General features: G+C 71.5%; 55 protein-coding genes (1 of these 55 cut by a window edge). 28 read left to right on the forward strand and 27 right to left on the reverse strand.

The window, feature by feature from the left end:
• Together A6A29_RS04900 and A6A29_RS04905 are read right to left on the reverse strand one after the other, a co-directional pair.
• The coding region (locus A6A29_RS04900; RefSeq protein ID WP_241838319.1) for an MFS transporter at positions 1-999 on the reverse strand (999 nt) is incomplete at its 3' end.
• Positions 1,000-1,089: 90 nt separating this feature from the next.
• Positions 1,090-1,530, reverse strand: coding sequence for a MarR family winged helix-turn-helix transcriptional regulator (locus A6A29_RS04905; protein WP_073718624.1), 441 nt, complete (start codon positions 1,528-1,530; stop codon positions 1,090-1,092).
• A 134-nt stretch (positions 1,531-1,664) separates the two neighbouring features.
• On the opposite strand from A6A29_RS04905, the gene A6A29_RS04910 reads away from it, so the two are divergent.
• Entirely contained in the window at positions 1,665-1,877 is a 213-nt protein-coding gene (locus A6A29_RS04910; protein ID WP_073718625.1) for a ribbon-helix-helix protein, CopG family, read from the forward strand.
• 28 nt (positions 1,878-1,905) lie between these two features.
• Here the strand turns inward: A6A29_RS04910 and A6A29_RS04915 are convergent, their stop codons facing one another.
• Positions 1,906-3,360 carry an NCS2 family permease gene (locus tag A6A29_RS04915; protein WP_073718626.1) on the reverse strand — a complete coding sequence of 485 codons (1,455 nt, stop codon included), beginning with the start codon at positions 3,358-3,360 and terminating at the stop codon, positions 1,906-1,908.
• 236 nt (positions 3,361-3,596) lie between these two features.
• Between A6A29_RS04915 and A6A29_RS04920 the strand changes: the two genes are divergently transcribed.
• Both A6A29_RS04920 and A6A29_RS04925 read left to right on the forward strand, forming a co-directional pair.
• Positions 3,597-3,950: a DUF2530 domain-containing protein gene (locus A6A29_RS04920; protein WP_073718627.1), complete on the forward strand. Its 354-nt coding sequence runs from the start codon at positions 3,597-3,599 to the stop codon at positions 3,948-3,950.
• A 118-nt stretch (positions 3,951-4,068) separates the two neighbouring features.
• Complete coding sequence (locus A6A29_RS04925) at positions 4,069-6,612, forward strand: HAD-IC family P-type ATPase (RefSeq protein WP_073718628.1); 2,544 nt, start codon at positions 4,069-4,071, stop codon at positions 6,610-6,612.
• Positions 6,613-6,723: 111 nt separating this feature from the next.
• Here A6A29_RS04925 and A6A29_RS04930 read toward each other — a convergent pair whose 3' ends face one another.
• The 3 genes from A6A29_RS04930 to A6A29_RS04940 form a co-directional block, all read right to left on the reverse strand.
• On the reverse strand, positions 6,724-7,590 hold the full coding sequence (locus A6A29_RS04930; protein WP_073718629.1) for a DUF5707 domain-containing protein: 867 nt from the start codon (positions 7,588-7,590) through the stop codon (positions 6,724-6,726).
• A gap of 203 nt (positions 7,591-7,793) precedes the next feature.
• Positions 7,794-11,003, reverse strand: a complete 3,210-nt coding sequence (locus A6A29_RS04935; protein ID WP_073718630.1) for a sacsin N-terminal ATP-binding-like domain-containing protein — start codon at positions 11,001-11,003, stop codon at positions 7,794-7,796.
• Between the two features lie 216 nt (positions 11,004-11,219).
• Positions 11,220-12,146 (reverse strand): DUF3027 domain-containing protein, encoded by a 927-nt coding sequence (locus tag A6A29_RS04940; RefSeq protein WP_079182571.1) that lies wholly within the window; start codon positions 12,144-12,146, stop codon positions 11,220-11,222.
• Between the two features lie 384 nt (positions 12,147-12,530).
• Between A6A29_RS04940 and A6A29_RS04950 the strand changes: the two genes are divergently transcribed.
• The 4 genes from A6A29_RS04950 to A6A29_RS04965 are packed head-to-tail and all read left to right on the forward strand — an operon-like array spanning position 12,531 to position 16,071.
• Positions 12,531-13,967, forward strand: coding sequence for an MFS transporter (locus A6A29_RS04950; RefSeq protein ID WP_073718631.1), 1,437 nt, complete (start codon positions 12,531-12,533; stop codon positions 13,965-13,967).
• A 27-nt stretch (positions 13,968-13,994) separates the two neighbouring features.
• On the forward strand, positions 13,995-14,474 hold the full coding sequence (locus A6A29_RS04955) for a DUF2771 domain-containing protein (RefSeq protein WP_073718632.1): 480 nt from the start codon (positions 13,995-13,997) through the stop codon (positions 14,472-14,474).
• Positions 14,475-14,513: 39 nt separating this feature from the next.
• Entirely contained in the window at positions 14,514-15,230 is a 717-nt protein-coding gene (locus A6A29_RS04960) for a futalosine hydrolase (RefSeq protein WP_073718633.1), read from the forward strand.
• Complete coding sequence (locus A6A29_RS04965; RefSeq protein WP_073718634.1) at positions 15,205-16,071, forward strand: 1,4-dihydroxy-6-naphthoate synthase; 867 nt, start codon at positions 15,205-15,207, stop codon at positions 16,069-16,071. Before A6A29_RS04960 ends, A6A29_RS04965 begins: the two co-directional genes overlap by 26 nt.
• A gap of 75 nt (positions 16,072-16,146) precedes the next feature.
• On the opposite strand, the gene A6A29_RS47460 is transcribed toward A6A29_RS04965, so the two are convergent.
• Positions 16,147-16,530, reverse strand: coding sequence for a cold-shock protein (locus tag A6A29_RS47460; protein ID WP_073718635.1), 384 nt, complete (start codon positions 16,528-16,530; stop codon positions 16,147-16,149).
• Positions 16,531-16,699: 169 nt separating this feature from the next.
• On the opposite strand from A6A29_RS47460, the gene A6A29_RS04975 reads away from it, so the two are divergent.
• The gene (locus A6A29_RS04975; protein ID WP_073718636.1) at positions 16,700-16,939 is read left to right on the forward strand and encodes a hypothetical protein; all 240 of its coding nucleotides are present in this window, start codon (positions 16,700-16,702) and stop codon (positions 16,937-16,939) included.
• Positions 16,940-17,080: 141 nt separating this feature from the next.
• Here A6A29_RS04975 and A6A29_RS04980 read toward each other — a convergent pair whose 3' ends face one another.
• Positions 17,081-17,725 (reverse strand): HAD family hydrolase, encoded by a 645-nt coding sequence (locus A6A29_RS04980; RefSeq protein WP_073718637.1) that lies wholly within the window; start codon positions 17,723-17,725, stop codon positions 17,081-17,083.
• Positions 17,726-17,887: 162 nt separating this feature from the next.
• Between A6A29_RS04980 and A6A29_RS04985 the strand changes: the two genes are divergently transcribed.
• The 4 genes from A6A29_RS04985 to A6A29_RS05000 are packed head-to-tail and all read left to right on the forward strand — an operon-like array spanning position 17,888 to position 21,862.
• Positions 17,888-18,898: a FecCD family ABC transporter permease gene (locus tag A6A29_RS04985; RefSeq protein ID WP_073718638.1), complete on the forward strand. Its 1,011-nt coding sequence runs from the start codon at positions 17,888-17,890 to the stop codon at positions 18,896-18,898.
• 32 nt (positions 18,899-18,930) lie between these two features.
• Positions 18,931-20,013 (forward strand): FecCD family ABC transporter permease, encoded by a 1,083-nt coding sequence (locus A6A29_RS04990; protein ID WP_073719005.1) that lies wholly within the window; start codon positions 18,931-18,933, stop codon positions 20,011-20,013.
• Positions 20,010-20,885 (forward strand): ABC transporter ATP-binding protein, encoded by an 876-nt coding sequence (locus A6A29_RS04995; protein ID WP_073718639.1) that lies wholly within the window; start codon positions 20,010-20,012, stop codon positions 20,883-20,885. Before A6A29_RS04990 ends, A6A29_RS04995 begins: the two co-directional genes overlap by 4 nt.
• Entirely contained in the window at positions 20,882-21,862 is a 981-nt protein-coding gene (locus A6A29_RS05000; RefSeq protein WP_073718640.1) for an ABC transporter substrate-binding protein, read from the forward strand. Before A6A29_RS04995 ends, A6A29_RS05000 begins: the two co-directional genes overlap by 4 nt.
• Before the next feature lie 63 nt (positions 21,863-21,925).
• On the opposite strand, the gene A6A29_RS05005 is transcribed toward A6A29_RS05000, so the two are convergent.
• Positions 21,926-23,209, reverse strand: a complete 1,284-nt coding sequence (locus A6A29_RS05005) for a hypothetical protein (RefSeq protein ID WP_073718641.1) — start codon at positions 23,207-23,209, stop codon at positions 21,926-21,928.
• A gap of 63 nt (positions 23,210-23,272) precedes the next feature.
• On the opposite strand from A6A29_RS05005, the gene A6A29_RS05010 reads away from it, so the two are divergent.
• Together A6A29_RS05010 and A6A29_RS05015 are read left to right on the forward strand one after the other, a co-directional pair.
• Complete coding sequence (locus A6A29_RS05010) at positions 23,273-25,786, forward strand: helicase C-terminal domain-containing protein (protein WP_073718642.1); 2,514 nt, start codon at positions 23,273-23,275, stop codon at positions 25,784-25,786.
• Positions 25,787-26,148: 362 nt separating this feature from the next.
• Positions 26,149-27,792, forward strand: a complete 1,644-nt coding sequence (locus A6A29_RS05015) for a DNA repair helicase XPB (RefSeq protein WP_073718643.1) — start codon at positions 26,149-26,151, stop codon at positions 27,790-27,792.
• Positions 27,793-28,001: 209 nt separating this feature from the next.
• On the opposite strand, the gene A6A29_RS05020 is transcribed toward A6A29_RS05015, so the two are convergent.
• Positions 28,002-28,190: a hypothetical protein gene (locus A6A29_RS05020; RefSeq protein WP_073718644.1), complete on the reverse strand. Its 189-nt coding sequence runs from the start codon at positions 28,188-28,190 to the stop codon at positions 28,002-28,004.
• Positions 28,191-28,606: 416 nt separating this feature from the next.
• On the opposite strand from A6A29_RS05020, the gene A6A29_RS05025 reads away from it, so the two are divergent.
• Positions 28,607-30,679 carry a HelD family protein gene (locus A6A29_RS05025; RefSeq protein ID WP_073718645.1) on the forward strand — a complete coding sequence of 691 codons (2,073 nt, stop codon included), beginning with the start codon at positions 28,607-28,609 and terminating at the stop codon, positions 30,677-30,679.
• Positions 30,680-30,910: 231 nt separating this feature from the next.
• Here the strand turns inward: A6A29_RS05025 and A6A29_RS05030 are convergent, their stop codons facing one another.
• On the reverse strand, positions 30,911-31,600 hold the full coding sequence (locus tag A6A29_RS05030; RefSeq protein WP_073718646.1) for a copper homeostasis protein CutC: 690 nt from the start codon (positions 31,598-31,600) through the stop codon (positions 30,911-30,913).
• Positions 31,601-31,851: 251 nt separating this feature from the next.
• On the opposite strand from A6A29_RS05030, the gene A6A29_RS05035 reads away from it, so the two are divergent.
• A complete protein-coding gene (locus tag A6A29_RS05035; protein ID WP_073718647.1) occupies positions 31,852-34,143 on the forward strand; it encodes a heavy metal translocating P-type ATPase in 2,292 nt (763 codons plus the stop codon).
• Positions 34,144-34,245: 102 nt separating this feature from the next.
• On the opposite strand, the gene A6A29_RS05040 is transcribed toward A6A29_RS05035, so the two are convergent.
• From A6A29_RS05040 to A6A29_RS05050, 3 genes are read right to left on the reverse strand one after another with little or no spacing between them, the layout of a single operon-like run.
• Positions 34,246-35,109, reverse strand: coding sequence for a biotin-dependent carboxyltransferase family protein (locus A6A29_RS05040; RefSeq protein ID WP_073718648.1), 864 nt, complete (start codon positions 35,107-35,109; stop codon positions 34,246-34,248).
• Positions 35,106-35,864, reverse strand: coding sequence for a 5-oxoprolinase subunit B family protein (locus A6A29_RS05045; RefSeq protein ID WP_241838320.1), 759 nt, complete (start codon positions 35,862-35,864; stop codon positions 35,106-35,108). The genes A6A29_RS05040 and A6A29_RS05045 overlap by 4 nt, the downstream gene beginning before the upstream one ends.
• A 23-nt stretch (positions 35,865-35,887) precedes the next feature.
• Positions 35,888-36,637 carry a LamB/YcsF family protein gene (locus tag A6A29_RS05050; protein ID WP_073719006.1) on the reverse strand — a complete coding sequence of 250 codons (750 nt, stop codon included), beginning with the start codon at positions 36,635-36,637 and terminating at the stop codon, positions 35,888-35,890.
• Between the two features lie 146 nt (positions 36,638-36,783).
• Between A6A29_RS05050 and A6A29_RS05055 the strand changes: the two genes are divergently transcribed.
• The 6 genes from A6A29_RS05055 to A6A29_RS05080 all read left to right on the forward strand — a co-directional run bounded on the left by A6A29_RS05055 (position 36,784) and on the right by A6A29_RS05080 (position 42,892).
• The gene (locus A6A29_RS05055; RefSeq protein ID WP_073719007.1) at positions 36,784-37,536 is read left to right on the forward strand and encodes a GntR family transcriptional regulator; all 753 of its coding nucleotides are present in this window, start codon (positions 36,784-36,786) and stop codon (positions 37,534-37,536) included.
• Between the two features lie 297 nt (positions 37,537-37,833).
• On the forward strand, positions 37,834-38,565 hold the full coding sequence (locus A6A29_RS05060; RefSeq protein ID WP_073718649.1) for a DUF969 domain-containing protein: 732 nt from the start codon (positions 37,834-37,836) through the stop codon (positions 38,563-38,565).
• Complete coding sequence (locus A6A29_RS05065) at positions 38,562-39,530, forward strand: DUF979 domain-containing protein (RefSeq protein ID WP_073718650.1); 969 nt, start codon at positions 38,562-38,564, stop codon at positions 39,528-39,530. Before A6A29_RS05060 ends, A6A29_RS05065 begins: the two co-directional genes overlap by 4 nt.
• Before the next feature lie 157 nt (positions 39,531-39,687).
• Positions 39,688-40,740 (forward strand): DUF2891 domain-containing protein, encoded by a 1,053-nt coding sequence (locus A6A29_RS05070; RefSeq protein ID WP_073718651.1) that lies wholly within the window; start codon positions 39,688-39,690, stop codon positions 40,738-40,740.
• Positions 40,741-40,808: 68 nt separating this feature from the next.
• Positions 40,809-41,507 carry an HD domain-containing protein gene (locus A6A29_RS05075; RefSeq protein ID WP_073718652.1) on the forward strand — a complete coding sequence of 233 codons (699 nt, stop codon included), beginning with the start codon at positions 40,809-40,811 and terminating at the stop codon, positions 41,505-41,507.
• A 149-nt stretch (positions 41,508-41,656) separates the two neighbouring features.
• Positions 41,657-42,892 (forward strand): Cmx/CmrA family chloramphenicol efflux MFS transporter, encoded by a 1,236-nt coding sequence (locus A6A29_RS05080; protein ID WP_198953007.1) that lies wholly within the window; start codon positions 41,657-41,659, stop codon positions 42,890-42,892.
• Here A6A29_RS05080 and A6A29_RS05085 read toward each other — a convergent pair.
• The 8 genes from A6A29_RS05085 to A6A29_RS05120 form a co-directional block, all read right to left on the reverse strand.
• The gene (locus A6A29_RS05085; RefSeq protein ID WP_073718654.1) at positions 42,843-43,115 is read right to left on the reverse strand and encodes a DUF4031 domain-containing protein; all 273 of its coding nucleotides are present in this window, start codon (positions 43,113-43,115) and stop codon (positions 42,843-42,845) included. The two genes, A6A29_RS05080 and A6A29_RS05085, sit on opposite strands and share 50 nt — an antisense overlap.
• Positions 43,112-43,483: a hypothetical protein gene (locus A6A29_RS05090; protein WP_073718655.1), complete on the reverse strand. Its 372-nt coding sequence runs from the start codon at positions 43,481-43,483 to the stop codon at positions 43,112-43,114. Before A6A29_RS05090 ends, A6A29_RS05085 begins: the two co-directional genes overlap by 4 nt.
• A 102-nt stretch (positions 43,484-43,585) precedes the next feature.
• Positions 43,586-44,278 carry a contact-dependent growth inhibition system immunity protein gene (locus A6A29_RS05095; RefSeq protein WP_073718656.1) on the reverse strand — a complete coding sequence of 231 codons (693 nt, stop codon included), beginning with the start codon at positions 44,276-44,278 and terminating at the stop codon, positions 43,586-43,588.
• 11 nt (positions 44,279-44,289) lie between these two features.
• Complete coding sequence (locus A6A29_RS05100) at positions 44,290-44,589, reverse strand: RNase A-like domain-containing protein (RefSeq protein WP_073718657.1); 300 nt, start codon at positions 44,587-44,589, stop codon at positions 44,290-44,292.
• A gap of 24 nt (positions 44,590-44,613) precedes the next feature.
• The gene (locus A6A29_RS05105) at positions 44,614-45,192 is read right to left on the reverse strand and encodes a hypothetical protein (RefSeq protein ID WP_241838321.1); all 579 of its coding nucleotides are present in this window, start codon (positions 45,190-45,192) and stop codon (positions 44,614-44,616) included.
• Between the two features lie 8 nt (positions 45,193-45,200).
• A complete protein-coding gene (locus A6A29_RS05110; RefSeq protein WP_073718658.1) occupies positions 45,201-46,784 on the reverse strand; it encodes an RNase A-like domain-containing protein in 1,584 nt (527 codons plus the stop codon).
• A gap of 119 nt (positions 46,785-46,903) precedes the next feature.
• The gene (locus A6A29_RS05115; RefSeq protein WP_073718659.1) at positions 46,904-47,209 is read right to left on the reverse strand and encodes a WXG100 family type VII secretion target; all 306 of its coding nucleotides are present in this window, start codon (positions 47,207-47,209) and stop codon (positions 46,904-46,906) included.
• Between the two features lie 13 nt (positions 47,210-47,222).
• Complete coding sequence (locus A6A29_RS05120) at positions 47,223-47,627, reverse strand: WXG100 family type VII secretion target (RefSeq protein ID WP_073718660.1); 405 nt, start codon at positions 47,625-47,627, stop codon at positions 47,223-47,225.
• Between the two features lie 320 nt (positions 47,628-47,947).
• On the opposite strand from A6A29_RS05120, the gene A6A29_RS05125 reads away from it, so the two are divergent.
• The 3 genes from A6A29_RS05125 to A6A29_RS05135 are packed head-to-tail and all read left to right on the forward strand — an operon-like array spanning position 47,948 to position 51,475.
• A complete protein-coding gene (locus A6A29_RS05125; protein ID WP_073718661.1) occupies positions 47,948-48,865 on the forward strand; it encodes a MurR/RpiR family transcriptional regulator in 918 nt (305 codons plus the stop codon).
• 34 nt (positions 48,866-48,899) lie between these two features.
• Positions 48,900-49,865, forward strand: a complete 966-nt coding sequence (murQ, locus tag A6A29_RS05130; protein WP_073718662.1) for an N-acetylmuramic acid 6-phosphate etherase — start codon at positions 48,900-48,902, stop codon at positions 49,863-49,865.
• 47 nt (positions 49,866-49,912) lie between these two features.
• Positions 49,913-51,475 (forward strand): PTS transporter subunit EIIC, encoded by a 1,563-nt coding sequence (locus A6A29_RS05135; RefSeq protein ID WP_073718663.1) that lies wholly within the window; start codon positions 49,913-49,915, stop codon positions 51,473-51,475.
• Positions 51,476-51,564: 89 nt separating this feature from the next.
• Here the strand turns inward: A6A29_RS05135 and A6A29_RS05140 are convergent, their stop codons facing one another.
• A complete protein-coding gene (locus A6A29_RS05140; protein WP_073718664.1) occupies positions 51,565-52,182 on the reverse strand; it encodes a Uma2 family endonuclease in 618 nt (205 codons plus the stop codon).
• 245 nt (positions 52,183-52,427) lie between these two features.
• Here A6A29_RS05140 and A6A29_RS05145 point away from each other — a divergent pair, with 245 nt between their 5' ends.
• On the forward strand, positions 52,428-52,598 hold the full coding sequence (locus A6A29_RS05145; protein WP_073718665.1) for a hydrophobic protein: 171 nt from the start codon (positions 52,428-52,430) through the stop codon (positions 52,596-52,598).
• Positions 52,599-52,831: 233 nt separating this feature from the next.
• Positions 52,832-53,185: a PRC-barrel domain-containing protein gene (locus tag A6A29_RS05150; protein ID WP_073718666.1), complete on the forward strand. Its 354-nt coding sequence runs from the start codon at positions 52,832-52,834 to the stop codon at positions 53,183-53,185.
• A 170-nt stretch (positions 53,186-53,355) separates the two neighbouring features.
• On the opposite strand, the gene A6A29_RS05155 is transcribed toward A6A29_RS05150, so the two are convergent.
• From A6A29_RS05155 to A6A29_RS05165, 3 genes are read right to left on the reverse strand one after another with little or no spacing between them, the layout of a single operon-like run.
• The gene (locus A6A29_RS05155; protein ID WP_073719009.1) at positions 53,356-53,964 is read right to left on the reverse strand and encodes a hypothetical protein; all 609 of its coding nucleotides are present in this window, start codon (positions 53,962-53,964) and stop codon (positions 53,356-53,358) included.
• Between the two features lie 44 nt (positions 53,965-54,008).
• Entirely contained in the window at positions 54,009-54,245 is a 237-nt protein-coding gene (locus tag A6A29_RS05160) for a hypothetical protein (protein WP_073718667.1), read from the reverse strand.
• Positions 54,235-54,477: a hypothetical protein gene (locus A6A29_RS05165; RefSeq protein ID WP_073718668.1), complete on the reverse strand. Its 243-nt coding sequence runs from the start codon at positions 54,475-54,477 to the stop codon at positions 54,235-54,237. The genes A6A29_RS05160 and A6A29_RS05165 overlap by 11 nt, the downstream gene beginning before the upstream one ends.
• Positions 54,478-54,711: 234 nt before the next feature.
• Here A6A29_RS05165 and A6A29_RS05170 point away from each other — a divergent pair, with 234 nt between their 5' ends.
• Entirely contained in the window at positions 54,712-55,014 is a 303-nt protein-coding gene (locus tag A6A29_RS05170; RefSeq protein WP_073718669.1) for a DUF397 domain-containing protein, read from the forward strand.
• 18 nt (positions 55,015-55,032) lie between these two features.
• On the opposite strand, the gene A6A29_RS05175 is transcribed toward A6A29_RS05170, so the two are convergent.
• Positions 55,033-55,382: the 3' portion of an FtsX-like permease family protein gene (locus tag A6A29_RS05175; RefSeq protein WP_241838351.1), read on the reverse strand. The gene runs 28 nt beyond the window's last position; the window shows 350 of its 378 coding nt (coding positions 29-378); the start codon falls outside the window, past its right edge — the gene reads right to left on this strand; it ends in the stop codon at positions 55,033-55,035.

The raw sequence follows: 55,382 nt of genomic DNA on the forward strand, positions 1-55,382 counted from the left end.
CAGCAGGATCGCGAAGAGCCAGACCGAGGGCGACAGGGCCGCGGCGATCTCCAGCAGTCCGAAGGCCGTGCCCGCGGCCACCAGCATCCGCAGCCTGGTGGAGCGGCGGCGGGCGGCGAGCAGGGCGCCGGCCAGGGAGCCGGCCGCCATCAGGATGTTGAAGAACGAGTACATCCCGGCCCCGCCGTGGAAGATCTCGTCCGCGAAGGCGGTGAGCCAGATCGGGAAGTTGAAGCCGAACGTGCCGACGAAGCCGACCAGGACGATCGGCCAGATCAGGTCCGGGCGCCCGGAGACGTAACGCAGTCCTTCGCGCAGCTGGCCCTTGGCGCGGGGGACGGTCACCGAGGCGTGCATCTCGTCCGTGCGCATCATCAGCAGGCCGATGAGCGGCGCGAGGAACGACAGGCCGTTGAACATGAAGGCCCAGCCGCTGCCGACCGTGGTGATCAGGACACCCGCGACGGCGGGGCCGATGAGCCGGGCGGACTGGAAGTTCGCCGAGTTGAGGCTGACGGCGTTGCGCAGCTGCGCGGGGCCGACCATCTCGGAGACGAACGACTGGCGGGCCGGGTTGTCCACGACCGTCACCATGCCGAGCAGGAACGCGATCAGATAGACGTGCCAGACCTCGATGGCGCCGGAGAGGGTCAGGACGGCGAGTGCGATGCCGCAGAGACCGAGCATGGCCTGGCTGACGAGCAGGATCTGTTTCTTCGGGAGGCGGTCGGCTATCACTCCGCCGTACAGACCGAAGAGAAGCATGGGGAGGAACTGCAACGCCGTCGTGATACCGACGGCGGTGGCGGAACCGGTGAGGCTCAGGACGAGCCAGTCCTGCGTGATGCGGGACATCCAGGTACCGGTGTTGGAGATCACGGCGCCCGTGGCGAACAGGCGGTAGTTGCGGATCTTCAGCGACGAGAAGGTCCCGCCGGTCTTGCTCTCGTGGGTGGACGTCGGTGCGGGGGCGGAGTCTGCTCCGGATCCCGTACTCAAAAGGGTTCGCCTCCTCGGGCGTATACGGCGTGCTGTCCGACGGGGACGTGACAGCGGGCGCTCCGGCTGTGGTCCGGGGCGCCCGTGGGGTCACAGGTGGGCAAGCTTCTCCAGCACGGGCGCCGCGGCCCGCAGCGTGTCCCACTCGTCCTCGTCCAGGCCCTCGGCGAGGGTGGTCAGCCAGGCGTTCCGCTTGGTGCGGCTCTCCAGGAGCATGGCCTCGGCCTGCTCGGTCTGGCTGACCATCTTCTGCCGACGGTCATCGGGGTGCGGTTCGAGCCGGACCAGTCCCTTGGCTTCGAGCAGGGCGACGATGCGGGTCATCGACGGCGGCTGCACGTGCTCCTTGCGGGCCAGCTCACCGGGGGTGGCGGAACCGCAACGGGCAAGGGTGCCGAGCACGGACATCTCTGTCGGGCTCAGCGACTCGTCGACACGCTGGTGCTTCAGACGTCGGCTCAGCAGCATCACGGCGGAGCGAAGGGAGCTCACGGCGGCGGCACTGTCGCCGTCGTGGATCAGGTCAGGCATGTTTGTTAGCGTAACTCATTACCTACCCTAAATACCACTCGGTGGTACACGCGCGAGAATCTGCTCACCCGAACGAGTGATTCGGAAGCGGAAAGTGACACCGAGCGTGCGCCAGGGCGGCGACCCTGCTTGTCATGGGATCGACAGTGCTCAGCCTGCGGATAGACGGTGAGCTGCTCGACCGGCTCCGGCAGCACGCCGCAAAACGCGGAATGAGCGTCCAGGACTATGTGGTCCGGACGCTCATGCGCGACGACTTCGACGAGCGCTTCCACGCGGCCGTCGACGAAACGGAGAAGTTCTACGGGGCCGAGACCCGGGTGGACCCGGCGAACCGGTTCACCTGAGCCGCCCCGGGCAGGGTGCCGCCACCGATCACGTGAGGCCGAGAGCCGGCATCGCGTAGTAGAAGACGAACACCGCCGACACCACGTACATCGCCACCGGGACCTCACGGCCCCGGCCGGCCGCCAGCCGCAGCACACTGAAGGCGATGAAGCCGATGCCGATGCCGTTGGTGATCGAGTACGTGAACGGCATCATCACCATGGCGAGGAAGGCCGGGATCGCGAGCGTGTAGTCGCTCCAGTCGATGTCCCGCACCGATCCCGCGATGATCAGGAAGCCGACCGCCAGCAGGGCGGGGGTGGCCGCCTGCGACGGGACCATGGTCGCCAGCGGCGTCAGGAACAGCGCCACCGTGAAGAGCAGACCGGTCACCACACTCGCGAACCCGGTGCGGGCACCTTCACCGACACCGGCCGTGGACTCCACGAAGCAGGTCGAGGCGGAGGAGGAGCTCGCACCGCCCGCGGCCACCGCGATGCCGTCGACGAACAGCACCTTGTTGATGCCGGGGAAGTTGCCGTCCTTGTCCGTCAGCTTCGCCTCGTCGCCGACACCGAGGATGGTGCCCATCGCGTCGAAGAAGCAGGACAGCAGCACGGTGAAGACGAACAGGACGCCCGTCAGGACGCCGACCTTCTCGAAGCCGCCGAACAGACTGACCTCACCGATCAGCCCGAAGTCGGGCGAGGCGACCGGGTTGCCCGGCCACGCGGGAACGGTCAGCCCCCACGCCTGGCCCGGCAGATCGGCGATCGCGTCGATGATCAGCGCGACGACCGTCATGGAGACGATGGAGATCAGGATCGCGCCCGGCACCTTGCGGACGATCAGCGCGAGGGTGAGCAGCGCGCCGAGGACGAAGACCAGGACCGGCCAGCCGTTGAGGTGACCGTCGCCGCCGAGCTGGAGCGGCACGGTGGTGTGCGCGGCGTCCGGGATACGGGAGACGAAGCCCGAGTCGACCAGGCCGATCAGCAGGATGAAGAGACCGATGCCGATCGCGATTCCCTTGCGGAGCGACTTCGGTACGGCGTTCATCACGCGTTCGCGCAGCCCGGTCGCGACGAGGAGCATCACGACGAGGCCCGCGAGGACGACCATGCCCATCGCGTCCGGCCAGCTCATCCGGGGAGCGAGCTGGAGGGCGACGACGGTGTTGACGCCGAGACCGGCGGCCAGCGCGATCGGCACATTGCCGATGACGCCCATCAGCAGCGTGGAGAAGGCCGCCGTCAGCACCGTGGCGGTCACCAGCTGGCCGCTGTCGAGCTGATGCCCGTACATGTCCTTCGCGCTGCCGAGAATGATCGGGTTGAGCACGATGATGTAGGCCATCGCGAAGAACGTGGCGAATCCGCCCCGGATCTCACGGGCGACCGACGACCCCCGCTCGGAGATCTTGAAAAACCGGTCCAGGCTGCCGTGCGGCTGCGGGGCCGGAGGCTGCTCGGGGTCGACCTGGGCGGTAGCCGCGGGGGACATGGTGACCTCAGTCGTACGTAGGGGGGTTCAAGGAACGAAAAGCGATCAACTTTGGACTTTCAGACGAATAATTCGAGCCAGCCAAAGCAGATTCAGTATGAATACATAAGGCGAAGATCGCTATCTCCGCGCGTAGACCCTTGGGCCGACCGGCCCGGCGGCACTTGTGTACGCGGCCTCAGGGGCGTCCGGCGGGCGTCCTCCGGCTGTTCCCGATCGGCCCATACACTGAGCTCATGGAGAAGTGGACACCGAAGCACGAGGCGCCCGAGCCCCTGGAGGGTCCCGTCGTCGCCACCATCACGGGCGGCACGATCCTCTGGTTCGTCCTCTTCCTCGCGCAGCTCCCCTTCTACGGCTGGTTCGCCGACCACGGACACACCTGGTGGGTGTGGACCCCGCTGGCCGGTGCCGGGCTCGGGCTGATCGGCATCTGGTACGTGCGGGGCCGGGACGCGGCGCTCAAGCGGCACGCGGCCGAGGCCGCCGCCTCCGCCCACGGCGGGACCCACGGCGGGACCCCGGGCGGGACCCCGGGCGGGACCCCGGGCGGGGCCCCGGGTGCCTCTCCCGCCTCTCCCACCACCTGAGCGCCCCCCGCCTCCTGAGCGCGTTCCGTACAACCACAGGACCGACTTGATCCTCCGCTGGTCTGATCTTCCGACCCCCGGCGGGTAATCCGGCGCACCCACCCGTACCGTCGGAACCATGACACAGCGGGCACTCGACTCCTCCGGGGAGCAGACCCCCGGACCTCCCCGGCCGGCCATGATCGACGCCGGAGCCGAACTCGACCCCGTACACCCGATGCGGCCACCACCCTCGGCCCGGCACACCGGCGGGCTCACGACCGCCGAGGTCGCCGAACGGGTCGCCCGCGGCGAGGTCAACGACGTACCCGTACGCTCCTCGCGCTCCCTCACCGAGATCGTCCGTGCGAACGTCTTCACCCGGTTCAACCTGATCATCGGCGTGCTCTGGGTGATCATGCTGTTCGTCGCGCCGATCCAGGACAGCCTCTTCGGCTTCGTGATCGTCGCCAACACCGGTATCGGCATCGTCCAGGAGTGGCGTGCCAAGAAGACCCTGGACAGCCTCGCGGTCATCGGTGAGGCGAAGCCGACCGTGTGGCGCGACGGGGTCGCCGCCGAGATCTCCACCTCCGAGATCGTCCTGGGCGATCTGATCGAACTGGGCCCCGGCGACAAGGTCGTCGTGGACGGCACGGTCGCCGAGGCGGACAGCCTGGAGATCGACGAGTCGCTGCTCACCGGCGAGGCGGACCCGGTGATCAAGCGGTACGGCGACCCGGTGATGTCCGGCAGCTTCGTCGTCGCGGGCGGCGGCGCGTTCACCGCCACCAAGGTCGGCCGCGAGGCGTACGCCGCGCAGCTCGCCGAGGAGGCGTCCCGCTTCACGCTCGTCCACTCCGAGCTGCGCAGCGGCATCAGCACCATCCTGAAGTACGTGACGTGGATGATGGTGCCGACCGCGATCGGCCTGATCATCAGCCAGCTCGTCGTCAAGGACAACAACTTCAAGGAGTCCGTCGCGCGGACCGTCGGCGGCATCGTCCCGATGATCCCCGAGGGCCTGGTCCTGCTCACCTCGGTCGCCTTCGCCATCGGTGTCGTGCGGCTCGGCCGCAAGCAGTGCCTGGTGCAGGAGCTGCCCGCCATCGAGGGGCTGGCCCGGGTCGACGTCGTCTGCCTGGACAAGACCGGCACCCTCACCGAGGGCGGCATGGACGTCACCGAGGTGCGCCCGCTGAACGGTTCGGACGACGCGTACGTCTCCCGGGTCCTGGGCGCCCTCGGCGCCTCCGACCCCCGGCCCAACGCCAGCCTCAAGGCCATCGCCGACGCCTACCCGGACGGCGCGGGGTGGGCCGTCACGGACACGCTGCCGTTCTCCTCGGCGCGCAAGTACAGCGGGGCGGCGTTCCACGAGGGCGACGGCAGCGACGCCGGTGGCGCGGACGGCGTGGACGGCGGGAGCGACGGGAGCGGCGCGGACGGCGGGAACGGTGGGAGCGGCAGCCGGCGGTCGGCCTGGCTGCTCGGCGCCCCCGATGTGCTGCTGCCCGACGAGGACCCGACGCTCACCGAGATCGAGCAGCTGAACGAGCAGGGTCTGCGGGTGCTGCTGCTGGCCCGCGCCTCCGGCGCTCTCGACGGGCCCGGCATCGGCGACGGGGCCGTACCCACCGCTCTGGTCGTCCTGGAGCAGCGGCTGCGGCCGGACGCCGCGGAAACCCTGGCCTACTTCGCCGACCAGCGGGTCGCCACGAAGGTGATCTCCGGTGACAACGCGGTCTCGGTCGGCGCGGTCGCCGGGAAGCTCGGTCTCGCGGGCGCCGAGAACACGATGGACGCGCGCCGGATGCCCACCGACCCCGACGCGATGGCCACGGCCATGGAGGAGAACGCGGTCTTCGGCCGGGTCACCCCGCAGCAGAAGCGGGACATGGTCGCGGCCCTCCAGTCGCGCGGCCACACGGTCGCGATGACCGGTGACGGGGTCAACGACGTCCTCGCGCTGAAGGACGCCGACATCGGGGTCTCGATGGGTTCGGGCTCCGAGGCGACGCGTGCCGTGGCGCAGATCGTGCTGCTGAACAACAGCTTCGCGACGCTGCCGTCCGTCGTCGCCGAGGGCCGCCGGGTCATCGGCAACATCACCCGGGTCGCCACGCTGTTCCTGACGAAGACCGTGTACTCGGTGCTGCTGGCGGTCCTGGTGGTCTGCTTCCAGGTGGAGTACCCGTTCCTGCCGCGGCATCTGACGCTGCTGTCCACGCTGACGATCGGCGTACCGGCGTTCTTCCTCGCCCTCGCGCCGAACAAGGAGCGGGCCCAGCCGCACTTCGTCCGCCGCGTCATGCGGTACGCGATCCCGTCCGGGACGATCGCGGCGGCGGCCACCTTCGTGACGTATCTGCTGGCCCGGCACCACTACGCGGGCGCGGGCGCGCTGGACGCCGAGACGAGCGCGGCGACGCTCACGCTGTTCCTGGTCTCGATGTGGGTGCTGGCGATCATCGCCCGCCCGTACACCTGGTGGCGCGTCTGCCTGGTCGCGGCGATGGGGCTGGGGTTCCTGATCGTGCTGGTCGTGCCGTGGCTCCAGAACTTCTTCGCCCTGAAGCTGGTGGGGACGACCATGCCGTGGGCGGCCGTGGGAATCGCGGCAGCGGCAGCGGTGGCCCTGGAGTTCGTCTGGCGCTGGGTCGGCCGCCGCTTCGGAGCGTAGGAAAGCCGCGAGGCACCCCGCACCTGGACGGTGCGGGGCGCCTCGGAAGGTGACTCGGGTGGTGCCCGGACGGACACCTCGGGCGACTCCTGGGAGACGCCCGGTGCGTGACTACTTCACGTCGAGGTAGTCGGCGCCGGCCGAGACGGCCGGGGTGGTGGAGGTGCCGCCGAAGCTGTAGCGCCAGTAGCCGTCGACCGAGGCCTTGACCGTGGTCTTCAGCGCGCCCGTGGAGCTCGACTTGATGGTCTTGATCGTCGTGTAGGTCTTGCCGCTCTTCTTGCGGAACTGGAGCTTCACGGACTGCTTGCTGTAGCCCTTGTACGTGCTGGTGTCCCAGTTCGCACGGGTCAGCTTGCCGGTGACCGTGATGGTCTTGCCCTTCTTCACGGGCTCCGGCGAGGCGTTGACCGTCAGCTTGGAGAGCCGCTGCATCTTGACCCAGGCGAGCGAGTCGTGGTCGTACTCCTCGCCGTTGTCGTCCACGCCGGAGACGCCGACGTGCCAGTTGCGCGCGTCGGAGTTCATCAGCCAGCCCGGGTCGACCGTGAGGGCCGTCGTGCACGTGGTGGTGGTGGCGTTGACCGCCTTGCACGTGACGCCGCCATCCTCGGGTCCGAACCCGAAGCTGTCCTCGTCGTCGATGTTCTTGCCGACCCAGATGAACGCGGCGACGCCGCCGACACCGGCGGTGTCGGTGGCGGTCACCGAGACGGAGATCTTCTTCTTCGCCGTGGTGCCGACCACGATGGGCTTGCCACCGTTGGTGACGATCTTGGTCACCTTGAAGGTGTCGGCCGCGGCGGCGCGGGCCCCGAGGGGCGCCTTCGCCGAGTCGGAGCCCTTCGGCGCCGGGAACTTGTAGTCGTGGGACCACGAACGACCGTCGTCGGCCTGCGCGGCCTGCGCGGCCGGAAGGGTGAGAGCGGACAGGGCCAGGGCGCCGGTAGCTACGGCAACAGTGGCACGAATGCGCATGCGTTCCCCAAGTGTGGAGCAGGGGGCCCACGGTTTCGCGTTCACCCGGTGGGACCCGTCTGGTCTGCGAGTCTGCTGACTCGACAGACCAGACCTCTCAGGCGTGTGAACGGTTGTACGAACCCATGACTTTTCTGTGAAAGTCACACCGGACCTGTCATGCCGGACCCGTCGCTCCCGGCCCGCCCCCGCCCCCGCCCGGCTCAGTCGAACCAGCGGTCCCGCGCCAGCTCCTCCGTACGCGAGGGATCCTCCAGCAGCGCCGCCACCTCGAAGCGGCGCGGCCACTGCCCGGCCGCCCAGGCCAGGCCCGCGGCGACACCCTCCAGCGTGGCGGCGTGCACGGCGCCGTCCGGGGTGCGGCGCCAGTCCAGCTCGACGCCGCCCGCCCGCAGCTCGGCGTGCTCGATGTACACGTCCGGGGTCCCGGCACCGAGCAGGACCCGGACCGATTCCGGTACGCGGTGCTCCTCGCCCTCGCTCGTCACCTCGGCATCGATCGTCTCGCCGAGCCGCCGCACCTGGAAGAGGTCGGCCAGTTCGGCGGCGCGCGCCGGGGCGACCGGCAGCAGGGCCACGCCCTCGGTCAGCGGCAGGACATCGGGGGCGTCGGCGATCACGGCATCCGCCGCGTCCACCACCGTTACCTCGCCGTCCACGACCGCGCGCAGCTCGTCGGGCAACGTGACCTGCTGCGGGTCCAGTTCGGCCAGGGCCGTGTAGAGCGCGTGCAGCTGTACGGGGCCGACCGGGCGGTCCTCCTCCGCGAGCCGCCCCAGCAGTTCCGCGGCGCCGCCCGGCTCGTCCAGGAGCGCGGCCACCGAGGTCCGTACGCCCAGCGCGCGCAGCACCTGGGCATCGTCGAACCCGGACGCGTCGACGGCGTCGTAGAGCCCGTTGAGGCGCGGGTCGCCGCCCGCCGCGCGCAGGCCCGCCGGACGGCGGCCGTCCAGCACCGGGTGGTCGCGCAGCCACCAGGCGGTGTACGGGCGCACGGACTGCGTCGTGCCGTCCGGGAGCAGCACCCGGACCGGATGGGTCAGGGCGTCGCGCAACGGCGGCCGGGCGAGCATCGCGAGCGCCTGCGGCCAGGCGTCGTCGTCGACGAGGTCCAGGTCGCGGACGGCGACGAGTTCGGTGGCGACGGGCGGCACGGGGGTGTCGGGCAGCTGGTCGAGGATGTCCTCGCACCACACGTCGACGGCGTCGAGCAGCCCGGCGTCGTCCGGTTCGGCGAAGTCCCCGTCGCGGGGCTCCAGTTCATCGGGGTCGAGCACCACATCGGTGGCCCGCACCAGCGCGAAGGTGGCCAGCACCCCGCACGCGGTGAGCGGCTGCTCGCCCCAGCGGGCGGCCAGCTCCTCGTCGCACAGGGCCAGTTCCCCCTCGCGCATGACCTGGGCGAACGGGCTTCCCGGCAGGACGAGTTCACCGGCGGGCGCGGGCTCGCCGTCCTCGTCCGGCAGGGCCAGCGCGCCGAGCCAGGGCTCGTCGCCGGGGGCGAGGTCCGCGTCCCGTACGAGGGTGAGGACGGTCTCCGCGAGCTCGTCGCCGTCCAGCGCGTCCTCGTCCCAGATCTCCCCCGCGTCCAGCGAACCGGCGACGGCGGCCCGCACCTGCGGGGTCCTCAGCACGGCGCGCGGGGTGGCGGGCAGGGCGCCCAGCTTCTCCAGGAGCGGATGGGCGGCGTCCGGGTGGGCGACCTTCAGGCCCAGCCGGGCCAGCCGGGCGAGTACGGGGCCGGTGAGGGCGTCCGGGAGCGGCATCAGGACCTGGCGGGGGCCGATGGTGGTGCGGGGCGCCTGGTCCGCGGGGGCGTCGGGGGCCCCGGCGAGCGGGACCGGGAGGCCGGAGAGCCGGTCCGGGTCGATGCCCGTCAGGCTGTCGTAGAGCCGACGCCACCAGGACGGGTCGCGCTCCAGTCCGGCGAGGCGGTCGACGGCCTCGGTGAGCGGGACGCGGGCGACGCCGAGGGTGCGCAGCTCGGTGCGGCGTTCCAGCCCGGCGGGCAGGAGGCACGGCAGCACCTCGGCGAGCACCTGCACGGTCGCGGCGCCGACGCCCTCGACGATCTCGGCCTCGACAGGCCGCAGGGCGGTGGTGGCCCCGCGCGGTGCGGACGGGGCGTCGTCCTTGTCCCAGTCGTCCCACCGGTCGGGCTCGGTCGCCGGGTCCCGGGGCGCGGCGGCCTCCAGGAACGCGATCCGGGGCAGCCGGGAGAGGATCGCGCCGCGCAGGGCGCCGTCCAGCTCGCCCTTGCCCAGCGGCCCGGGGACCAGGTCGACGGTGCCCGTGGACACCGGCTGCCACTCGGCGAGCAGTCCGGCGTACGCGTCGGCCGCGCGCTCCACCAGGAAGTCGGTGAGGGGGCCGGGCGCGGGGTGGCGGCGGCTGGTGTCCAGCGGCAGCGAGGCGATGAGGAGCGCGGGGATGCCGAGGGGTTCGTCGGTGGGGGTGGGCGCGTGGACGACGGGGGCGGTACGGGGGTGCTGCGGGGCGCCCTGTTCGTCCACGGGCACGGCCCAGGTGACCGACCAGTGCGGACGCAGCCGCTCCTCCACGGGCCGGTCGGCGAGCAGGGCGGGCTCGACCGGGCCGTGGGCAAGGACGGTGCGCCAGCGGTGCGTCCCGTGCGCGGAGTCGTCGATGTGGATGTACGGGCCCTGCTGGGTGCGCCGCAACGTCCGTACACCGTCCGGGGTTTCGATGACGATCTCGTCGAGTCCGGAGAGGGTGAGCAGGAGTGCGTCGTCCACCGCGGCGAGCAGCCGGCCGACGAGGTCCTCGGCCGTGCCGTCGCGCAGCGGCAGCACCACGACGGTGTCGTACCCGTCCGGTGCGGTGCCCTCGGCGGGCAGCGGGAGCCGCAGCAGCGGTACGTGGCCGTCGCGGCGGCGCAGCTCGTCGCCGAGACCGGGGCTGCCGATGGCCGCCTGCCGGGCCAGGTCGCGGGCCTCGGCCAGGGACCAGCGGACGCCGCCGTGCCGGCCGACGACCGCGGGCTCGTCGCTGACGGCGAGGACGGCGGCGAACCCGACGCCGAACCGGCCGACGGCGGACTCGTGCCCCTCCCGCTTGGCGGAGGCGCGCAGGGTGCTCAGGGACTCGACGCCGGTCGCGTCCAGCGGGGCGCCGGTGTTCGCGGCGGCGAGGACGGCGCGGGCGTCCGGATCGCCGGGGGCCGCCGGGTGCAGGGTGAGCCGCAGCCGTCCCGGGACACGGGCGCGGGCGGCGGCGTCGGCGGCGTTCTGGGCCAGCTCGACGACGAGGCGGTCACGGTAGCCGCCGAGCGCGAGGTCCTCCTCGGCGTTGGCGTCCTCCCGGAAGCGGGCCGGGCCGGCCCCCCAGGCGTCGAGCACGCCGCGCCGCAGCCGTGCCGTCCCGAACGGATCGGCCCCCTCGGTCGCATTCATGCTCACGCTCTCGACTCCGCTCTGTTCCGGTGACCCGTGACCTGTGCGCGGCGGGCACGACGCGTGACGCGTGCGGTGTACTGCCGTGTGGCGCGTGTGCCCATGCCGCCCAGTGTGCGCCCGAAGGTACCGCGACGGCGGGCAGGCACAGAACCAAGCCCGCCCGGCGATGTCCTCCATCGCCGGGCGGGCCGGGTTCTTCGCGTGTCGAGCCCGTCAGGAGTGGCCGAGATCCTCCGTGGGCACGTCCGCCTCGTCCGGTACGGACCCGCTGTCACGCGCCGGGCGCAGCGCGTACTCGTCCACCTGGAGGGTGTCCAGGGCGTGCGGCGCGGGCTTCGCCGGCTTCGGCATCACCGCCGCCTCGGAGTGACCTCCGCAGCCGTACGCCAGCGACACCACATGCCCGTCGGCCGGGCCGAACTCGTTCGCGCACACGCCGAACGCCTGCTTGAGCGAGCCCGTCATGGGCACCAGGAACGCACAGGTCACACAGGTGGCCGGGGCCGCCTGCGCCATGGGGGTCTTCGCCCCGAACTCCTCGTCCCAGCGGTCCGCGGCCGCGTACAGCCCGTACCGGGACAGCACCCGCGCCCGCCGCGTGCCGAGCTCGTCCGCGACCGCGGCGATCGAACCGCGGCGCGTCGCGCCCGGCCGGGCCGTCAGCTCCGCGTCCTCCGACTCGACGAGGTCCGCGAGGTCCGCGGAGACCGCGGAGTTCGGCGGGGGCTCGTCCTCGCCCGTGTAGCCGGGCTCCAGGCGAAGGTCCTCCGCCTCGGTGGGCAGCAGGTCGCCGGGGCCCATGTCGCCGGGGCGCAGGCGCTCGCTCCACGGCACCCACTCGGGGGCCAGGAGCGCGTCCGAGCCCGGCAGGAGCACCGTCTCGTCCAGGGTGACGTTCTTGGCGCGGGAGGCCCTGGCGACCGTCACCGCCCAGCGCCAGCCCCGGTAGCCGGGGTCCTTGCACTCGAAGTAGTGGGTGACGACCCGGTCTCCCTCGGAGACGACCCCCACATGCTCACCGACCACTCCTGGCGCGGCGGCTTCCTCGGCCGCCGCGCGGGCGAGGTCTACGGCCTCGGCGCACAGGCGGTCGGGAACGGGGGTACGGGCCGTACGGCTTCGCGTCGTCGCAGCACTCACAGGTCTCGCTTCTCTCCATACGCCAGTCTCACGAGCGCGCCAGCTGCTGTGCGATTGCTGTTTTCGGCCATGACAGCTGTGGGCGGAGCGGACCTGGGGGCCGCGTCGACGTCCACACCCGTTGTGCCTGCCTCGGGCGCACCTTCTGCCATCCATTCTGCGGGATCGCGGAGAGGCGCGCGGCCAAGAACAACCGCCGGTGGCGCGTTACGCACGCTACCCTCTCCGCCGCTCCGCGCCCACCTGCCGTCCCAAACGTGCCGTATCCATTCTGCCGATCACCGGTCCGATCGCCGGTCCGGTCACTGGTCCGACGGGGCGCCTCGCGCCGCGTCGGTGCCCGATCACGGTTCACCGGGGCGAGGGTTGGGGCACTATGACGAGGTGGCTGCCGCCAGGTCGCACGACGGTTCCGGCCCGCTCCGCAGGGCAGGCCGGTCGATGGGTCATGCCCTGCGCTCCCCGTTCACGGGCACCGCGAAAGGCATCCGAAAGGCGACACACGCCCATGGGGCCGGGGAATCCGGCCTCGGCAAACTGATCGAACTGCACGCGGTGAACGGCGCGGGCGACGTGATGATCACGGTCGCGCTCGCCTCCACGGTGTTCTTCTCCGTCCCGACGGACGAGGCGCGCGGCCGGGTCGCGCTCTACCTGGCCATCACGATGGCCCCCTTCACCCTGCTCGCCCCGGTGATCGGCCCGCTGCTGGACCGGCTGCCGCACGGCCGCCGCGCCGCGATGGCGGGTGCGATGTTCGCGCGGGCGGTGCTGGCGATCACCATGTCGGGCGCGGTCGCCACCGGCGGGCTGGAGCTGTACCCGGCGGCGCTGGGCGTCCTGGTCGCCTCCAAGGCGTACGGGGTCGTCCGCAGCGCTGTCGTGCCGCGTCTGCTGCCACCCCGCTTCTCCCTGGTGAAGGCCAATTCGCGGGTCACCCTGGCCGGACTCCTCGCGACGGGTGTGGCCGCCCCGATCGGGGCGGGGCTCCAGACCATCGGATCGGGCTGGCCGCTCTACGGTGCGTGCGCGATCTTCCTCGGGGGGACGTTCCTGGCCTTCACGCTGCCGCACAAGGTCGACTCCGCGAAGGGCGAGCGCAAGGCGCGCCTGATCCTCCCGCACGGCGCGGACGGCGAGCCCCCCGCCACGAAGGCCCGCACGGGGCGCGGTGGCCGGCGCATCGGCAGGAAGAACGGTGACAAACCGGTCCGGGACAAGCCCCCCGGGCTGCGCTCCGTCGGCGGTTCCGTCCTGCACGGGCTCCAGGCGAACGCCTCGCACCGGGCCCTCTCCGGCTTCCTGATCTTCTTCCTGGCCTTCCTGCTGCGCGAGCACCCGCTCGCGGGCCAGAGCGCCGCCATCTCGCTCGGCATCGTCGGTGTCGCGGCCGGGGCCGGCAACGCCTGCGGTACGGCGGTGGGCGCCTGGCTCCGGGCCCGCGGCCCCGAGGTGATCATCGCGACCGTCCTCGGGCTCGCCCTGGGCGTCGCCATGCTCGCCACGCTGTTCTTCTCCACGGTGATGGTCGCCGCGCTCGCCGCGGTGGCGGGTTTCACCCAGGCCCTGTCGAAGCTGTCGCTGGACGCCATGATCCAGCGGGATGTCCCGGAAGAGGTCCGTACGTCCGCTTTCGCCCGGTCCGAGACATTGCTCCAGATGGCCTGGGTGGTCGGCGGCGGCATCGGTATCGCCCTGCCCCTCAACGGAGTACTCGGCATGTCGGTCGCCTCGGCGATCCTCGCCCTGGGTGCCGCCACCTCCGTACGGGGGCTGCTGGGCGCCGCACGGCGCGGCACGCCGCACCCCCGCGTGGCATGAGCGGGGGCGACCGATAGCCTTCGGCCCATGACCGTTGCGTTCTTCTCCGGTAAGGGCCGTCGAATCGGCGTCGCTCTTGGTGCCGTGTCCGCGGGACTCCTTGTCCTGTCCGCCTGCGACAAGCCGACGCCGCTCGCCACCGTGACGGTCGGCGACAACTCGGTGAACACCGAGGCGACCTGCTACAACGACGGCGAGGCCCTCAAGGAGTCCGACATCCAGGGCTGCCTCAACAAGAAGGCCGAGAAGTCCGTCAAGGTCGCGATGGACGACAAGGTCCGCTTCGGCGTCGACCCCGAGATCGCCGACAACGGCTGGACCCTCTTCATCAACGGCCAGCAGGCCGAGCAGGAGCCGTACAAGAAGACCTACCGGTCGATCCCCGGCAGCGCCTTCTTCGCCAGCCAGACCGGCGAGACCTCGAACAAGACCCAGATCTCCCTCGTGGAGACCAAGGGCAAGAAGCTCACGGGCATCTGGCACTTCGAGCTCAAGAAGACGTCCTGACCCCCTCCTGATCCCGCCCGATCCCGGAGGCTCCCTTCCGTGCGTGTGCTTGTCGTGACCGCTGTCCCGGTGGAACGGGACGCGGTCACGCGTGCGTTCGGGGCCACCGCGGAGGTGGCTGACGTACCGGGCGGCGAACTGCACCGCACCGGTGCCTTCGACGTCCTGGCGGGCGGTGTGGGACCGGCCGCCGCGGCGGCATCGGCCGCCTTCGCGCTGGCCTCGGCGCCGCCCGGAGAACCGTACGGTCTGGTCGTCTCGGCCGGGATCGGCGGCGGTTTCGCCCCCGCCGCCCCCATCGGCTCGCTCGTCGTGGCGACCGAGCTCGTCGCCGCCGACCTGGGCGCCGAGACCCCGGACGGTTTCGTGCCCGTCACCGGACTCGGCTTCGGCCGGGACCGCTTCCTGCCGCCGCCCGCGCTGGTACGGGAGGTGGCGGCCGCCACCGGAGCGGCGGCCGGACCGGTGCTCACCGTCTCCACCGTGACCGGCGGCGCCGCCCGCGCCGCGGGCCTGCTCGCCGCGCACCCGGGTGCGCTCGCCGAGGCGATGGAGGGCTTCGGGGTGGCCGAGGCCGCCGATCGGGCCCGCGTCCCGGTACTGGAACTGCGGGCCGTCTCGAACGCCGTCGGCCCCCGCGACCGGGACGCCTGGCGCATCGGCGACGCGCTGGCCGCACTCACCGGGGCGTTCGGGAAGACAGCAGCCGTACTGGAAGGTTGGACCCGGCATGACCGAAACGACTCACTCAGCTGACGCGGCGTTGCGCATCGCGTTCTCGCGCTGCCCCAACGACACCTTCGTCTTCGACGCCTGGGCGCACGGACGGGTCCCCGGCGCGCCCGCCCTCGACGTCACCTTCGCCGACATCGACATCACCAACGGCATGGCCGAGCGCGGTGAACTCGACGTACTGAAGGTCTCGTACGCCGTGCTGCCCTGGGTCCTGGAGGAGTACGCGCTGCTGCCGTGCGGCGGCGCGCTGGGGCGGGGCTGCGGGCCGCTCGTGCTGACGAAGGAGCCGGGTACGGATCTGACCGGCCGGACCGTCGCCGTACCGAGCGAGCGCTCGACCGCCTATCTGCTCTTCCGGCTCTGGGCGGCGGAGGTCGTACCGGGCGGGGTCGGCGAGGTCGTCGTCATGCCGTTCGACGAGATCATGCCCGCGGTGCGGGACGGCAAGGTGGACGCCGGACTGGTCATCCACGAGGCGCGCTTCACGTATCAGAACTACGGCCTGCACAACCTGGCGGACATGGGACGGCACTGGGAGGAGACGACCGGTCTGCCGATCCCGCTCGGCGCGATCATCGCCAAGCGCTCGCTGGGCGCCGAAACGCTGGGACGGCTGGCCGAATCGGTGCGCACATCCGTACGGATGGCCTGGGACGCGCCGGAGGTCTCACGGCCCTACGTCCTGGAGCACGCCCAGGAGATGGACCCGGCCGTGGCCGACCAGCACATCGGGCTCTACGTCAACGAGTTCACGGCCGGCCTCGGCGAGGACGGCTACGCGGCGATCCGCGGCCTGCTGACCCGCGCCGCGGCCGAGGGGCTCGTTCCGCCCCTCGGCCCGGACGCTCTGGCATTTCCCTGACGGCGCTCCGGCACTTCCCTGACGGCGCTCCGTCGTTCCCCCGACGCGGCCCGCGGTGCCGGGCCGTGCGCCGGACTACACGTCGAGCTGGTCGGCGACCGCCCGCAGCAGACCGGCGATCTTCCCGCCCGCGACCTTGTCGGGGTAGCGGCCCCGCTCCAGCGTCGGCGTGATGTTCTCCAGGAGCGTGGTCAGGTCCTGGACGATCGACGCCAGCTCGTCCGGCTTGCGGCGCTGCGCGGCCGCGACGGACGGGGTGGGGTCGAGGATTGCCACGGACAGCGCCTGGTCACCGCGTTGACCTGCGACAACGCCGAATTCCACCCGCTGGCCCGGCTTGAGCACATCGACGTCGGCAGGGAGTACCGACGAGTGGACGAAGACGTCGCCGCCATCGTCGCGGGAGAGAAAGCCGAAGCCCTTCTCGCTGTTGAACCACTTGACCTTGCCGGTGGGCACGTCTGTCCTCGTCCTCGTACTCGTCGGTGCGCGGGAGAGCCGGGAAAAACGGCTCCGGATAGCAGTACAGCGGGTCCCCGTGACCCGCCGGGTCCCAGGCTAATGGCCCTGGGGCCGGTGACAAGACGTCGCCGGACGGTTCCTCCGGGCTGGGAACTACCCTGGCGGGGTGAGTACTACTCCTTCTGGCGCAGGTGACCGGCTGGTTCAGGTCGGCGCGATCGTTTTCTTCGTCGGCGCACTGGCCACACTGGTCACAGTGGCCCCACTTTTCCTGGGTACGGATCCGTTCCCGTCGCTCGCCTACGCGGTCTGTATGCTGATGGGTGTGGGGTTCCTGATCGCGGCGGCGGGGGTCGTGCGGTCGGCATGGACCAGCTCCCCGAAGCGGGCCGCGAGCCGCTCGTAACGCGGTACGGGGGGCGCCCCGCAGCGCCCCTGACGCGCCGTCCCGTCGGCCGCGCACCGGGACCGGCCCGTCCCGGTCGCGGTGCGGCCCGGTCGCGGTGCGGCCCGGTCCCGGTGCAGCCCGGTCGCGGTGCGGCCCGCGTCAGCCGCGGCTCTCCGCGAACGTACGCAGCCAGGCCGGGAACTCCGTGAGGTCCGAGAGGATCACGTCCGCGCCCGCCTCCCGCAGTTCGGCCGCGTCGCACGGGCCCGTCGTGACGCCGACCGACAGCGCACCGGCCGCGCGGGCTCCCCGCACGTCCCCGGTGTGGTCGCCGACGTACACCTGCGCGCCGTGTTCGAGCAGCGCCCGCGCCTTGGCCTCCGCCCAGAGCCGTCCGATCAGCGCGTCCGGCTCGATCCCGAGGTGGGAGAGGTGCAGTCGCGCGCTCGGCTCGTACTTGGCGGTGACGACGAGCGTCCGGCCGCCCAGCGCCCGCACCGCCCCGATGGCCTCCCGCGCGCCGGGCAGGGCCGGGGTCGGGGTGATCGCGTGTGTGGGATAGATCTCCCGGTAGCGGTCGGCGGTCGCGGCCACCGCGTGGGCCGGGTACCAGTTCGCCAGCTCGTCCTCCACCGGCGGGCCGAGCCTGCTGACGACCAGGTCGGCATCGATCGGCACGCCCGTCTCGGCGGACAGCGCCCGGTAGTTGGCCCTGATGCCGGGCCGGGAGTCGATGAGCGTCATGTCGAGGTCGAAGCCGACCGTCAGGGGATGCGAAGACGTGTGCGAAGCCATGGTGGCCATTGTGCCGACCGGCCCCCGGGGCCCACGAAATCGCGCCGCTTAGACTGATGACTTAGCTAAGCCTTACTTGTCCCGCACCCGTGCCCGCGGCCGACGTGCCACACCACCACACGTCATGTGCCCCGTCCCGCGCGCGCCCGTGTCCGTTGTCGATTGGGTCAGATGTCAGCCGCCGCACCACGCCTCTCCAGACGCGCTTTCGCGACGGCGTCGGCCGTCGTGGCGCTGTTGCTGGCCGTTCTGCTCAGCCTCGCCGTGGGGGCGCGCTCCATCGCCCCGGCCGAGGTGTTCGACGTACTGCTGCACGGCGGGCACTCCGACGCCGCCGAAGTCATCCGGAACATGCGGGTGCCGCGCACCCTCATCGGGCTGATGGTCGGTGCGTCGCTGGCCCTCGCGGGCACGGTGCTCCAGGGCATCACCCGTAACCCGATCGCCGACCCCGGCATCCTCGGCATCAGCCAGGGGGCGTCCGTCGGCGTGGTGCTGGCCATCGCGTACGCCGGGGTCCACACGCTCACCGGCTACGTCTGGTTCGCGTTCGCGGGCGCCGCGGTCGCCTCCGTGGCGGTGTACGCCATCGCGTCCAGCGGACGCGGCGGCGCGACGCCGGTGAAACTCGCGCTGGGCGGCGCCGCGATCAACGCGCTGCTGGTGTCGGTGACCATGGCGGTGCTCACGACGAAGGCGTCCGCGCTGGACGAGTTCCGCTTCTGGCAGGTCGGTTCCATCGCCGGACGCGAGGCGGAGGTGGCCCAGCAGATCTGGCCGTTCCTCCTCCTCGGTACCGTCCTCGTGCTCTCCGTGGCGCGCGGGCTCGACGCGCTCGCGCTGGGCGAGGACATGGCGAAGGGCCTGGGGCAGAAGGTGGCGACGGTACGGATCGTCGGCGGCATCGGGGCGACCGTGCTGACCGGCGCCGGGGTCGCCGCCGCCGGGCCGATCGCCTTCATCGGCCTCGCCGTCCCGCACATCGCCCGCGCGATCGTCGGCAACGACCACCGCTGGGTGCTGCCGATGGCGGCCCTGATCGGCCCCGTGATGCTGCTCGTCTCCGACGTCATCGGCCGCGTTCTCTTCCCGCCCAGCGAGGTACCGGCGGGTGTGATGACGGCCCTGATCGGGGTGCCGTTCCTGGTGGCGCTGGTGCGCCGGAAGGCGGTGCCCGCATGACCGGGACCACGAACGGGACCACGAAAAGGACCATGAACGGGACCACGGCTCCGGTACGTCCCCCGGTGCGGCCCGCCGGTTACTCGGTCGTCCGGATCGGGGCGCGCGGGCGGTTCCTGCTGCACCGCCGCGCCGCCGTCGTCGCGGCCTCCCTCGCCGTCCTCCTCGCCCTGATCTGTGTCGCGTACCTCTGTGTCGGCGAGAGCTTCGTCGCCCCCGCCGAGGCGGTCAGGGTGGTCCTCGGGCAGCCGTCGCCGGACGAACTGGTCGTGGGCACGCTGCGGCTGCCGCGCATGGTCGTCGGGCTCCTCGTCGGCGCCGCCTTCGGGATCGCCGGGGCGCTGATCCAGACCGTGGCCCGCAATCCGCTCGCCAGCCCGGACATCATCGGCATCAGCCAGGGCGCGAGCGCGCTGACGGTCGGCGCGATGACGTTCGGCCTGACCTCGTACACCGTCCTGCCGTATCTGTCGGTGATCGGCGGTGTCGCCGCGGCGGCCCTCGTGTACGCCTTCGCCTGGCGCGGCGGGCTGCACGCCACCCGCTTCGTCCTCATCGGCATCGGCTTCGCCATCGCGCTGCGGTCGGTCACCACCCTGTTCCTGACGAAGGGCGACTACCTGGTCGCCCAGCAGGCCCAGATCTGGATGACCGGCTCGCTCAACGGCCGCGGCTGGGAGGAGGCGGCGCCGATCGGCTGGACGCTGCTGATCCTGCTGCCCGCCGTGCTGTGGGCCTCCCGCGCGCAGCGCACCGTCACGATGGACGACGACACCGCGACCGCGCTCGGGGTCCGCCTGGGGCGGGTACGGCTGGGGCTCGTCGCACTCGGCGTGATCCTGGCGTCCGTGGCGACGGGGACGGCCGGACCGGTGGACTTCGTGGCACTGCTGGCCCCGCAGATCGCCCGCCGGATGACGCGCACGGCGCAGATCCCGCTGTTCTGCTCGGCCCTGCTCGGCGCGGTGATCGTCGTCTTCGCCGATCTGCTCGCCCGCAGGCTCTTCTCCCCCACCGAGCTTCCGGTGGGTGTTCTGACGGCGGCGGTCGGCGCCCCGTATCTGATCTGGCTGATCATCCGCGGCCACGGTGGCCGCAGTGGAGGCAAGGCATGAGCACGACGACCCGTCCGACCGAGGTCGCGGAGGCGACGAGCAGGCTCGCGGCCCGCGGACTGACCCTCGCCTACGAGGACCGCACCGTCGTCCACGAGCTGGACCTCGCCGTGCCCGACGGCCGGGTCACCGTCATCGTCGGCCCGAACGCCTGCGGCAAGTCGACCACCCTGCGGGCGCTCGGCCGGCTCCTCAAGCCGCGCGGCGGGGCCGTCCTCCTGGACGGCACCGAACTCGCGAAGATCCCCACGAAGAGGATCGCCCAGTCGATCGGGCTGCTCCCGCAGACCCCGGTCGCCCCCGAGGCGATCACCGTCTCCGACCTGGTCGCCCGCGGTCGCCAGCCGCACCAGCACTGGTGGCAGCAGTGGTCGCAGGAGGACGAGCGGGCGGTCACGGACGCCATGGAGCGCACCGACGTCTCGGCGCTCGCCGACCGTTCGGTGGACGAGCTCTCCGGCGGCCAGCGCCAGCGGGTGTGGATCGCGATGGCGCTCGCCCAGGACACCGATCTGCTGCTGCTCGACGAACCGACGACGTATCTCGACATCGCGCACCAGGTGGAGGTCCTCGACCTGGTGCGCCAGCTCTCCGCCCCGGCGGCGGACGGCACCCGGGGCCGGACCGTGGTGACCGTGCTCCACGACCTCAACCAGGCCGCCCGGTACGCCGACCACCTGGTCGCCATGAAGGCGGGCCGGATCGTCGCCGAGGGCCACCCCGGCGATGTCGTGACCGCCGAACTCGTACGCGAGGTCTTCGGCCTGGACGCGGTGATCGTCCCGGACCCGGTGACGGGTTCGCCGCTCGTCGTGCCCGGCGCCCCCTGGACGCCGTCCCCCTCCCCTCTCCGAAAGGCTCCCCAGACATGACCGCCTCACTCCGCAACCGCCGCGGCCTGGTCGCCGGCTCGCTCGCCGTGACCGCCGCGCTCGCCCTCTCCGCGTGCGGCTCCTCGGACGGGGACAGGGATTCCGGTTCCAAGGCGGCCGGGAGCGGGACGCACACGGTCAGCACCGTGAACGGGAACGTCGAGGTCCCCGTGGCGCCGAAGCGGGTCGTCGTCCTCGACAGCGGCGAGCTGGACTCCGCCCTCAGCCTCGGCGTCCGGCCGGTCGGCGCGACGCACTCGGCGACGGAGGACAGTTTCCCCTCCTACCTGCCCGCGAGCGAGACGAAGGACATCAAGCAGGTCGGTGAGATCGCCAACCCGAACATGGAGGCCGTCGCCGCCCTCAAGCCCGACCTGATCCTCACCAGCAAGGTCCGTGACGGGGACCGTTACGAGCAGCTCAGCAAGATCGCCCCGACCGTGATGACGGAGGCGACCGGCAGTGCCTGGAAGGAGAACTTCCAGCTGCACGCGGACGCGCTCGGCAAGAAGGCCGAGGCCAAGAAGGTCATCGCGGCGTACGACGCCCAGGTGGCGAAGGTGACGGAGGCGATCGGCGGCAAGGAGAAGGCGGCGGCCACGGAGGTCAACTTCGTCCGCTTCGTCGAGGGCGCGGAGATCCGTATCTACGGCAAGCAGAACTACATCGGTTCGCTCCTCGCCGACCTCGGCACGGGCCGCCCCGCGATCACGGACAAGGCGAAGGACGGGTTCTCGTACGACGTGTCCCCCGAGAAGATCGACCTGGCGGACGCGGACGTCATCTTCACGTCCACGTACGGCGACCCGGGCAAGGCGGGGACCACGAAGACGATGAACAGCGGCCTGTGGAAGGGCCTGAAGGCGTCGAAGAACGGCAAGGTCTTCAAGGTCGACGACCGGCTGTGGATCGCGGGCATCGGCTACACCGCCGCGGGCAAGATCCTGGACGAGTTCCAGGCCGACCTGACGAAGTAACGCCCTGCGGACGGGCCGCGCCCGGCAGGGGGCGCGGCCCGTCCGGACACCTCGGGCGAGGGCTCAGGTCGTGCGCCTCCGGCCTCGCCACACCAGGTACAGCGCCGAGGCCACCGCCGCCGTCCTGACCACCACCGGCCACGCCCCCACCAGCGCGTCCCGCATCTGGCCCTCAAGGATGGGCTCCCCCCAGCGCCCCTCCATCCGGCCCCACACCCACACCACCGCGGCGGCCACCACGACGCCCGGCAGGCCCATCGCGGCCCACTTCGCCTCGGCCCGGGAGAGGGTGCGCGAGCTGTACGCGAGCAGCCAGCCGCCCGCCAGGGCCAGCCAGGAACCGGTCAGCGCGCCGCCGGCCAGCAGGGCCGCGGCCAGCAGCAGCAGCGGATGCGAGGAGCGGCCCGTCGGTGCCGCGGCGGACTGCTCAGCGGCGGCGGCGGGCCTGCGGCGGCGCAGCCTCGGCAGTCGGCGGCGTACGCGGGCGCGCTTCGCGGGCTGCCCGTCGCCCTCCACGGCCTCACCCGCGGCGTCCCCGCCGTCCTCGCCGCCGTCGCCGTACTCGTCCTCGAAGCCGTCGGCCTCCTCGTCCGCGACCGGGTCACGGCGCCTCGGCGGCCTCAGGATCTCGGGGATCTCCACACCGCCGACGAACCCCGGCACGCGCTCGCCGTCGCCGAACGGCCCCGGTTCGATGCGCCACCAGTCGGGCTCACCGCCGGACGGACCCTGCTGGTCGCTGCCGAGCACATGCGGCGCGGAGGGGTCCGGCCAGTCGTACGCCGGGGCGGCGACGGCCTCCTCGGCCGCATCCGCGCTCTCCGGACGCTCGCGGTTCTTTCTGCTCTCGCGGTTCTTCCCGCTCTCGCGATTCTTTCTGCTCTCCCGGGTTTCCCCGCTCTCCCGGGTTTCCCCGTTCTCCCGGGTTTCGCCGCTCTCCCGCGAGCGGCCGGGCCCGTCCGACGCGCCCCGCCCGGAACCGTCTTTCGGCGCCTTGCGGAGCAACCCGCTCCGGGGCCGGGGAACGCCCCGCCGCTGCCCGCCACCGGCACTGCCGCCCGCGCCGCGCGGCTGATCGGCCGCGGCCCGCGCCGACGGCAGCGGCACCGATCCGTCGCCCGACTCGACCGCCGCGGCCACCAGTTCGTCCGGTGTACCGAGCCTGCCGATGATGCGCCGCACCGACGCCGGGGTGTCCGTACCGTCCTTGTCGCGCTGCCGGTCGATCTCGCCCCGCAGCGTCGAGACGAGCCGCATTCTGGTGCCCGACGGCAGCTGCTGTTGCTGGGCCAGGTCCCCGACCCGGCTCAGATAGTCGTAGACGAGCTGGTCGCTCTCGATCCCCACTCGATGGTTCCCCTCTACCGGCCCTGCCCCGACGGTAGCGTTCCAGGGGCTACCGTGGGACGGATGGGGACGACCACACCACCGCGCACGCTCGCCGAAGCTCTGCGCGCCCGGGGCGACGAATCGCTGGCCGGGCTGCTGCGTGCCCGCCCCGATCTCCTCAGCCCCGTACCGAACGACATCACCCAGCTCGCGACGAGAGCGGGCACGCGTGCCTCCGTCGTCCGCGCACTGGAACACCTCGACCGGTTCACGCTCCAGACCGCGGAGGCGCTGGCCGTGGCGCCCGACCCGGCGCCGTACGACACGCTGCTCTCGCTGCTCACCGGTGACGGCCAGGACGACGGCGACCACCGCGACGACGCGGGCACCGCGATCACCGCCGCGCTGCCCGCCGCCCTGGCGACCCTGCGCGAACAGGCCCTCGTCTGGGGTGAGGACGACCGGCTGCGCCTGGTCCGCACGGCCCGGGAACTGCTCGCCCCGTCCCCGCAGCACCCCTCCCCCACCGGTCTCGGCCCGACCGTCGCCGAGGCGACGGCCGGCATGTCGCCCGGCCGGCTCCAGGAGATCCTGACCGCGGTCGGGCTGCCCGCCACCCACGACCCGGTCTCGGCCGTCACCGCGCTGGCCGGGCTGTTCACGGACCGGACCAGGATGGCGGCGCTGCTGGACACCGCCCCGGTCGAGGCGCTGTCCGTGCTGGACCGGCTGGTGTGGGGGCCGCCGTACGGGGAGATCACACCGAACCCCGCGCCGCCCGTGCGGTGGCTGCGCGATCGGGGGCTGCTGCTGCCGGTGTCGACGCGCACCGTCGTGCTGCCGCGCGAGGCGGCGCTGCATCTGCGGGCCGGGCGCGCCCACCGCGTACCGGAGCCGGTGCCACCGGTCGTCGCGGCGGCCGCCGAACGTGATCCCCAGGCTGTGGACAGCGCGGCGGCCGGTCAGGCGTTCATGGCCCTGTCCACGATCGAGGACCTGCTGAAGCTCTGGAACGGCGGCGGCCCCGCGATCCTGCGCGCGGGCGGGCTGAGCGTGCGCGAACTGAAGCGGGCCGCCAACGCGATGGACGTGTCGGAGCCGATCGCCGCGTTCTGGGTGGAACTCGCCTACGCGGCCGGGCTGCTGGCCGCCGACGGGGAGAGCGACGAGCGGTACGCGGCGACACCGGCCTACGACGACTGGCTGGAACTCCCCGCCCAGGACCGCTGGGCACAGCTCGCCGCCGCCTGGCTCTCCGCCACCCGCACCGCCGGTCTGGTCGGCGGCCAGGACGCCAAGGGCCGGGCGCTGTCCGCCCTGGGACCCGAACTGGACCGCTCGGCCGCGCCGGAGGTACGCCACCGGGTGCTGGCCCTGTTCGCCGCGCTGCCGCCGGGCACCGCGCCCGACCCGGTGACGCTGCTGGCCCGGCTGCGCTGGGAACGCCCCCTGCGCGGAGGCGCGCGAACCCCTGGTGCGCCCGGGGTCCCCCGTACCGCCGAAGCCTCGCCCTCCTCGCCGGGGGACACCTCCGACCTGCGGTCCCGGCTCGCCCTGTGGACGGTCAACGAGGCGGAACTGCTGGGCATCACGGGCCGGGGCGCCCTCTCCTCGCAGGCCCGCGCGCTGCTGACCGACGGACCCGCCGCGGCCGCCGCCCGGCTCGCCCCGCTGATCCCCGAACCGCTCAGCCATGTCCTGCTCCAGGCCGACCTGACGGCCGTCGCCCCCGGACCGCTGGAACGCCCGCTGGCGGAGACGCTGTCGGTCCTCGCGGACGTCGAGTCCAAGGGCGGCGCGACGGTGTACCGCTTCACGCCCGGTTCCGTGCGCCGCGCGCTGGACGCCGGGCAGGCCGCCTCCGACCTGCACGCGTTCCTGGCCGCGCACAGCCGTACGCCGGTGCCCCAGCCGCTCAGCTACCTCATCGACGACGTGGCCCGGCGCCACGGCCATCTGCGGATCGGCGCCGCCTCCGCGTACGTGCGCTGCGACGACGAGGCCGTACTGAACGAGATCCTCGCCGACAAGCGCTCGGCCACCCTGCGGCTGCGCCGGCTCGCGCCGACCGTGCTGGCCGCCCAGAGCGACCCGGCGTCCCTGCTCGAAGGGCTGCGCGAGATGGGCTACGCCCCGGCCGCCGAGTCCGCCGAGGGCGACGTCCTGATCACCCGGGCGGGCGCCCGCCGCACCCCTCCCCGTACGGCCCCCGTGCCCGTGCCCGAGGGCCCGCCCGTACCCGACGGGACACTGCTGGGCGCGGCGGTGCGGGCGATCCGGGCCGGGGACACGGCCGCGACGGTCGTCCGCAAGGACACCGGGGAGGGCCCCGCCGCCCCGACGGCCGCGGGCTCCCTGCCCCGTACGACGTCGGCGGAGACCCTGGCCACGGTCCAGGCCGCCGCCATGACGGGCTCGGCGGTCTGGATCGGCTACGTCAACGCCGAGGGCGCGGCCAGCCAGCGGGTGATCGCGCCGGTCCGGGTGGAGGGCGGCTTCGTCACGGCGTACGACCACACGGCCGACGAGGTCCGCACCTATCCGCTGCACCGCATCACGGGCGTGGCGGAACTGGCCGACGACGCGAAGCCGTAGCACCTGCCGGTATGGCTCAGGCGGGGTCCATGCCGCGGAAGCGCCCGTACGTATCCGAGCCCGTGGCGCCTCTGTTCCACTTGCCGGTCAGAGTGTCGCCGCTCCGGTCCGGATGGCCGCCCCGGTCCTTGCTCGCGACCCGCTTCCCGCCTGCTCGCACAGGCGCGTGACCTCCGAGAAGTCGCCGCTCCCGTCCTTCTGACACAGGAGACGGCGTTGATCCGGCCCACGGCCTCACCGCCCCGCCGTACCCGCGGTCGGCGGGGCTCTGTGGCCCGAGCCACGCACCATCCGGCCCGCATGCGGCACACTGGACGTTTGGCCACATCGGTGGCCGCCCCCCGCAGAAAGGGCCGAAGCGCGTGACCGGACCCCTCATCGTCCAGAGCGACAAGACGCTGCTCCTCGAAGTCGATCACGAGCAGGCGGACGCCTGCCGCCGGGTGATCGCGCCCTTCGCGGAGCTGGAGCGTGCGCCCGAGCACATCCATACGTACCGGTTGACCCCGCTCGGGCTGTGGAACGCCCGCGCCGCCGGGCACGACGCCGAGCAGGTCGTCGACGCGCTGGTGGAGTACTCCCGCTACCCCGTGCCGCACGCGCTGCTCGTCGACATCGCCGAGACGATGGCGCGGTACGGGCGCCTCACCCTGTCCAAGCACCCGGTGCACGGTCTGGTGCTGACCAGCACCGACCGGCCCGTGCTGGAGGAGATCCTCCGGTCGAAGAAGGTCGCGCCGCTGGTCGGCGCCCGGATCGACCCGGACACCGTGGCCGTGCACCCCTCCGAGCGCGGGCAGATCAAGCAGACGCTGCTGAAGCTGGGCTGGCCGGCCGAGGACCTCGCCGGTTACGTGGACGGCGAGGCGCACCCCATCGAGCTGGACCAGGACGGCTGGGCGCTGCGGCCCTACCAGAGGCAGGCCGTCGAAGGGTTCTGGCACGGCGGGTCCGGAGTCGTCGTGCTGCCCTGTGGTGCGGGGAAGACACTGGTCGGCGCCGGGGCGATGGCCGAGGCCAAGGCGACCACACTGATCCTGGTCACCAACACCGTCTCGGCCCGGCAGTGGAAGCACGAGCTGGTGAAGCGGACCTCACTGACCGAGGAGGAGATCGGCGAGTACAGCGGTACGCGCAAGGAGATCCGGCCGGTCACCATCGCCACGTACCAAGTGCTCACGACGCGGCGCAAGGGCATCTACCCGCATCTGGAGCTCTTCGACTCGCGCGACTGGGGCCTCGTCATCTACGACGAGGTGCATCTGCTGCCCGCCCCCGTCTTCAAGTTCACCGCCGACCTCCAGGCCCGGCGGCGGCTCGGGCTCACCGCGACGCTGGTGCGTGAGGACGGCCGCGAGTCGGACGTCTTCTCGCTCATCGGGCCCAAGCGGTTCGACGCCCCGTGGAAGGAGATCGAGGCGCAGGGCTACATCGCGCCCGCCGACTGCGTCGAGGTCCGGGTCAATCTCACGGACGCGGAGCGGCTCGCGTACGCGACGGCCGAGGCGGAGGAGAAGTACCGGTTCTGCGCCACCACCGCGACCAAGCGGAAGGTGACGGAGGCGCTGGTGCGCAAGCATCAGGGCGAGCAGACCCTCGTCATCGGGCAGTACATCGATCAGCTCGACGAGCTCGGCGAACACCTGGACGCGCCCGTCATCAAGGGCGAGACCAGCAACGCGCAGCGCGAGAAGCTCTTCGACGCGTTCCGGCAGGGCGAGATCAGCGTCCTCGTCGTGTCGAAGGTCGCCAACTTCTCCATCGACCTGCCGGAGGCCACCGTCGCCATTCAGGTGTCGGGCACGTTCGGGTCACGTCAGGAGGAGGCCCAGCGGCTGGGCCGGGTGCTGCGGCCGAAGGCCGACGGGCACGAGGCGCGGTTCTACTCGGTGGTCGCCCGCGACACGATCGACCAGGACTTCGCCGCACACCGCCAGCGGTTCCTGGCCGAGCAGGGGTACGCGTACCGGATCGTCGACGCGGACGAGCTGCTGACCGACAACTGAGCGGCGCGGCCGGGCGAAGGGGGCGAGGGCCGCGGCTCGGGGGTGGCCGCACGGAGCGGCCGAGCGGCGCGGCCGGGCCGGGTGGCGGGGGTGCCGAGGGCGGGGACGGGGGCGGCTGCGCGGCGCCTGCGGCCTCGCACTCACGCCGGAGCGATCTACGTACGCACGCGGGAGGGATCTGCGTACACGCGCAAGAAGGATCTACGTACTCATCGTGTGCGGCGGACTCCCGCCTCCTCCGCGTACTCCCCCAGGACGACGACGCCGAAGGCCGATTGCGCGAAGACCTTGACGGCGCGCAGCGCGTCGCCGACACGGTGGGGCCGGTGGTGACCGGTGGCCGCGGTCGCGCCGTGCGCGGGGCCGGTCCTGCGTGGGTTCAGGGTGACTGTGCTCATGTATCCATGGTGCTCCGGCCACCCCCGTGAACGCGTCGGTCTGCGGGCGGAACCGGCCGCCCCCACGGGTAGACCTCCGGTCGCACGCCGTCCCCTACGGGTTACCGACCCGCCGTACGCCCACCGGCCGATACCGTCCGGGCCACGAACGTGCGGACACCGTTCGCGGATACCGTTTCGACGGGACGGGCGGTGATCGATACAATCGCCGGTCTGCCCGCCTCCCGCACCGTGGTACCGGCCTCATGCCGGCAGCCGGGGGAGCGCCGTCGGCCGGACGGAAACCGGCCGACAGCCCGTACGCGCGTCCCCGCGCGTACCCCATGCGAACGCCCCTTGAGAGCGGACCGCCCGACTCCGTCGTCACCGGAGCGGCACGGTCCGCCGCCCTGCGTTGAAGAGCCGGAGGCAACACCGTGCCCGCGCACGTAGCAGAAAGCGATTCCACCACCGACCCCCTGGCACACGAACGCGCCCATCTCGCCGCGTCCCGCGCCGCCCTGCGCGCCATGCGCGAGGACGTCCAGGCCCTCGACATCCGCGATGTCACCGCGAACTGGGTCAACGCTGTCGTGCTCCAGGCCCAGATCGACGACCGCATCAAAGCGCTCGCCGACCTCTCCCACACCCCGCTGTTCTTCGGCCGCCTCGACTATCTGCACCCGGTCGGCGGCGAACTCGCCGAGGGCGCGGAGGGCGAGCAGTTCTACATCGGGCGGCGTCATGTGCACGACGCCGTCGGAGACCCGATGGTCATCGACTGGCGTGCGCCGGTCTCCCAGCCGTACTACCAGGCGTCCCCGAAGAATCCCCAGGACGTCGGTCTGCGCCGCCGGTTCGGTTACACCGCCGGCGAGCTGACCGCGTACGAGGACGAGCACCTCACCGACCCGACGGAGGCCGCGCGGACCAGCAGGCTCCTCCAGACGGAGATCGAGCGGCCTCGCGTCGGGCCGATGCGCGACATCGTGGCCACGATCCAGCCCGAGCAGGACGAGATCGTCCGCAGTGACCTGGGCGGCACGGTCTGCGTCCAGGGAGGTCCCGGCACCGGCAAGACCGCCGTCGGCCTGCACCGTGTCGCGTACCTGCTCTACGCGCACCGCGACCGGCTCGCGCGCACCGGCACGCTCGTCATCGGGCCGAACCGGTCCTTCCTGCACTACATCGAACAGGTCCTCCCCGCCCTGGGCGAGCTGGAGGTGAAGCAGGCCACCGTCGACGACCTGGTGACGGCGCACGTCGAGGTCCGGGGCACGGACGAGGCGGCCACCGCCGTCATCAAGGGCGACGCCCGGATGGCACAGCTGCTGCGGCGGGCGATCCGTTCGCATGTGACGCCGCCGACGGAACCGGTCGTGGTGGTGCGCGGGTCGCGCCGCTGGCGGGTGCCCGCGTACGAGCTGGCGGAGATGGTCGACGAACTGCTCGCCCGCGACATGCGGTACGGCGCCGCCCACGAGGCGCTGCCGCAACGGATCGCGCACTCCGTCCTCGTACGGATGGAGGAGGCCGGCGAGGCTCCCGACGACCGGGTGCAGAACGCGGTGGCCCGCAATCCCTCGGTGAAGGCGGCCGTGAAGGCGATCTGGCCCGCGGTGGACCCGGCGAAGCTGGTGCTGCGGCTGCTGTCGGACGCGGAGTTCCTGGCCGCTCACGCGGAGGGGCTGCTCAGCGAGGACGAGCAGAAGCGGATCCTCTGGGCGAAGCCCGCCCGGAGCGTGAAGTCCGTGAAGTGGTCGGCGGCGGACGCGGTGCTGATCGACGAGGCCGGTGACCTGGTGGCCCGTACGCACTCGCTCGGCCATGTCGTCCTCGACGAGGCGCAGGACCTGTCCCCGATGCAGTACCGGGCGGTGGGGCGCCGCTGTTCGACCGGTTCGGCGACCGTGCTCGGCGACCTCGCGCAGGGGACGACGCCATGGTCGACGGAGAGCTGGGCGCAGGCGCTGTTCCACCTCGGCAAGGCGGACGCGGTGGTCGAGGAGCTGACCGCGGGCTTCCGTGTGCCGCGCGAGGTGATCGCGTACGCCTCTCGGCTGCTGCCGGAGATCTCACCGGGCCTGGCGGCGGTCGAGTCGGTACGTGAGTCGCCGGGCTCGCTCGTCGTACGGGAGGTGGCGGGCGCGGACGTCCTGGACGCGGCGGTCGTCGCGGCGTGCGAGGAGTCGCTGGGTCATGAGGGGTCGATCGGGCTGATCGCGGCCGACGCCCGGATTCCGGCACTGGCCGAGGCGCTGACGGCGGCGGGGCACGCGTATCTGTCCCCCGGCGAGGAGACGACCGCCGCGTCACGGCTGACGCTGGTGCCCGCGTCGCTGGCGAAGGGCCTGGAGTACGACTACGTGGTGCTCGACGAACCGGCGGCGGTGGTCGACGGTGAGCCGGACGAGCGGACGGGGCTGCGGCGGCTGTATGTGGCGCTCACCCGGGCTGTGTCGGGGCTGACGGTGCTGCATGCGGGGGGGTTGCCGGGGGCGCTGCGGTAGGGGGGCGGGGGCGCCTGCGGTAGGTGGGGCGGGGGCGCCTGCGGCGGGGCTATCCCCTACCCGCCCCTTCCCGAAACCGGGGGCCTCGCCCCCGGGCCCCCTTTTTGTCCTCAATCGCCGGACGGGCTTGAGGTGGCCGGACGGGCTTGAGGTGGCCGGACGGGCTTGAGGTGGCCGAAGTCGCCCCCGCTCCTCAAGCCCCTCCGGCACTTGAGGAGCGGAACCGGTGCGTCAGCCGTCGAGGGCCTCGCGCCACTCGCGTACCGCTGCCGAGGCCACCGGGTGCGACCAGCCCCGCGGACGGGCGGCGCCGCCGATGTGGACCGCGTCGACGCCCGCCGCGAGCAGGCGCGGCAGGTGGTGGAGGTGGAGGCCGCCGCCGACCAGGATCTGCGGCTCGTAGCCCGGCTCGCGCGTGCGGGCCGCCTCGGCGAGGAGTGTCGGGATGCCCTCGTCGACCCCGGCGGCCGAGCCCGCGGTGAGGTACGTGTCGAGGCCGGGCAGGTCCGCGAGCTGCTTGCGCAGGGCGTCGCGGTCCGTGGCCCGGTCGATGGCACGGTGGAAGGTCCACCGGCAGCCGTCCAGCTCCGCGAGAATCCGCTCGACGGTCACGAGGTCGGGGTAACCCTCCTCGTCCAGGAAGCCGAAGACGAACTCGTCGGCGCCCTCCGCCCGCATCTCCCGCACCTTCTCCAGCAGGAGGTCGATGTCACCGGCGGCGAATCCGTCGACCACCCTGAGCATCACGCGCAGGGGGATGTCCACGGCGGACCGGATCGCCGCGAAGGTCTCCCGGGACGGGGTCAGGCCGTCGGCCGCCATATCGGTGACCAGTTCGAGGCGGTCTGCACCACCCGTCTGTGCGGCGACCGCGTCCTCAGCGTCGAGGGCGATCACCTCCAGGACTGCACGGTTGCTCATGGATCCCCATTCCTCCAGATAACGGCTATAGGTCTAGTCCAATAGTCAGCCTACGGGTCAGCCACCTGAAGGCGCAGCTCTCCATGTGAACGCGTGATCGCGAAGATACGCGAGCGCACGCCGCAGACGAGTGAAGGCACCACCCCGGAACCCTCCCCGGAACCACTTGCCTTTTACACCCCTCAGGGGTATACATGAGGCAGTAACAGATACCCCCTAGGGGTATCCAGGACCACGCCAGGGAGGAACCCGTGTCCGCGCACCCCGCCGCACCCGCAGCCAGCAACGCGGCCCGTACCGCCGGCGCCGCAGCAGAGGTCGAGCTCGCCATCGGTGGCATGACCTGCGCCTCCTGCGCGGCCCGCATCGAAAAGAAGCTGAACCGGATGGACGGCGTCGAGGCCACCGTCAACTACGCCACGGAGAAGGCCAAGGTCAGCTACCGGGGCGCGGACATCTCCGTAGAGGATCTGATCGCCACCGTCGAAGCCACCGGGTACACCGCGCAGGAGCCCGCCCCGGTCTCACGCGCCGGGGACGACAGTCCCGGCGAGAGTGCCGAGGACGACGCGCTGCGGCCCCTGCGGCAGCGGCTCCTCACCGCCGTGGCGCTCGCCGTGCCGGTCATCGCGATGGCGATGATCCCGGCCCTCCAGTTCGACTACTGGCAGTGGCTCTCGCTGACCCTCACCGCGCCCGTCGTCACGTACGCCGCCTGGCCGTTCCACCGCGCCGCCTGGACCAACGCCAAGCACGGCGCGGCCACCATGGACACCCTGATCTCGGTCGGTACGTCGGCCGCGTTCCTGTGGTCGCTGTGGGCCCTGTTCTTCGGCACGGCGGGCATGGTCGGCATGACCCACCCGTTCGAGCTGACCATCGGCCGCAGCGACGGCGCCGGGAACATCTATCTCGAAGCCGCCGCCGGGGTCACGGCCTTCATCCTGGCAGGGCGCTACTTCGAGGCCCGCTCCAAGCGGAAGGCGGGCGCCGCGCTCAAGGCGCTCCTGGAACTGGGCGCCAAGGAGGTCACCGTTCTGCGCGACGGCCGCGAGGTGACCGTGCCGACCGCCGACCTCCAGGCCGGTGACCGCTTCCTGGTCCGTCCCGGCGAGAAGATCGCCACCGACGGCATCGTGATCGAGGGCGCCTCGGCCGTCGACGCCTCCATGCTCACCGGCGAGTCCGTCCCCGTGGAGGTCGGCGTCGGCGACTCCGTCACCGGAGCCACGCTCAACGCGGGCGGCCGGCTCGTCGTGGAGGCGACCCGGGTCGGCTCCGACACCCAGCTCGCCCGGATGGCGAAGCTGGTCGAGGACGCCCAGAACGGCAAGGCCGCTGCCCAGCGCCTCGCCGACCGGATCTCCGCCGTCTTCGTCCCCATCGTGATCGCCCTGGCGCTCGGCACCCTCGGCTTCTGGCTCGGCAACGGGGCGGGACTCACCGCCGCGTTCACCGCCGCCGTCGCCGTCCTGATCATCGCCTGCCCCTGCGCCCTCGGACTCGCCACCCCGACCGCCCTCATGGTCGGCACCGGACGCGGCGCCCAGCTCGGCATCCTCATCAAGGGGCCCGAAGTCCTCGAAACCACCCGCCGTGTCGACACCATCGTGCTCGACAAGACGGGCACCGTCACCACCGGCAAGATGACACTCCTCGCCGTCCACACCGCCGAAGGCACCACCCAAACCGACGTCCTGCGCCTCGCCGGAGCCCTGGAACACTCCTCCGAACACCCCATCGCCCAAGCCGTCGCCGCCGGAGCCACCGCCGAAGTCGGCGAACTCCCCACCCCCGAGGACTTCGCCAACGTCCCCGGTCTCGGAGTCCAGGGCATCGTCGAGGGCCACGCGGTGCTGGTGGGCCGCGAGAAGCTCCTGGCGCAGTGGGAGATCCACCTCACGGTGGAGCTGGAGCGCCTGAAGCTGCAGGCGGAGGCCGCGGGCCGTACAGCGATCGCGGTCGCCTGGGACGGCGAGGCGCGGGCGGTCCTGGAGGTGGCGGACGCGGTCAAGGACACCAGCGCGGAAGCCATCGTCCGGCTGAGGGCCCTCGGGCTCACCCCGATCCTGCTCACCGGTGACAACCGGGCGGTGGCGGAGTCGGTCGCGGCCGAGGTCGGCATCGACGAGGTCTACGCGGAGGTCATGCCGGAGGACAAGGTCGACGTCGTCAAGCGCCTCCAGGCCGAGGGCCGTTCGGTCGCGATGGTCGGCGACGGCGTCAACGACGCGGCCGCCCTCGCCCAGGCCGATCTGGGCCTGGCGATGGGGACCGGGACGGACGCCGCGATCGAGGCCGGTGACCTGACGCTGGTACGGGGCGACCTGAGGGCCGCCGCCGATGCCATCCGGCTGTCGCGCAAGACGCTCGGCACCATCCGGACGAACCTGTTCTGGGCCTTCGCCTACAACGTCGGCGCGCTGCCGCTGGCCGCGGCCGGACTGCTCAACCCGATGATCGCGGGGGCCGCGATGGCCTTCTCCTCGGTCTTCGTGGTCGGCAACTCGCTGCGACTGCGCGGGTTCAAGGCGGGGTCGTAGAAAGCAGATCATAAAAAGCGGAGTCGTAAGAAGCGGGGTCGTAAGAAGCGGGGTCGTAAGAAGCGGGGTCGTAAGAAGCGGGGCGCTGCGACACGAAGGCCCCTACCCGCCCACGACGAACCGGACCCGCGTTCCCGGCACGGCCTGCGCCGCCGCCGGGAGCGCGGGTTCCGGCACGACCCCGACAACCGGGTAACCCCCGGTCGTCGGATGGTCGTTGAGGAACACCACCGGCCGCCCGTCCGGCGGCACCTGAACCGCCCCGAGCACCACGCCCTCGCTGGGCAGCTCCTCCTCGCGGGCCCGCTCCAGAGCCGGGCCCTCGGTGCGCAGGCCGATGCGGTTGCTGTGCGGCGAGACCCGGTACACGGCGGTGGTGAACGTACGCAGCGCGGCGTCGGTGAACCACGTGTGGCGGGGGCCGAGGCTCACGGGGAGCACCAGCTCGGTGGGCGCGGCGGGCCAGGGCACGGCGTCGGGGAGCGGTGGGCCGTACGCCGCCGGGACGCCGAGCGGGAGTACGTCGCCGTCGCGCAGGGGCGGGGGCCCGAGCCCCGAGAGCAGGTCGGCCGAGCGGCTGCCCAGCACCGGTTCCGGCACGAGGCCACCGGCGAACGCCAGATAGCCGCGCAGGCCGGACGCGGCGGGTCCGACGTCGAGGACCGCACCCGCCGGTACGCGTACGGGGGCGCCCCAGGCAACCGGCCGCCCGTCCACCGTCACCCGGCACACCGCACCACCGACGACGGCCACCACGTCCCGGTTCGGACGGACCGCGCAGCCGGTGACCGTGGTCTCCAGGACGGCGGCGCCGGGCGGGTTGCCGGCCAGCCGGTTGACCAGGCGGGCGGCGGGTGCGTCCAGGGCCCCGGCCCGGCCCACCCCGAGATGCGCCCAGCCGGTCCGCCCCTCGTCCTGCACGGTGGTCAGGGCACCGGCCCGGATCACATCGAGTACATGGGTCATCGACGCGCCTCCACCGCAACGTCCACGTCCCGCTCGGTCATCCGCTCCACCGTCGCGTCCCCCGTCCTCGTCCCCGTACCCGTCCCCGCCGCCGCCGCGACGAACCTCACCCGCGTGCCCGGTCCCAGGAGCGCCGCCGGTTCGCGGGCCGGGTCCCACAAGGTGTCCGGGTCCGGCATCCGGCCGATGAGCTGCCAGCCGCCGGGCGAGGGACGCGGATAGACCCCGGTGTAGGGCCCGGCGAGGGCCAACGCCCCGGCCGGAACCTTGGTGCGCGGGGTCGTACGCCGGGGCACGTGCAACCGCTCGGGCAGCCCGGTGAGATACCCGAAGCCGGGCGCGAAGCCGCAGAAGGCCAACCGGAATTCGGTACGGGAGTGGATGCGGGCGACCTCGCCGGCGGCGACGCCCCAGACCGCGGCGACCTCGGCGAGATCCGGGCCGTCGTAGACGACTGGGATCTCCACGGCCGCACCCGTGTCGCGGCGCAGTGGCGGTATCCGCCAGGAGGCGAGCGCGCGGGCGAACCGGGCCATGGCGTCGGGGGTGTGGTCCGCGATGCCGTCGAGGAGGACCGTACGGGCGCCGGGAACGATCTCGCGGACGGCGGGGAGTTCACCGCGGGCGCGGCGGCGGAGCAGTTCGGCGTGGAATGCCTCGGCGTGTTCGCCGCGGGACAGTTCGACCAGGAGTGCCTGCCGCCCGGCGGGGAGCACCTGCACCCCGCCCTCGCCGCCCCCGGCTTCACCGGGCACCCCGGGCACCCCACGCGCCCCGCTCACATGAACGCCCGCACCGAGACGCCCGCCTCTTCCAGCGCCACCCGTACCCGGCGCGCGAGTGCCGCGGCGCCCGGGGTGTCGCCGTGGACGCACAGCGAGCGCGCCGCGACCGGTATCCGGCTGCCGTCGGCGGCGGTCACCGTCCGCTCGACGGCCATCCCGACGCTGCGGCGTACGACCTCGTCCGCGTCGTGCACCACCGCGCCCGGCTCACCGCGCGGGACCAGGGTGCCCCGCGCGGTGTACGCCCGGTCGGCGAAGGCTTCCTGAACGGCGGGCAGGCCCGCGGCCCCGGCGTGGGCGAGCAGCCGGGAGCCGGGCAGACCGAGGACGCCGAGGCCGCCGCCCGCGAGCCGGACGCCCTCGATGACGGCGGCAGCCTGGTCGTCGTCCCACACGGCGCGGTTGTAGAGCGCGCCGTGCGGTTTGACGTACGAGACCGTGGCACCGGCCGCCTCCGCGAAGACCCGCAGAGCACCGATCTGGTACGCGATCTCGGCGGTCAGCTCGGCGGCGGGCACGTCCATCGAGCGTCGTCCGAAACCGGCCAGATCCCGGTACGAGACCTGGGCCCCGATACGTACGCCGCCGGCCGCCGCCGCGTCGCAGACCCGCCGCATCACGGAGGCGTCGCCCGCGTGGAAGCCGCAGGCCACATTGGCGCTGGTGACACAGGCGAGGAGCGCGTCGTCGTCGGTGAGGGTCCAGTGCCCGAAGCCTTCACCGAGGTCCGCGTTGAGATCCATCATCACGGGCGCACGCTAGCGATTGTTCAACAATCTGACAAGGCCCGGTCCGGGGAACGGGACGCCCGTACGGTTCACTGGGCGTGCACAGCACGCACACGCACCACACACGGCACAGCGGACACGGCGACGAGCAGGGGCGGGGCATGGCAGGCGCGACGTCAGGGACCGGGGCGGGAGCAGGGGCGGCGGGGCGGACCGGAACTCCCGATCTCTCCGAACTGGCGGCCGACAGCGCCTCCCTGGCCCGCTCCGGCACCGCCGAACGCGTCGCCGCCATCCTGCGTGACCGGATCTCGCAAGGCTACTTCCCGCCCGGCAGCCGGCTCTCCGAGGAGTCCATCGCCGGTGCGCTCGCCGTGTCCAGGAACACCCTGCGCGAGGCGTTCCGGCTCCTTTCCCACGAGCGCCTCCTGGAACACCGCCTGAACAAGGGTGTCTTCGTCCGCATCCTGGCCGTCGACGATCTGGTGGACATCTACCGCGTACGCCTGCTGGTCGAGTGCGCGGCCCTGCGGGCGCTGGGCGAACCGCCGTACGACGTGACGGAGGTCGAAACCGCCGTGGCCACCGGCGAAAAGGCCGCGCTGGCGGACGACTGGGCCGCCTGCTCGACCGCGAACATCCGTTTCCACCAGGCCCTGGCCGGGCTGGCCGGCAGCGCGCGCACCGACGAACTGATGCGCAACGTCCTGGCCGAGCTGCGACTGGCGTTCCATGTGATGGCCGACCCGCGCCGCTTCCACGAGCCCTACCTGACCCGCAACAGGGAGATCACGGACAAGCTCGCCGCGGGCGACGCGGCGGGCGCCGAACGGCTGCTGGCCTTCTATCTGGAGGACTCCCGCCGCCAGCTCGCGGAGGCGTACGCGGAACGGCTCACGGGCCAGTACAGCTAGCCCGAGGAGCCGCGCGACGGCCCCGACGCGGCACACGGACCCGACGCGGCACACGGCGGGCGGCGGGCGGCGGGCGGCGGGCGGCGGGCGGCGGAAAACGGCCAGACCCCCCTCACTCCGCCCGCACGTACCACCCACCCGGGCGGATCTTGAGCGCACCCCCCGCTTTCCGATCCATGCACCCCGCACTCTTGTGGGCTTGTTCAACAATCGCCTAACGTCTCCGCGATACCTCGTCTGATCAGGACCCTGCGAGCCCCCGTGCCCGCAGGTCCATACGCGGAAGAAGGCCGACGCGTGATCGTTCTCCTCGGCGTGCTCGTGGTGATCCTCGGATTCGCCACCCGCCGCAATCCCCTCCTCGTGGTGGGTGTCGCCGGCATCGTCACGGGCCTGCTCGGCAAGCTCTCCCCGCAGGAGGTGCTGGCCACCTTCGGCGAGAGCTTCGCCTCCGCGCGCTCGGTGACCGTCTTCGTCATCACCCTCCCCGTGATCGGGCTGCTGGAGCGCTACGGACTCCAGGAACAGGCCCGCACGCTGATCGGCAGGCTCGGCAAGCTGACCACCGGCCGCTTCCTGGCCCTGTACCTGCTGATCCGCCAGCTCACCGCCTCCGTCGGCCTCACCAGCATCGGTGGGCCCGCCCAGAGCGTGCGCCCGCTGATCGCCCCGATGGCCGAGGCCGCCGCCGAGGCGAAGGCGGGCGGCCCACTGCCGGAGAAGCTGCGCGAGAAGGTCCGCTCGCACGCCTCCGGGGCGGACACCATCGGCGTCTTCTTCGGCGAGGACTGCTTCATCGCCATCGGCTCGATCCTGCTGATCACCGGGTTCGTCAACTCGACCTACAACCAGCACCTCGAACCCCTGCACCTGGCGCTGTGGGCCATCCCGTCCGCGATATGCGCCTTCCTGATCCATGGCGGACGGCTGCTCAACCTGGACCGTCAGCTGGAGCGCGAACTGGCCGTCGCCGCCGCCGAGAACGAATCGTCGGCGCACGCCGCCCGCCGGACGGAGGACTCCAAGTGATCAAGTCCGAGTACTTCTTCTGGCTCGTCGGCGCAGTGTTCCTCGTCATGGCCGGGCAGATGGCCATGGACCGCACCAACCCCAAACGCTTCGGCTCGGCCGGATTCTGGGGCCTGCTGGGTGCCGCGTTCTTCTACTCCACCGGAGTCGTCGAGGACTCCCTGCCCGCCGAACCCCTCGGCGTCGCCGTCCTGGTCCTGATCGTGCTGGGCGGCTTCGGCCTCACCGGCAAGGGCGAGTCGCGCACCCCCTCGCGCGAGAAGCGCGCCGCGACGGCCGCCCGCTTCGGCAACAAGCTGTTCCTCCCGGCCCTCACCATCCCCGTCGTCGCGATGATCTGCGCGACGCTCGTGAAGGACTGGAAGATCGGCGGCGAACCGGTCCTGGAACCGGGGTACGAGACCATCCTCGGCCTGGGCGTCGGCGCCATCGCCGCCCTGGTCGTCGGCATGGTGGTGCTCCGCGAGCGCAGCATCGCCGTACCCCTGCACTCCGGCCGCAACATGCTCGAATCGATGGGCTGGGCACTGCTCCTGCCGCAGCTCCTCGCCGTCCTCGGCTCGATCTTCCAGTCCGCGGGCGTCGGCGAGCAGGTCCGCAGGATCAGCGAGGCGGTGCTGCCCGAGGGCCAGCAACTGGTGGCCGTGGTGGTCTACTGCGGCGGCATGGCCCTGTTCACCATCGTCATGGGCAACGCGTTCGCGGCCTTCCCGGTGATGACGGCGGCCATCGGCTGGCCGGTCCTGATCGAGCAGATGAACGGCAACGCGCCCGCCGTCCTCGCGATCGGCATGCTCTGCGGCTTCTGCGGCACCCTCGTCACCCCCATGGCCGCCAACTTCAACCTGGTCCCCGCGGCCCTCCTCGAACTCAAGGACCAGTACGGCCCGATCAAGGCACAGCTCCCCACGGCCGCCGCGCTGCTGGTCTGCAACATCGCGATCATGGCGCTGTTCGCCTTCTGAACCGCCGAACCGCCGAACCGCTGTGCCACTGAACCACTGAGGTCGGTGCCTGTTCGCGTCCTGACCCGAGCCGCCGAACAGCCGCCCCGACACACCCCCGGCCCACCCCCGCACACCCGTACCCTCACCCGCCCGCACCCCCTCTGGAGTGATCTCGATGCCCTCCGCGTCCCCCAGCCCGGTCCCCGCCCCGTTCCCCGCCCCGTACGCCGTCCCGTTCGCCGAACTCGCCCTCGCCAACGTCGTACGGGAATACCCCAACGCCCCGGCCCACCTGTACGCGGGCCCCGAGGAACTGGTCGCGCCGCGCACCCTGCATCCCGCGTTCTACGGGGGTTTCGACTGGCACTCCACGGTGCACATGCACTGGCTGCTCGTCCGCCTCCTGCGCCGCTTCCCGGCCGGCGGCGAGCTTCCGGCCACGCTCACCACCCGTATCCACGAAGTCCTGGACACCCACCTCACCCCGCAGAACCTCGCCGTGGAAGCGGACTACCTGCGCGGCCGGCCCCACTTCGAGCGCCCCTACGGCTGGGCGTGGCTCGTGGCGCTGGCCGCGGAGTGCCGTGTGCTCGGCACCCCCGACGGCGACCGCTGGGCCGACGCCCTGGCCCCCGCCGTGGACACGGTCGGCGACCTGCTCACCGGCTGGCTGCCCCGGGCGACGTACCCGATCCGGCACGGGGTCCACGGCAACAGCGCGTTCGGGCTGGGCCTGATCCTGGACGCGGGCGCGCGTGCCGGACTGGCCTCACCGGTCCTCGACGCGGTGGCGGACCGGATCCGCGACTGGTTCAGCGCCGACCACGACGCGCCCACCCACTGGGAGCCCTCCGGCCAGGACTTCCTCTCCCCGGCCCTGACCGAGGCGGACGCGGTGCGCAGGGTGCTGCCCGCCGAGGAGTTCCGCGGCTGGCTGGCCGCGTTCCTGCCGGATCTGGCCACCTCCTCGCTGCTCACCCCGCCCGTGGTCTCCGACCACGCGGACCCCTACATCTGCCATCTGCTGGGCCTCACCCTGAGCCGGGCGGCGGCTCTCCGGACGATCGCCGCGGCGCTGCCCGAGGGCCCGGAGCGCACGGCACTGACCGAGTCCGCCGAGGCGCACCTGACGGCGGGCCTCCCCACGGTGTCGTCGGGCGACTTCACGTCGGACCACTGGCTGGCCACGTTCGCCGCGCTGGCCCTGGACACCGCGCCGGGCCACTGACGGTCCGGCCGGCGCTCCACCCGGACCGCGCGGCCGATCCGCGCGGACGGGGGCTCTAGGGTCGGCCCATGACCGACACCACGCCCCCCGGACCCGACGACGACGGCGCCCGCACCGCCGCACTCCGCGACCGCTGGCGGGAGGCCCTCGTAGCCGCCCGGTCCGGGGCGCCGGGCCCCGATCCGCTGCCGTACGCCGACAATCTCCTGGCCCGCTGGGCGGAACCGCAGCGCCGGTACCACACGGCCGCCCACCTGGCGGCGGTCCTGGACCGCGTCGACACGCTGGCCGCCCATGCGGAGGACCCGGCGGCGGTACGGCTCGCCGCCTGGTTCCACGACGCGGTGTACCGCCCGGACCGCACGGAGAACGAGGAGCGCAGCGCCGCACTCGCCGAGCGCGCGCTGCCCGAGGCGGGCGTCCCGGCGCCCGTCACGGCGGAGGTCGCCCGGCTGGTCCGGCTGACGGTCACCCACGACCCGGCGGACGGCGACCGCAACGGCGAGGTGCTGTGCGACGCGGACCTGGCGATCCTGGCGGGCGGCCCGCAGGAGTACGGGGCGTACGCGGCACAGGTGCGCGAGGAGTACGGATTCGTGCCGGACGAGGCGTTCCGGGAGGGCCGGGCGGCGGTGCTGCGGCAGCTGCTGGAGCTGCCGCGCCTGTTCCGTACGCCGCACGGGGTGGCGGAGTGGGAGCCGAGGGCGCGGCAGAACCTGACGACGGAGCTGGACCTGCTGTCGTCGGCACGCGCGTCGGAGGAGTAGGACGGCGGGGAGGCGGCAGCTCGGGCCCGAGGACCGGGACAAACCGGGAGGCGACGGCCCGTGTCCGAGGAGTGGGACGGCCGGGAATGTAACGGGCATGATCCGTGTTGGGGCCTGTCATGCCCGACTCTGCCTCTCGCCGCACCCGTATGCCACTGGCCGTATACATCCTCGGCCTCTCGGTCTTCGCTCTCGGCACCAGTGAGTTCATGCTGTCCGGGCTGCTGCCGCCCATCGCCGACGACATGAACGTGTCCATTCCGCGCGCCGGACTCCTCATATCCGCCTTCGCGATCGGCATGGTGGTCGGCGCCCCGCTGCTCGCCGTGACCACGCTCCGGCTGCCGCGCAGGACGACGCTGATCACCCTGATCTCGGTCTTCGGCGTCGGTCAGATCGCGGGTGCGCTGGCTCCGACGTACGAGGTGCTCTTCGTCTCCCGGGTGGTCAGCGCGTTCGCGTGCGCGGGCTTCTGGGCGGTCGGGGCGTCGGTGGCCATCGCGATGGTGCCGGTGAACGCGCGGGCGCGGGCGATGGCGGTGATGATCGGCGGGCTGTCGATCGCGAACGTGCTGGGTGTGCCGCTGGGGGCGTTCCTCGGTGAGCACCTGGGCTGGCGGTCGGCGTTCTGGGCGGTGGGTGCGGCGTCCGCCGTGGCGCTGGTCGGGGTCGCGACGCGCATCCCGCACATCCCGCTGCCGGACCGGAAGCCGGAGCTGCGGCAGGAGCTGTCGATCTACCGGGACCGGCAGGTCTGGCTGTCCATCGTGATCACGGCGCTCGCGGCGGGCGGGGTTTTCTGCGCGTTCAGCTATCTCGCGCCGCTGCTGACGGATGTGGCGGGCCTGGACTCGGGCTGGGTGCCGTGGATCCTCGGCCTGTTCGGGATCGGTGCGCTGGTCGGTACGATGATCGGCGGCCGGGTCGCGGACGCGCACCTGTTCGGGGTGCTGCTGGGCGGTGTGACGGCGTCGACGGTGTTCCTGACGGCGCTGGCCCTGTTCGCCTCCAGCCAGATCGCGGTGATCGCGCTGGCCTTCCTCCTGGGCCTGTCGGCGTTCTTCACGGCGCCCGCGCTCAATGCCCGGATGTTCAACGTGGCGGGCGCGGCCCCGACGCTGGCCGGTGCGACGACGACCGCCGCGTTCAACCTGGGCAACACGAGCGGCCCGTGGCTGGGCGGCACGGTGATCGACGCGGACTTCGGCTACGCGGCCACGGCCTGGGCGGGCGCGGCGATGACGGTGCTGGCCCTGGCGGCGGTGGTCGTCTCGCTGCGGCTCCAGCGCGGCGGCGGTTCCCCGTCCCGCGAGGTGGCGAGGAGCGTGGTCCCCGCTACCCGGGAGCCGGCCGCCCCTTCGGTCTGCGCAGCCCCGCGGCAGTGAGACGCCGGACCAGCTCCTTGGAGCCGATCTCCCGCGCCCCGGCCCGCACCGCGTCCCCGTACCGGTCTTCCGGTATGTCGTAGTGGTCCCGCTCGAAGGCGCGCGGGGGGCAGCCGATCGCGGCGGCGAAGACGTGCAGTTCCTCGAAGGACACATCGCTGACCAGGTGCGACCAGAGCCGGCCGTGCCCCGGCCAGTCCGGCGGGTCGATGTAGACCGTCACCGCCGCAGCACCCCGCTCAGCGCCCCCACCGGCGCCACCCGCACGGTCGCCTTGGTGCACACCCAGTGCGGATCGGGCCCCAGCTCCGGCTCGACGTCCAGGGCATGCGGCCCGCCCTCGTCGACACACACGGGGCACAGCGGCCACCGCCCGTACCGCTCCAGCAGGGCGTCCTGCACATCCTGAGCGATCAGCCCGACGACGAACCCCGCCCCCTCGGGCCACTGCTCGACCCACCAGCGCCGGTGCGTCACCGCGTCCTCGACGAGCGAGACGATCTCGGCCTCGGCCACGTCTCCGGCGGCGAGATCGGCCATGACGAGCGCGCGGGCGGTGTGCAGTGCCTGCTCCAGGGGGTTCAGCTCCATACAGCCATTGTCCCCCCACGACGCGGTACGCCCGTGCCTCCGGCGGGTGGGGACGGGGCGGCGGGCCGGGGAGCCCGGTGCAGGTGGCGTCGTTACCCCATCTCACCCATCAGAACCGGGGTGCCCGTACTCCGCCCGGAAGCCCCCGAGCCGGTCCGCCACCAGCGCGAGCCAGGCGCCGGGTGTGTACGGAGCCTGCGGATCGACCTCCATCCCCAGCTCGGCCACGGCGAGGGCGTAGTCGGCCTCATCAAGGCGGAGGGCAAGCAGTTCGTGCAGTTCGCCGACGAGTCGGGCCACGAGCGTACGGTCCACCCTGCTGCCGTAGTCGTCGATGGCCGCATCGTGGTCGGCGAACTCGTCGGGCATGTCCTGCGAGAACCAGCCTCCGAGGAACTGGGCGAGTTCGGGAAAGCGCGCGTGCCATTCCCAGTGCGTCTCCGGTACGGCCGACGGAGGCGGGACTTCGCCTTCCTCGACGCTGTGCTTGATGTGGTCGGCGAGCAGGAAGAGCCAGCCCTGGATCTCGGACTCGGGCAGGCCCACATCCGGCACCGAATAGAACTCGCCGAGGCGCAGCCGCAGCCGGCCGGGGGGATTGCGCGCGTACTCCCGGATCTGCTGCTCAGCGACGGACAGGGCCCAGGGCCGGGCATGCCAGGTATGCCGCAGATACGCCTGGAGGGCGCGACTCGGCATCTCCGGGGCATCATCGGCGTTCTCACCGAGGTACGCGCCGGCAACCTGGTCCAACTCGCCGTAACGGCGGTCGAATTCGAGTGGCTTCATGGACACGCGGTCAGCCTCTACACGTAGATCGGAAAGGTGGCGAGCACAACGAAGCCGTGCGGGCTCGTCGGCTCACGTCTGAGCACCACCCGCGCGGCCCGCACATCGATGGGCTCGCGTCCGGCGAGCACCATGGCCTGCAACAGCACCCGGCCGACCGGCTCGGCCCGCGACGGCCAGGCGGCCTCGATGGCAAGACGGGGCCGGGTGCCCTGAGCCAGCCAGCGGTGGATGGCCTGTTCATTGGTGGTGACGACCTGCTGGGTGGCCCAGTGGGCGGTTTCCCTGTCAGGGTAGGTCGCGGAACGGGTGAGCACGGTGTCCTCGGTTCGGTGGGTGGTTCAGGTGGCGTCGAAGGACCAGAAGAGGCCGACCTCGTCGTCGGAGACGGCGATCAGACCGGCGTCCCAGTCGTACCGACTACATGGATTGACTCCTGTGATCGGAGAAAGATAAAAGTCCGGGTTTTCGCTCCCCCATCCGGTATTTGCATAGAACCGGGTCTCCAAGGAGAAGCGAGAAAGGACGACGCGAGCCCTGGATTCCATTTCCGGCCTACGGCGATCGAATTCCCACTCCCGCGAGACATCCAGCCAATTCGTCGCAAGCGTGACCAGTAGCCTTTCGATAGAAGTTCGCGGGAGTTCCTTCACACGCGAACGCCATAGCTTGACGTCCTCCGCCGTCGCCGGAGGCGGCGCAAAAGGGAACGTCGGGTCCTCTTGACGCTCCTCTTCATCGGCGTCCGGGTCGAGCGACGCCCATCCCCGAGGGTCTTGCGCGTTGCCCCGCATGATGGACGCGACGTCGTACCACCACTCTTCATGCTCACGCCGCGCAACGGCCACGAATGTATAGCGGTAGAACAGCTTGAGCGCGTCCGCCCACGCCGCCGCATCGACATCTGCTTCTGTCATCATCTACTCCATTATTTAGGCATCGACGTCACAACGACGAAGGGCGGATTGAGACTCGGATCCCACTTGAGTCGCGTCGCCACTCCGTACGCGTCCGCCACCGGCATTGCCTGACCGTCCGAAACCAACGAACTTCGACCAGTCACCGCATGGCCTGCGGATGGACCTTCGCTCGGCACCGATGCGACCTTGAAAACTTTTGACGGCGGATCTGGTGGCGGATCACTGAGCCAGTCCTGAATCTCCGACGTGTTCGAGCGGATACAGTATTGGGTATATTTCTGGGCCGAATTCATATCAGGGAAACTCGAAGCGGCGGGAATTTGAGGCTTGCCCGCCCCATTGGCCTGGTCCTCCAGACGCAGGAGCAGTTGACTGTCGGTCTTTCCCACATGCTTGTCGATCGTGTGCCCGCCAACGAGCTCTTCGTTCGTCGCCAGATCCAGCGAATACACATAAGGAACCTGGCTCTCGGGCCGCTGCCAACTGTGTTCCTTCTTGAACTCGTTGAGCGACCTGGCACCGTAGCCTTGAGCACGCGCCTGCTCCGCCTGGAACGTGGGTGCACTGCGCAGCGCAAAATCCAATTCCGGCTTGAGTTTTTTCAGCTCGCCAGCAGCTGCGTGGAACTGACGGTGATGATCCTCGACCGCTGCATTCATGCCGGTCTTGTCCATGTGGGACCGAAAAGTGATGACGATTTCAGCAAATGCCATCGTCGCCGCAAGTCGGGTCAACTCCATCAGGTCGAGGCCGACCGTCAGATCCTTTACCGTCGCGTCAGCCGCCTCCTTGGCATACTTCACCTTCAAGCCACGGTTCTTTTCGGCGAGATCGGCCAGCGGGTCCAGGATTCCCTGAACGGCATCCGCCGTCTTTCGCAGCACGTCAATGATGGGGCGACGCCCGGCGGGTGCCGTTCCGCGGCTGGTCTTCCAACTACGCCCCTGCGACGCCCGCTGCCCTTCTTCGTTGCGGGTGCGTCCCCATTCGGTGGTTCCCCAGATCGACTGACAGAACGCTCTCATCGCCCCCTGCCACTCGCTGTTCCCCTGGGGGTCGGTCAGGTACGCGATGGCGTCGGTCAGCTCCTCGGCGGACTTCGCCGCATCCTTGGCGATCTCCCGCCACGCGACCGCCATTCCTCGGAGTTCATCGTCCCTGGCACCCGGGGTGATCTCATGGACCTTACCGAGGCGGAGCCCATGCTCGATCGCCGGCCGGATGACGTCCGCGAGGAAGTCCGGGATCTCGCCGAGAATCCCCGATATCTGCCAGGAATCGGCGTCCTCGCCCGTACCCGTCCACTTGATTTCGTTGACCGGACCGTAGGGCGGGGTCTTGTTGATGACCACGGGCTCGGGCCGCTTCACCGGTGGAGCGCCCTTCCGCCCCCGAGCCTCCCAGTCGGCCTGGGCGTAGTTGTTCGCGGTGATGGTCAGGCCTACCGCCGCACCTCCGATGCTCACCACACCCCTCCCCCAGACCTCTAGGAACTTTCCCACCACCGCCATGTACTCGGCGGCAAAGGCTTCGGCACCCGACCCGGCCCCTGCCGACTGGCTGTACTTGTTCAGGGCGTCGACCAACTTCACACCGCGCTGATCGTGGGCATCCTGTCCGTCCCGCACCAGCTCCGAAGCGTGGTAGACGTGTGGGGGCTGGATGTCGAAGCCTCCACCCTGCGAGGGCGGTGGCGGCGGCGGACCTGCCATCAGGCGGCCCCCCAGCCGCGCAGTACGGCCTGGTGAGCTGCCGCGTAGTTGATATGGCCGGCGACCACCACCTCTTGAAGCCAGGCCTGGGCCGCCTCCAGGTCCTGCGCCGAGTGATCCCACTTGTCGAGTTCATCGACAAACGCCTGGCGGGCCTCGCCCTCCCACGTCAGGACCACCTGCTCCACCCGGGGGTAGAGCAGGTCCAGCTTCTCGTTGAGTTTCTTGAGTATGTCCTCAAGATCAGCCGAGAGGTTTCGCAAAGTCGCAAAATCGACGGCTATGGAATCGTCGTCCGATGGCATGTGTCCCCCGATGTCACAGGTCGCTGATACGGCTGCGCGGCGTCGCTCCTGTTTGCACCCCGCCGTTCTGGTTCGGTGTGGAGAGCGCGTTCGCCTCTGCGGCCACGTCGACGGCGTTCTGCATCCGCCGGAATTGGCCCATGATCTCCAGCTCCTGTTCCGTGAAGCCGTCCCGGCTCAGGCGCACGGCCTGTTCCAGGATCTTCATGACACCCCTGATCCGCACAGCGTCTTCCGCGGCGCCCCTATGGAGCGCCCTGTACGCCTTGGCTGCGGGGCCACGCCAGCCCGCCTCGATCACATCGACGATCTCGTCCATGCGTTTTACCTGTTTGGTCAGGTATTCCTGCATTTCGTCGAGATCGTCGGCCAGGTCGGTCAATCGGTGATCGACCACCCGGAGGCTCTGCCCGTCCACCGGATTCCCCCATCCGTCAGCCCATTAAGGCCCATTCGCCACGGGCCGTGCGACCAAATTAACAACTCATACCCGGGCGCATCCCGCCAGGTCCCGCACATTTCGCCACGTATATTCCCGGCACCGCCCGCCACCGAAAAGAATCGGCCCGGATTCATCGGAAATCGCGCCACCCACGCGCCCGCCCCAGCCGCCCGACGGGGCCGATGGGGCCGATGGAGCCGACGGAGCTACCCGCCCACCCCCGTGACCAAGGACCCTCCAGAGGTAGGGACCAAAGGGGGCTTGACGGACCGCAGGGCTGAAAATATCTTTCAAGAGTGACCAATGACGTGAAGGAAATTTTCAGCGGCGACTCCCCGCCCGCTCCCGCGGCCCTCGCCGCCAAGGTCCGGACCCTTGCGCCCTCCATGACCCGCTCCATGCAGCGCGTCGCCGAAGCCGTCGCGGGGGACCCGGCCGGATGCGCCGCCCTCACCGTCACCGGTCTCGCCGAGCTCACCGGCACAAGCGAGGCCACCGTGGTCCGCACCGCCCGGCTCCTGGGCTATCCCGGCTACCGGGACCTGCGCCTGGCGCTCGCCGGGCTCGCCGCGCATCAGGAGTCCGGCCGGGCGCCCGCCGTCACCGCTGACATCGCCGTCGACGACCCGATCGCGGACGTGGTCGCCAAGCTCGCCTACGACGAGCAGCAGACCCTCGCCGACACCGCCGCCGGGCTGGACACCGTGCAGCTCGGGGCCGCCGTCACCGCCGCGTCGACCGCCCGCCGCATCGACATCTACGGCGCCGGGGCCTCCTCCCTCGTCGGCCAGGACCTGGCGCAGAAGCTGCTCCGGATCGGGCTGATCGCGCACGCCCACATGGACCCGCACCTCGCGGTGACCAACGCCGTGCAGCTCCGTTCCGGTGACGTGGCCATCGCCATCACGCACTCCGGGTCGACCAGTGACGTCATCGAACCGCTCCGGGTCGCCTTCGACCACGGGGCGACGACCGTCGCGATCACCGGCCGGCCGGACGGCGCCGTCACGCAGTACGCGGACCATGTGCTGACCACGTCCACCGCCCGCGAGAGCGAGCTGCGGCCGGCCGCCATGTCGAGCCGTACGAGCCAGCTCCTCGTCGTGGACTGCCTGTTCATAGGGGTGGCCCAGCGGACGTACGAGACGGCCGCCCCGGCACTCGCCGCGTCCTACGAGGCGCTCGCCCACCGCCACAACCCCCGCACCCGCTGAACCGTACGAGACCGAGAAAGCAGAGCCGCTCTCCATGACCTCCACCACCGACGCCAACACCGACGCCAACACCGGCGGCTACGGTGAGCTGCGCGCCCAGCTGGCCACTCTCACCACCGAGGCATTCCGACCCGAGCTCGCCGAGATCGACCAGCTCCCCACGCAGGAACTGGCGCGCATCATGAACGGCGAGGACAACAGCGTCCCCGCCGCCGTCGCCGCGCGGCTGCCGGAGATCTCGGCCGCGATCGACGCCACCGCCGAGCGCATGGCACGCGGCGGCCGGCTGATCTACGCGGGCGCGGGCACCGCCGGCCGCCTCGGGGTCCTGGACGCCAGCGAGTGCCCGCCCACCTTCAACACCGACCCGTCCGAGGTCATCGGCCTGATCGCGGGCGGCCCGTCCGCCATGGTCAAGGCCGTCGAAGGTGCCGAGGACAGCAAGGAGCTGGCCGCCGCCGACCTGGACGCGCTGAAGCTGACCGCCGACGACACGGTGGTCGGCATCTCCGCCTCCGGCCGCACCCCGTACGCCATCGGCGCCGTCGAGCACGCCCGCGCCCTGGGCGCCCTGACCATCGGCCTCTCCTGCAACGCGGACTCGGCGCTCGCCGCCGCCGCCGAGCACGGCCTGGAGGTCGTCGTCGGCCCCGAACTGCTCACCGGCTCCACCCGCCTCAAGGCCGGTACGGCGCAGAAGCTCGTCCTCAACATGATCTCGACGATCACGATGATCCGGCTCGGCAAGACGTACGGGAATCTGATGGTCGACGTCCGCGCCTCCAACGAGAAGCTGCGGGCCCGCTCCCGCCGCATCGTCTCGCTGGCCACCGGGGCCTCCGACGCCGAGATCGAGGCCGCGCTCGCCGCCACCGACGGCGAGGTGAAGAACGCGATCCTCACCATCCTCGGCCGGGTCGACGGACCCACCGCCGCCACGCTCCTGACCGACTCCGACGGACACCTCCGCGCCGCCCTCGCGGCCGTACGCACCACCTGACCCACCGGCACCACTCCCGCACCCCCGCACAGCAAGGCACCACGCACATGGCCACAGAAGACAAGAACCGCGCCACTGCCGCCGCGATCCTGCCGCTCGTCGGTGGCGCCGCGAACGTCAGCTCCATCGCCCACTGCATGACCCGGCTCCGCCTCGGTCTGCACGACCGTTCCCTCGTCGACGACGAGGCCCTGAAGGCCGTCCCCGCCGTCATGGGCGTGGTCGATGACGACACGTACCAGATCGTCCTCGGCCCCGGTACGGTCGCCCGCGTCACGCCGGAGTTCGAGAAGCTGGTCGAGGAGGGCCGGGCCGCCGCTCCGGAGCCCGCCCCCGCGACCGGCCCCGTCTCCGCCGACGAACTGGCCGCGCAGGGCGCCGCGATCAAGGCGCAGCAGAAGGCGAAGAACGCCACCCCGTTCAAGCTGTTCCTGCGGAAGATCGCGAACATCTTCGTCCCGCTGATCCCGGCCCTCATCGGCTGCGGCATCATCGCGGGCCTCAACGGCCTGCTGGTCAACCTGGAGTGGCTGCCCTCCGTCACCCCCGCACTCGCCGCGATGGCCTCCGGCTTCATGGCGCTGATCGCGGTGTTCGTCGGCTACAACACGGCGAAGGAGTTCGGCGGTACGCCGATCCTCGGCGGCGCGGTCGCGGCGATCATCGTCTTCCCGGGCGTCGCGAACATCGACGCGTTCGGCCAGACCCTCTCCCCCGGACAGGGCGGTGTGCTCGGCGCGCTGGGCGCGGCGGTGCTCGCGGTGTACGTGGAGAAGTGGTGCCGCCGCTGGGTGCCCGAGGCCCTGGACGTCCTGGTCACCCCGACCCTGACGGTCCTGATCTCCGGCCTGGTGACCATCTTCGGCCTGATGTACGTGGCCGGTGAGGTCTCCTCCGCCATCGGTACGTTCGCCGACTGGCTGCTGTCCAACGGCGGTGCGGGCGCGGGCTTCGTCCTCGGCGGGCTCTTCCTCCCACTGGTGATGCTGGGTCTGCACCAGGCCCTGATCCCGATCCACACCACGCTGATCGAGCAGCAGGGCTACACGGTCCTGCTCCCGATCCTCGCGATGGCCGGCGCGGGCCAGGTCGGCGCGGCGGCGGCCGTCTACTTCCGCCTCCCGCGCAACGAGTCGATCCGCCGCACCATCAAGTCCGCCCTCCCCGCAGGTCTGCTGGGCGTCGGCGAACCCCTGATCTACGGTGTCTCGCTGCCGCTGGGCCGCCCCTTCATCACGGCGTGCGTCGGCGGCGCGTTCGGCGCGGGCTTCGTGGGTCTGTTCAACCAACTCGGCGACACGGTCGGCTCCACGGCCATCGGCCCGTCCGGCTGGGCCCTGTTCCCGCTGCTCGACGGCAACCACGGCCTGGGCTCGACGATCGCCATCTACGCGGGCGGCCTGCTCGTCGGCTATGTCGCCGGGTTCCTCGCCACGTACTTCTTCGGCTTCAGCAAGGACCTGCTGACGGAGTTCAACGTCTCCCAGGAGCCCGCCCCCTCCGCGGTCACCGCCACGGGCGGCCACCCTGCGGCAGCACCGGGATCGGCCCCCGGTTCCGGCCCCGAAACCGGCCCCGGCTCCCCCGCGAAGGAACCTGCGGGGGTCTGACCGCCCTTCGTACGGCAACGGCTACGGCACCGGGTCATGGGCAGCACTGCACATGACCCGGTGCCGTAGCCGTCGGTGGCGCCGTGCGGTTACGGAGTGACGGGGCCCGGGAACTCCGAGGTCGGCAGCGACACAGCGAAGGGCGCGGGGAGCACGAGAGTCTTTCCGAACGGCACCGGGTCGGACCGCTTGTACGTACCGTCCTCGTTCGGCTCGGTGAACAGCGTGGCCATCGGGCCCCGCATGTCGAACCTGTCGATCAGCAGGTACGCCGGAACACCGGCGCGCGCGTAGGCGCGGTACTTCTTCGTCCGGTCCTCCCGCGCGTTCCCCTTGGAGGTGATCTCCACGATGAGCAGGGCTTCCGAGGCGTCGAGCGGGTCGCTGGTCTCCGGGTCTGCCGCCGCGATCAGCTCGGTCGGCATGACCACGAGATCCGGCACATACAACTTGTCGAGCGGGGCGACGTGGACGCCGAGAGTCTGGTAGATGCCCAGTTCCTCCGGAATCCCCCGGTACAGACAACGCTGCACCGCCTCGGCAATGCCGTTGTGGTGTGCATGTGGCGGTGGTACCAAGACGATCTGCCCCTCGTCGATCTCGGCGCGCCATCCCTCGGGCACGTCCAGTTCACGCCATGTCTGCAACAGGTAGTCCCACGCGCGCCCTTCGGATGCCTGGTCGTTCTCGACCAACGCTGCGGTCATCGCGGGTCCCTTCTTCCGTGGCCTTACGGGGGGAGAGTAGATCGAAGATTTCACGGCAGTCCGTCGTTCCCACCAGCGTCCCACGAACGGGTGGCGACCGGCGAGAGGTGCCGTCCCGCAAGGTTCACGCGTCACCGCCCGCATCCCCTCGCGCGGTAATCGCGACGGTGCCCCGGAAACTTATTTCGCCCATGGTGTGTAGGGATTTCATTCACGGGCACCAGATGCATCGGAGGTTGATACATATGGTTCCCCTGCTACTCGTTCTTCTGCTCGCCCTGATCCTTTTCGGTGCCGGTTTCGCACTCAAGGCACTGTGGTGGATCGCCATCATCGTGCTGGCGATATGGCTGATAGGTTTCTTCGTCCGTCCGACCGCGAGCGGCGGCGGGCGCGGCCGGTGGTACCGCTGGTAGCCGCGCCTGACCAGCACGGACAGTCTCGGCGCAGACCTCAGCGCAGATGACGAGTGGGCCCGGACGGATCTCCGTCCGGGCCCACTCGCGTTCCGCGTTCCCCCGGACATAGAAACCGAAGAAATCACGCATGAGGTCCGCAGACCCGGGCACCCGATAAACCGAGAGCCGCTCACCACCATTTCGGTGGGGGCCCTCACGCCGAATTGGACCGTCTGGAAAGGAGCCTTTTCATGAGCGACAACCTGTGGGGTTACCGGCCTTCGAGCGGTCACACCGCCGGAGCGGATCTGACCGGATATACGGTCGAGGCGACCGACGGCAGCATCGGCAAGGTCGACAAGCACTCGGACGATGTCGGCTCGGCCTGTCTCGTGGTCGACACCGGGATATGGATCTTCGGCAAGGAAGTCCTGCTGCCCGCGGGCACGGTCACGCACATAGACACGGAGGACCGGAAGGTCTTCGTGGAGCTGACCAAGGACCAGGTCAAGGACTCACCGGAGTTCGACCGGCACAAGCACATGGGTGACCCCGGCTATCACGCGCAGGTCGGCGGCTACTACGGCGCCTTCCGCATCATGTGATCCCTCGCGCCACCAGGAGGCGGCGGGCCCGACCCTGAAGAAGGGCCGGCCCCGCCGTCCGGCATGTCGGCCTCCCCGGCGCGTCGCCGTCCGGCATGTCGGCTCCCCGCACGTCGACCCCGCCCGCGCCCGCCGCCCGCCCTCGCCGACCGCCCTCGCCGACCGCCCCGTCAGCTGACCAGGTCCGACCAGAAGGGCACGCTCGGCGGAACGTCCGAGGCGTCGCCCTCCGCCGCCTCCCACCCCACGAACTCGCGTTCCACGTAGTCCCGCAGGTCACGCCCGTAGCAAATGGTGTCCGCGCCGTGCACCGACAGGACGGGGTGCCCGAACGTCCCCCGGCCCGGCGGAAGGTACCGGTGCGAGTACACCGGAATCAGCTGCGGGACCGAGGCCAGTTCGTCCCGCGCGACGATCACGGCCAGATCCGTGTCCGACGGCCGGGGCCCCCACGCCTCCCCGGGCCACCACCCGTGCTCGACCGAGAACAGCAGCCCCTCGACCGGCCAGGACAGCCGCCCTCGAATTTCCGCAGGATCACCGTCCCGCCAGTCCACCCAGGGCTGACGCCGGGACGCGCCCTCCTCCGGAGGGGACACGGACCCGACGGGCAGACCGGCGGCGAGGAAGGCGCGGTGGTCGTCGGCGAACTCGATTCCGTACTCCGCCTCGATGCGGCCGAACTCCCCTTCGCTCAGCCCCGGCCGCATCACGCAGTCGCCGATCTCCGCCAGGCGGCGCGCTGCCCGCGCACCCGCCCGCTGTCCCGCACCGGTCATCACCTCAGCAGCCTAACGACCACCGCGCCACCGTCGATCCGTCCTCAACGCGGCAGCTGCCCCTCCCGGTTGATCTCGGTCACCCGGGCCCGCAGGACCGCGCCCGGCGGGGCCGGTTCGACGGCCTCCGGCGGACAGTCCCACTCCGGTCCGCCGCCCGGCGGCCGCAGTTGTACGTACGGCCCGACCCGGCCCATCACCCGGCCGACCCGCCCGTCCCGGACGTCCACCGCGTACGACCCCGGCTCGGGCATACACGCGTCAAGCCCCTCACCCGTCATGACCGCTCTCCTTGTCCGCCAGCACCTGGCACAGCCGCAGCGCGGTGTCGAGGTTGCACCGGCCCAGGTCGACCAGTGGCGCCGGTTCGTTCCCGGCGCACGACACGGGATCGATCCGCAGCGACGGCAGCCTGACACCGACCCCGCCGAGACCGTCCTTCAGCCGCGCCACCACGTCCTCCGCCATCCGCACTCTCTCCGCCGCCGCTTTGCGCCGCTCTGTCGCTTCCATGCTGCACACCTTCCACGCTGAGTGAGGGAAATGCCTACCCAGCGTGTCCAACGCGCAGCTGCCCCGGAAGAGGCGCAGTTCCGGCAAACGCGCATGTGTCACAGCCAGTTGCCATGAGGCCGAGCCATCACCCGGGGAATGCCGTACGAACTGGCCTACGATCCAAAGGTGGCCGACACCATCCCGGCGGCCGCGTCCTGGCCCTGATCGCGCCGGCGGCAAAGGATGACGACGATGAAACCCAGCAGCTCCGACCACGATCTGTCCACGGCGACCTGGCACAAGTCCTCGTACTGCGGGGCAAGCGGTGGGAACTGCCTCGAAGTCGGCGTCTGGCTGCCGTCCCCGCGCGGCGACGGCGAGAACGCCGGCGAGGGCCAGAACGCGAGCCACGGCGAGAACGCGGGCGACGTCGACGGCCCAGACGCCCTCCCCCGCCTCGTCCCCGTACGCGACTCCAAGAGGGCCGACGGCCCGGCGATCCTGTTCCGGGCCGGTGCCTGGGAGCCCTTCCTCGGCGGCCTCAAGCACACCTGACGGCCGGCCCCGGGTGATCTACTCGGTGTGCAGCACCGAGGCGACGGTCGTCCGGGCCGCCGACCGGGCCGGGACCAGGGCGCCGAGCACGGCGATCGCCACACCCGCCAGGAGCATCGCGGCCGGCTGCGGCGCGTGCCACACGTCCTTCATGGACGCGGGGAATCCGACCACCCCGACGTGGTCCACGACCAGGCGGTGCGCCACGATCCCGAGCGGGATGCCGAGCAGCCCGCCGACCCCGCCGCGCCCGGCGACCGAGGTCACCGTCATCATCACCACCTGCCGGGGAGTCATCCCGATCGACTTGAGCATGCCCAGGTCCCGGCGCCGCTCGCGGGTGTTCAGCAGGACGGTGTTGAGGACAC

The sequence above is a fragment of the Streptomyces sp. TSRI0281 genome (assembly GCF_001905125.1).
Lineage (GTDB): Bacteria > Actinomycetota > Actinomycetes > Streptomycetales > Streptomycetaceae > Streptomyces.

Bases quoted from the DNA above. Each gene is read 5' to 3' on its own strand.
- A6A29_RS04905 (WP_073718624.1), bottom strand. From the start codon at position 1,530: ATGCCTGACCTGATCCACGACGGCGACAGTGCCGCCGCCGTGAGCTCC.
- A6A29_RS04910 (WP_073718625.1), top strand. From the start codon at position 1,665: ATGGGATCGACAGTGCTCAGCCTGCGGATAGACGGTGAGCTGCTCGAC.
- A6A29_RS04915 (WP_073718626.1), bottom strand. From the start codon at position 3,360: ATGTCCCCCGCGGCTACCGCCCAGGTCGACCCCGAGCAGCCTCCGGCC.
- A6A29_RS04920 (WP_073718627.1), top strand. From the start codon at position 3,597: ATGGAGAAGTGGACACCGAAGCACGAGGCGCCCGAGCCCCTGGAGGGT.
- A6A29_RS04925 (WP_073718628.1), top strand. From the start codon at position 4,069: ATGACACAGCGGGCACTCGACTCCTCCGGGGAGCAGACCCCCGGACCT.
- A6A29_RS04930 (WP_073718629.1), bottom strand. From the start codon at position 7,590: ATGCGCATTCGTGCCACTGTTGCCGTAGCTACCGGCGCCCTGGCCCTG.
- A6A29_RS04935 (WP_073718630.1), bottom strand. From the start codon at position 11,003: ATGAATGCGACCGAGGGGGCCGATCCGTTCGGGACGGCACGGCTGCGG.
- A6A29_RS04955 (WP_073718632.1), top strand. From the start codon at position 13,995: ATGACCGTTGCGTTCTTCTCCGGTAAGGGCCGTCGAATCGGCGTCGCT.
- A6A29_RS04965 (WP_073718634.1), top strand. From the start codon at position 15,205: ATGACCGAAACGACTCACTCAGCTGACGCGGCGTTGCGCATCGCGTTC.
- A6A29_RS04980 (WP_073718637.1), bottom strand. From the start codon at position 17,725: ATGGCCACCATGGCTTCGCACACGTCTTCGCATCCCCTGACGGTCGGC.
- A6A29_RS04985 (WP_073718638.1), top strand. From the start codon at position 17,888: ATGTCAGCCGCCGCACCACGCCTCTCCAGACGCGCTTTCGCGACGGCG.
- A6A29_RS04990 (WP_073719005.1), top strand. From the start codon at position 18,931: ATGAACGGGACCACGGCTCCGGTACGTCCCCCGGTGCGGCCCGCCGGT.
- A6A29_RS04995 (WP_073718639.1), top strand. From the start codon at position 20,010: ATGAGCACGACGACCCGTCCGACCGAGGTCGCGGAGGCGACGAGCAGG.
- A6A29_RS05000 (WP_073718640.1), top strand. From the start codon at position 20,882: ATGACCGCCTCACTCCGCAACCGCCGCGGCCTGGTCGCCGGCTCGCTC.
- A6A29_RS05010 (WP_073718642.1), top strand. From the start codon at position 23,273: ATGGGGACGACCACACCACCGCGCACGCTCGCCGAAGCTCTGCGCGCC.
- A6A29_RS05020 (WP_073718644.1), bottom strand. From the start codon at position 28,190: ATGAGCACAGTCACCCTGAACCCACGCAGGACCGGCCCCGCGCACGGC.
- A6A29_RS05030 (WP_073718646.1), bottom strand. From the start codon at position 31,600: ATGAGCAACCGTGCAGTCCTGGAGGTGATCGCCCTCGACGCTGAGGAC.
- A6A29_RS05040 (WP_073718648.1), bottom strand. From the start codon at position 35,109: ATGACCCATGTACTCGATGTGATCCGGGCCGGTGCCCTGACCACCGTG.
- A6A29_RS05050 (WP_073719006.1), bottom strand. From the start codon at position 36,637: ATGGATCTCAACGCGGACCTCGGTGAAGGCTTCGGGCACTGGACCCTC.
- A6A29_RS05055 (WP_073719007.1), top strand. From the start codon at position 36,784: ATGGCAGGCGCGACGTCAGGGACCGGGGCGGGAGCAGGGGCGGCGGGG.
- A6A29_RS05070 (WP_073718651.1), top strand. From the start codon at position 39,688: ATGCCCTCCGCGTCCCCCAGCCCGGTCCCCGCCCCGTTCCCCGCCCCG.
- A6A29_RS05075 (WP_073718652.1), top strand. From the start codon at position 40,809: ATGACCGACACCACGCCCCCCGGACCCGACGACGACGGCGCCCGCACC.
- A6A29_RS05080 (WP_198953007.1), top strand. From the start codon at position 41,657: ATGCCACTGGCCGTATACATCCTCGGCCTCTCGGTCTTCGCTCTCGGC.
- A6A29_RS05090 (WP_073718655.1), bottom strand. From the start codon at position 43,483: ATGGAGCTGAACCCCCTGGAGCAGGCACTGCACACCGCCCGCGCGCTC.
- A6A29_RS05105 (WP_241838321.1), bottom strand. From the start codon at position 45,192: ATGATGACAGAAGCAGATGTCGATGCGGCGGCGTGGGCGGACGCGCTC.
- A6A29_RS05115 (WP_073718659.1), bottom strand. From the start codon at position 47,209: ATGCCATCGGACGACGATTCCATAGCCGTCGATTTTGCGACTTTGCGA.
- murQ (WP_073718662.1), top strand. From the start codon at position 48,900: ATGACCTCCACCACCGACGCCAACACCGACGCCAACACCGGCGGCTAC.
- A6A29_RS05135 (WP_073718663.1), top strand. From the start codon at position 49,913: ATGGCCACAGAAGACAAGAACCGCGCCACTGCCGCCGCGATCCTGCCG.
- A6A29_RS05140 (WP_073718664.1), bottom strand. From the start codon at position 52,182: ATGACCGCAGCGTTGGTCGAGAACGACCAGGCATCCGAAGGGCGCGCG.
- A6A29_RS05145 (WP_073718665.1), top strand. From the start codon at position 52,428: ATGGTTCCCCTGCTACTCGTTCTTCTGCTCGCCCTGATCCTTTTCGGT.
- A6A29_RS05150 (WP_073718666.1), top strand. From the start codon at position 52,832: ATGAGCGACAACCTGTGGGGTTACCGGCCTTCGAGCGGTCACACCGCC.
- A6A29_RS05155 (WP_073719009.1), bottom strand. From the start codon at position 53,964: ATGACCGGTGCGGGACAGCGGGCGGGTGCGCGGGCAGCGCGCCGCCTG.
- A6A29_RS05160 (WP_073718667.1), bottom strand. From the start codon at position 54,245: ATGACGGGTGAGGGGCTTGACGCGTGTATGCCCGAGCCGGGGTCGTAC.
- A6A29_RS05165 (WP_073718668.1), bottom strand. From the start codon at position 54,477: ATGGAAGCGACAGAGCGGCGCAAAGCGGCGGCGGAGAGAGTGCGGATG.
- A6A29_RS05170 (WP_073718669.1), top strand. From the start codon at position 54,712: ATGAAACCCAGCAGCTCCGACCACGATCTGTCCACGGCGACCTGGCAC.